This is a genomic window from Bradyrhizobium sp. RD5-C2, from assembly GCF_019972155.1.
Taxonomy (GTDB): domain Bacteria; phylum Pseudomonadota; class Alphaproteobacteria; order Rhizobiales; family Xanthobacteraceae; genus Bradyrhizobium.
Genome location: NZ_BOVL01000007.1, coordinates 315914 through 370711, shown reverse-complemented (window position 1 = coordinate 370711; position 54798 = coordinate 315914). Strand labels below are relative to the sequence as shown.

Below are 54798 nucleotides of genomic sequence, written 5' to 3'. Positions count from 1 at the left end.
CCATGTTCGAGCGTCTCTCGATCGGTCAAAAGCTCGAGACGACGTTCGGGCAAAGCGGCTTCTTCGGCTACGGCCTGTGCAGTCCCGATCCGGACACGGGTGGGATGTGGTGGAGCACGCAGCCATCGCACGGCATGACCGCCGCGGCCTACCGGCTGCAGAGCCAGGACGCGATCAGGCAGCATCTGCGCGATTTCCACGCCGGCTGGCACGCGCCGATCCCCGAGATCATCGAGGCCGCCGAGAACATCGTGGTGACCGATACGCTCGACGTCGCGACGCTGCCGACCTGGTCGCGCAAGCGCACGCTCCTGATCGGCGACGCCGCGCACGCCACCAGCCCGCACGCCGGCCAGGGCGCATCGCTCGCGCTGGAGGACGCGCTGCGGCTCGGCATGCTGATGCGCGACGGCCAGGAGCTCGGCCTGACGTTCCAGGCCTTCGAGCACGAACGGCGCCCGCGCGCCGAGAAGATCGTGGCGATCGCCCGCCGCAACGGCAACAGCAAGCGCGAGTTCGGCCCGACCGGCGCCTGGCTTCGCGATCACATGCTGAAGCTGCTGCTGCCGGTGTCGTCCAAGGGCATGGACTTCATGTACGCGTACAACCCGCGCGCGGCGGCGTAGCTACCAGCTGTCATGCCCCGCGAAAGTGGGGCATCCAGTATTCCAGAGACAGCAGTGCTTGAGCCGAGAGGCCGCGGCGTACTGGATCGCCCGGTCGAGCCGGGCGATGACACGGGACAAGGGGACGGGAAGTTACTTCTCGACCTCGAACGTCAGCCCGGCGTGATCGACCAGGCGCTTGATCAGCTTGTGCTGCATCGCCGCTCCCGGCGTCCAGAAGCCGGCGGCGACGTCGAGCGTGTCGCGCAACAGGCAGATCGCGCATTCCGAGATCATCTTCGAGGTCGAGCCGTAGCCGGGATCGCGATCACCCTTGATGCCGGCGCGGACCATGCGGCCGTCAGGCGCGACCGCGAGATAAAGCAGATCGTAGCGGCCGTTCTCGCGCTCTTCCTTCGAGGGCCCCTCGCCCGGCTTCGGCGCGCTCGGCCCGGTCTTCTCGGAATTCAGCGCCATCACGCGCTTGGCAATCGCTTCGCCCTTCTCGCCGGGACCGGTCAGAACCATCTCGTCGTAGACGAACTCCTTGCCGTACGGAAAGCCCATCAGCATGTTGGAGCGGTGGACGTTGCGCGTGTTGATCAGTGCCATCATGAACGGCGCGGTCCATGAGTGCAGGTCGTCCTCATAGGCCGGCTTGCTGCCGCGCGGCTGCTTTGGGCCCTCGAAGCCCGGCGTCAATGCAAACGGGTTGTTGAGGATCGCGACCAGGCTCAAATCCTTGGCGACCGCATCGAACGTAGCCTTGGCGCTCGCGGCCGTGCCGCCCGACAGCGTGCCGCGCATGTCGCGGACCCGGCCTTTAACGCGCGGCGCCGGCGCACCGAATACGCGTTTGGCTTCCTCCTGGACGAAGAAGGCGCCGAGTTCGAACGGCACGGAATCGAAGCCGCAGGAGAACACGATCCGCGCGCCGCTGGCCTTTGCCGCGGCCTCGTGCTTGTCGATCATCTGCCGCATCCAGACCGGCTCGCCGCAGAGATCGAAATAGTCGGTGCCGCTGTCCGCGCAGGCCGCGATCAGCTCATTGCCATAGAGCTGATACGGACCGACCGTAGAAATGACCGACTTGGTCTGCGCCAGCATCGCCTTCAGCGATGCGGCGTCGCTGGCATCGGCAACCATCAGCGGCGTGTCGGCGGGCGCGCCGATCGCATCACGAACCGAGGCGAGCTTGTCCTTGCTGCGGCCGGCCATCGCCCATTTCAAGCTGCCGTCGCGATGATGCGCGGCGAGATATTCGGCGACGAGTTGGCCGGTGAAGCCGGTTGCGCCATAGACGACGATGTCGAGTTTCGACGAGGACATGGATCGGGCTCCCTGCTCAGCAAAATGGGCGCCCCTTTTGTCATCGCGGGCGCAGCGACGCAATCAGCTATTTCTTGCCGCTATTTCCTGCAGTTATTTCTTGGCATAGGACACCCCCATGCCGGCGCGGACGTCGGCCTGGATGCCATAGGGTGCGATCGGGTAGCGCAGGCCGTTCTTGGCGAGCTGCTTCATCCCCGCGATCGCCTTCACCAGATAGGCCGGCGGCAGCGCCATCAGCATCTCCTCGTCAGGCACGCCGCCATAGCGGCGCTCGGCGAAGCACGGCAGTGACAGGCTCGGCTCACCGGTCTTCAGCGCCCGCCCCCACGAGTCCGCGCACGCGGTTTCACCGACCACGCCCCACTCGAACTTCTTGTAGCCGGTATACTGCAGCCCGTTGATCAGGATGATCATCTGTCCCGGCGTCGCGTAGACGAGGCAGATGTCGGGCGGATTGAGACGTCCGCTGGTCAGCGGGCTCACCGCCATCGCCTGATACCGACCGTACGGCACCACGTCGAGCGCCTCCTGGCGCTTGCGCGCGTCTTCGGCCGTGCCGTGCCAGACGCCGACATAGTTCTCGCCGGCAAGCCACTTCTCGTCCTGCGGCGCGAGCCCGATCACCGCACGGCATTGCGCGCCGACCAGATCATCGCCGGTGATGCCGACGGTCCAGCCGAGCCGCGAGGCCATGCTGACGATCTGGTCCGTAGTGTGGACCGCCGACGGGCGGCGGATCTTCGGGATCGCCTCCATCTCCTCGACGCGCGCGAACATCTTGATGCCGATGACCGTGGTCTTCAGCCGCAGCAGGTTGTTCAGGTCGGCCACGATTGCGGAGAGGTCGAACTGTTCCGGCGGTGTCTGCTGTTGCATGGCGAGAAACTCCCGTGATCGGCGGCTTGGCGCCGCCTGTTGCTTTGATGTTAGCCGGATTGGACGAGGGAAGCGACAAGCTCGTGGTGCGGCTCAACGTGCCGGTCCCGGCAGCAAATCATCGGTCTTGCCCGCCAGATGATAGGCCACCAGCCCGATCCACTCCCGCGCGCCGAGATCGGTGCGCGACAGGCCCTCGATCGCAAGCGTCGCGAAACCCATGACATTGCCGACCCGCCAGTCGACCGGATAGGCCTCGACGTTGAATCCCGCCTTGCGGAACAGCCCGACCGACCGCGGCATGTGATAGGCCGACGTCACGAGCAGCCAGCGCTCACCCGGCTTGGGATCGACCAGCGCCTTGGAGAACTCGGCATTCTCCACCGTGTTGCGTGAGCGGCGCTCGATGATCCATCGAGATTTGGCGATGCCGAGGCTCTCGAATATCTCGGCGGCGTAGTCGGCTTCGCGCGCGTCATTCGAGATCAGGTTCGCGCTGCCGCCGGTGAACACGAGGCGCGCGTTCGGATATCTGCGCGCCAGCGCCGCCGCTGCGATGACGCGATCCGCCGCGGTGCGCACCACCGGCGTGCCATGCGCAACCGACAGATCGGCATCGATCGAGCCGCCGAGCACGATGATGCCGTCGGGCGCGCCGCGCGAAGCGTCCCATGGCGGAAAGCGCTGCTCCAGGATGGAGATCAGGACATTGCCGAGCGGCGAGAAGCCGCAGATCGTAAGCAGCAGCGCTGACGCCACCATCAACCTGCGGCCGAGCGGGGCAAACCGCGTCAGCAGCAGAACGGCGCCGATCGCGCCGATACCGATCAGGAAATTGATCGGCAGCAGCAGGATGCCGAGCGTCTTGGAGAGCACAAAAAACAAGCGAAGCCTCTGCGAAGTTCTGCTACAGCGTCATACGCTGTCGGGAATGCAATAAAAAGCAGTCACATGACCCATCATCATCTGAAGTCCAGTCCCGAAACCTGCCATTGGGGCTTCTTCGAAGCAAAGCTGAAACCGGTCCTGACCATTGCGAGCGGCGACGAGGTCACGATCGAGACCGTCAGCGGCGGCCCCGACGTGGTGCCCGACCGTGGCAAGTTCGTCGTGCCTCCCGAGCTCGACGACATTCATGCGAAATGCGAGCGGATGGTGCCCGGGCACATCCTGACCGGCCCGATCGCCGTCAGCGGTGCCGAGCCCGGCGACGTGCTCGAGGTCGATATTCTCGACGTCCAGCTCCGGCAAGACTGGGGCTACAATCTGATCAAGCCGCTGTCCGGCACCCTGCCCGACGATTTCCACGAGACCCGCATCCTCAACATCCCGCTCGATCGCGCGCGCATGGTCGGCCGCATGCCATGGGGGCTCGACCTGCCGCTAAAGCCGTTCTTCGGCGTGATGGGCGTGTCGCCGCCGCCGGCCTGGGGCCGCATCTCCTCGCTGATCCCGCGCGCGATGGGCGGCAATCTCGACAACAAGGAGCTCGGGCCAGGCGCCAAGCTGTATCTGCCGGTGTTCGTGCCGGGCGCCCTGTTCTCCTGCGGCGACGGTCACGGGGTGCAGGGCGACGGTGAGGTCTGCGTCACCGCGATCGAGACGGCGCTCACGGGCCGATTCCGCCTGACCCTGCGCAAGGACCTCAAGCTCGCCTATCCGCGCGCCGAGACCGCCGACCATTACATGACCATGGCGATGGATCCCGATCTCGACCAGTGCGTGGTGCGCGCGCTGCGCGACATGATCGTGCTGCTCGGCGAGAAACGCAATCTATCGCGCGAGGACGCCTATACGCTGTGCAGCCTGGCCGCCGACTTGCGCGTCACGCAGACCGTCAACGGCTCCAAAGGCATTCACTGCATGATCGCCAAATCGGTCGTTCACGGCTGACGCCGGTCGATAAGCCGCACTTGTTTTCCGCAAGTTGGGCTCGATACAATCCCCGTCCCAACGAACAAAAATGGACGGGGACGGATATGCTCAAGGACAGGCTTTCGCTGGCCGACGAGGCTGCGCGCGACAAGGAGATGCAGGAGACGCTCGCCGCCTGCCCGCGCATCCTCGATCTCATTGCCCGCGGCCCCCAGGGCGCGCCGGACGCTGAAGCCGCGATCTATCTGCGTTCGCCGCTCGATCCCAATCCGATCGTGATCTCGAACGATCATTTGATGGGCTGCATCAAGGCGGCCGAAAACTATTTCCGCGGCCAGGGCATCGGCAAGAACGATGCGGTCGCGGTCCTGGTGCCGGCGTGCCCGGCGACTGTGGTTGCGATCTTCGGCGCAGCCGCCTGCGGCGTCGCCGAGCCGCTCAATCTGCTGTTCACGCGCGAGGCGATCGTCGCCCAGCTCAACGCCATCAAGGCAAAGCTGTTGCTGGCGCCGCCGCCGGGCATGCCGGGCGGGCTCTATGAGCGGGTCGAAGGCTTGCAGCGCGAGGTGCCATCGCTCAAGCGCATCGTGATCGTGCCGCTCGACGGCAGCATCTCGTTCGACGGTGAGGTGCTGCGGCCTGATCCCGCGTGGCGCGACGACTACGGCAAGTCCAAGGACATGAGCGAGGCCGACCGGGTCGCGGTGATGCTGCCGACCGGCGGCACGACAGGTCATCCCAAGGTAGCGCGGCTCACCAACCGCGCGATGGTCGCCTCTACCGTGTCCTCGCGCATGGCACTCGACTTTCACCGCGGTGAGCGCGCGATGATCACGATGCCGTTGTTCCATGTCGGAGGCCTGTTCTGCACGACGGCCAATTGCCTTTCCGCCGGTACGACGATTTTCATCCCCGGCCCGGCCGGCGCGCGCGATCCCGCGCTGATCACGCATTTCTGGAAGATCGTCGAGAAATACCGGGTCAACATCTCCGGCAACGTGCCGACCACGCTCGGGGCGCTGGCAGACATCCCGGTCGCGGACAGCGACATCTCGACCCTGCGCGTCACCGCCACCGGCGCCTCGATCTGCCCGCCGGAAATCGAACGGCGTTACCTTGCGACCTGGGGCGGCCCCTGCATCCAGCAGCTCTACGGCATGACCGAGCTCGCCGGCGCCATCACCCACGACGTGCACGGCGTGAAGCCGCGCGCCGAGAGCGTCGGCACCCGCAATCCGCTGGTCGAGCTCGCGATCCTTGACGGCGGTAAGCTCAACACCGGGCCGTGGCCCTCGCCGGTCGGCGAGCTCCTGACCCGAGGCCCGCAGGTGTTCGCCGGTTACGTCGACAAGAAGCAGACCGAAGAGGCGTTCCGCGACGGCTGGCTGCGCACCGGCGACATCTGCCGGATCGACGCCGACGGCTTCGTCTACATCCTGGGCCGCGCCAAGGACGTCATCATCCGTGGTGGCCACAACATCGACCCGCGGGCGATCGAGGATGCAGCATTGGCGTTTCCGGGCGTGGCGCTGGCCGCGGCCGTCGGGCGTCCTGACAGCTACGCTGGCGAAGTGCCGATGCTGTTCGTCTCGGCGCAGCCCGGCGCCCATATCGATCCGAACGCGCTCGCTGCCTTCGTGCAGGAGAACATCCTGGAGCCGCCGGCGCGGCCGCGCGTGGTGTCGGTAATCCCCGAGATGCCGGTCACGCCGGTCGGCAAGATCTTCAAGCCGAAGCTGCGCGAGATCGCCGCCGGCGAGGCCGCGCGCGAGCTCCTGGCTCGGGAAGGCCTGTCGGGCGAGGTCAGTGTCGAGGCCATCACCGACCCATCTCGCGGGCTGTACCTGAGCGTGAGCGCGCCGGCGGACAAGGCCGAAACGGCTGAACGGCTTCTCAAGACGTTCCCGGTCAAGGTCGAATTACGATCCTAACTCACTAATTTATCTAGTAAATTTGACAGCAGCGCCGCGCCGGAACCAGCTTCCGGCGCGCGCGAACCCGCGCGTCCAGTTTCGCAGTCCATGGCTTGACGGACCGCCACATTCCTAAATAGACTCTAAATAGATACTTTTCAGTACAGGCGTTCAGGGTTAAGCGTTTTCTCATGGCTACAGAAAAGGCCGAAACCGACCGCGTCCCGGTCACGTTGGCGCTCTCGACCATTGGTTACCTCGAGAAGCTGGTGAGACAGGGCACCCACGGCACGAGCGTCCCGGGCGTCGCACGGACATTGATCGAGGAAGGCATTCGGCTCGCCATCAAGGACGGGTTGCTTGCAATCCGCGACAACGGCCGCACGCCTTGACGGCGCGCGCGTCGGCGCGGCGGTTCAACAGAACGTGGAACCGTCAGATGATTACCATCGAACCGACCTGGACGCCGGAGCGCGTCGACCAACTCAAGATCTACTTTGAAGCCGGCCTCTCCTGCCGCGACATCGCCGTCAATATCGGCGTCAGCCGCAATGCGGTGATCGGCAAGCTGTCGCGGCTGAACCTGACGCGCACGACGCCGGACGAACGCCGGGCCAGGCGGAAGAAATCCACCGCCCACGCCGCGCAACGGGCAACCGCGAAGCAGCAGCTCCGGTTACTTCAGGCGGTCTACGAACAAGTGCCCGACGATGCGCCGATCGTCAGCGCCAACAACTGCTCGCTGTTCGAGCTGAGCGAGCAGCGCTGCCGTTGGCCGATCAGCACACCCGGCGCCGATGATTTCTGCTTTTGCGGCAACACGCCGCTCGGCGGCATGCCCTATTGCTCCGGGCATTATCGCCTCGCCTATCAGGCGGGATCACGCCAGCGCGCGATCCGCGGGTAGCGTTTCGCGCGACGCGCACCGCGTTGAAGCGGGGAGCAGGTCCGGTTCTGATCGATCAGAACCGGACCGCTGATCACCCGACCTTCCAGCCGGTCGCCGCCACGATGCCCTGGTAGAACTCCGGCGTGTAGGCCTGCTCCGGGGTGTTGCGCACGCGCTCGTCGAGCAGATGCGCATCGTCACCGACCAGGATGCGCCAGCGATCGGCCTTCACGCCGTCGAGGATGATCTTGGCGGCGGCGGCGGCCGTCGTCGGTGCCTCGTCATGGAAGATACGCGCACGGTCGAGCGCGAGCTGCTGGATGTCGGCATCCGACATCTTGGCGACGTCGATGCCCTGCCCTTGCAGACGCTGGCGGGCCTGCCTGAGCTCGTCGGGATTGAGCTGGTCGGCGCCATTCTGCACCTTGCGCGAGTTCGACACGATCGAGGTGCCGATGTGGCCGGGCATCACGACCGAGCATTTGACGTGCGGCGCGTTGAGGCGGAGATCGTTGATCATAGCCTCCGTGAATCCCTTCACCGCGAACTTCGCCGCGCTGTAGGCGGTGTGCGATACGCCCATGCCGACCGAGGCCCAGAAGCCGTTGACGCTCGAGGTGTTGACGATGTGCGCCTCGTCGGCCTTCACCAGCAGCGGCAGGAAGGTGCGGACGCCGAGATAGACGCCACCCCAGCAGATGTTGAAGGTGCGCTCCCACTGCTCACGCGTGTTGGTGAACAGGCTGCCGCCACCGCCGATGCCGGCGTTGTTGAACAGCAAATGAATCTTGTCGGTCGCCTGCTGCTCGACCAGCTCATCGCGAAAGCGCTTGTAGTGGTCCTCGATCGAGACGTCGGCGACATGGGTGGTGATGCGCAGCCCCTGCGGCAGCTTCTCGACCTCGCACAGCCGCTTGGTCTCGGCCATCGCTTCCATCGAGACGTCGCACATCGCCACATTGCATCCTTCAGCAACGAGCTGCCGCGCCAGCTCGCGCCCCATGCCCGTGCCGCCACCGGTGATGACGGCAATCTTTCCGGCAAAATCCTTCATGTGAGATCCGTTCCTTCCTTGATTCTTCTTGCCCTGCTTGTTCTTGGTTTCGGCTGGAGCGCGGATCGCAGCCGCAGCCGCTTGGCTGCGGCACTCTACATCACCGAATTGTCGCGCAGCAACGGCGCCCACTCATCGCGCGCAAGTGTGCCGCCGGCAGCAGATCGAAATCATTCCGCGTAGCGAACAATCCGATATCGACAAGCGGAGACACTGCTCGTGCAGATCCGGAACAGAATGGTTGCAACAACGCTGATGGCGATCGCGGATCAGACAAGCGCAGAAGCGGCGTGGCACGATACATCGTCATCGCATGCGCGCTCTCAGATGCTGAGATGATGTCGCGCGATCTCGAACGCTTGTCCGCGAACCCCGTGAACGCCAGGTCGGAGCGCGGGACCGCTCGCGCGCTATTCGGCTGTCTCGATCTGCACAGGCGCGCGCCGCCGCAGAACGCCAGTGGCAACGCTCAAGACAAGCTTGAGCAGGCCGCGCCACGAGAAGTCGACGACAACTTCATGGTGCCGCAACCCCTTGCCGCCCTTCACCAGCCCGAGATCCCGGATCAAGCAGTAATGGCCGCTGCTCATCCGAGCCAGGCGGCTGTTCTTGAAGCGTCCCATGAGTAACGAGAATGCACTGCGGATCGATTCCGTCAAATCTTGACGGCGTCGAATCGGCGAGACGGTGTGAGCCCTGCTTGCGAGCAACTGTTTGCGACGGCCGCACGCGTCGCGATCGGCGGCCGGTGCCTTGAATCAAAAACCTCCGGCAGGGCATTGCCGGAGGTTTGGGAGGCTTAGCATGAGCTAAGAGCCATCATTCAATGTGTTGGCCGCCACGTATATAGTTTAGTAGATCAGGTAAGTAAATAAATTTGCCGCGAATGAATCGCATGGCACGTCTTCGTTGTTCGCCTGGACCGAAATGACGCAGCCAATCTTCCGCTACCTATTCCAGTCGAAGAAAAAACCCCGGCAGTTGCCTGCCGGGGTTCTGTCAGATCGTGATCAGATCAACTGGTATTACCAGTTGCGCTGAGCGCGGAAGAGCATCTGGACAGTGTCCTGATCCTTCAGCTCGTAGGTCGCGGTCGGCTTGCCGACAGCAGCAGCCGCCGTGGTGATCGTGCCGGCATACTTCTGGTCGAGGTGGACGTACGTCACGTCGGCCGAGAAGGTCAGGTTCTTGACCGGGGTCCAACGGGTGATCAAGCCGACCTGCGCGATGTTGTAGTCGGGGTTGCAGTTGGTCACGCCAGCGCCGCCACCGAAGGTGGTGCGGAACGTGCCACCGACGCCGCCGACGCCGCAGATGAGCGACTTAGCCGTGTCGTTGTACATGATCGCAGCGTAAGCACCGTAGATGCTGGTGTTCCAGTAGGGATCCCAGTTGTGGGTGTACGCACCGCGCATACCCCAGGTCTTGACGCTCTGCTGCTGACCACCAGGGCCAAACACCGTGTCAGGCGCAGTGCCGAAGCCGACGCTGCCATACGCACCCGGGAGGTTCGAACCACTGTAGATGGCGACCGAGCTGAACTGGCTGGCCAGTTCCTGGATGTTGTAACGGGTCGCACCGTCCGTGTAGACGCCCTGGATGTTGATGGTGTCGCCAGGTCCGGTCGGGATGTTCTTGATCGACAGGGCCAGCGCACCAGCCCAGCCCCACTTGTCGTCGGGATGACCGGTCAACTCGGTGCCGCCGTAGTAGGCTGCGTGGTTGTCATGCGCGGCGATCGACGCCTGGAAGATGCCCCAAGCCTGGTCGACCTTGAGCGCAGCGACGAAGTCCGGCGCGATCGTGCCAGCGTAGTCGCTCGAGCCGTAAGCACCGGCAACCGAGAGGTTGTTCACGCCAGCCTGCATGTAGGCAGCCTGGTCCTGCGCCGACAGAGCCAGCGACACGCCGTTGCCGAACTGTGCGGTGTAGGTGAACTGGTTGATGCCGTTGGTGGTGCTCACGCCGCCGACGAGACCGTCGTAGTTGTTGCCCGGATAACCGTTCCAAGGAGCAGCGAACTGCGAGACCGCCTTACCCATGGTGAAGCCGGCGAACTGGATGAAGGCGTAGTAGACGCCGACCGAACCAGCGGCAACGTTGCCCGAGCCAGCGTTGTTCGGCGCAGAGGACGTGCCGATCGGCGAATAGATCGTCGAACCGGCGGCAGCGCCCGGACCGTAGCTGTCCGTGGTCCAGGTGAACACCGCGTCGAAGTAGGTGCGGACCACGCCGTACTCGGTCGCGGTGCGGGTGTCGATGTTGAAGTCTTCACGCGAACGCCAAGTGTAGCCGTTGGTGAAGCGGTTGTTGGCACCGCTGGCGCCGTTGACGTTCGGGCCGTAGACGCTGTTGCCGTTCACAACCACGTCGGCACGAACGAAACCGCCCAGCTTGATGCAGGTGTCGGTGCCGGGGATGTAGTAGAAGCCCGGACCATAGAGAGAGCAAACCTTCACGTATTCGACCGCTTTGGCCTTAACGGGAAGATCGGCTGCCTGTGCCCCGCCGACCGCGACCAGCGCAGCGGCCGAGCCCAGAATAAGGCTCTTCGCCAATTTCATATTAAACCTCCAAGTTGCTCATATGCGTAGAGTCCGGGCCGCGAGCGCCCCGTGATCCTCCCGCATTGTCCAAGACCGTTTTCCCCAAACCTCGCACCCTCAGATCAATCTGTGAGTGCGACGGACTTGAACGATCACCGCAACGGGACGATCGAGATTCCCCTACCGCCGGGTTCAATATGCATGGGCGAGTTGCCCAATCAAAATAGTTTATAAAGTCAGGAATGCGAATGCGGCCACACTGTGTCCCGCCAGCAACGCTCGACGTAAGCCCCTTACCTGCATGGCCAATTTGTCGCACCCCAAAAAGTCCAATCGTCACACACGCATCATAATTGCATTACGTTCACTTGCCTTCCTGAGCGACTTACTAGAAAAAACGTCCCGTCGACGCCGGAATCAAGAAATAAATCAGCACAAAGCTGAGTCGGCACCTAGGGAAGGGGAAGCTGTGTCAGTGACCAGGAAGGATCAGGCGCGCCTGCGCGCCATCGAGAATCTCGACATCATCAAGCGCTTTACGCTCGAGATCTCGTCCATCAACTCGCATCTCGAACGGGTCCGCCAGCTCTGGGGCAAGGCGCTTGGCGTCAGCGGTCCGCAATGGATGATCCTGATTGCGATCTCGGACCTCGACAAGGATGACGGCGTGCCGATCAACGTGGTGTCGAAGCTGCTGCACGTCGATCCGTCGTTCGTGACCACGCAGTCCAAGCTGCTCGAGCAGAAGGAGCTGCTGCGCCGCGCGTCCTCGCCGGCCGATGCGCGCGTGGTCCGCCTGTCGCTGACCGACAAGACCCGAAAGCATCTGGCGGGCCTCGCCGACCAGCACAAGGCGTTCAAGAAGACCGTGTTCGAGGAATTCAGCGAGCCCGAACTGGCCGAGTTCACGGCCAAGCTTGCGATGCTCAACAACCGCATGGAAAAGGCATGCCTGATCGCCGCGATGGATCTCGAGACCTGACGATCGCCGCATCGGGTCGCAAACAACGCCCGAATGCTTTCAAAATCGCATGCTTTGAAAAATGGTCGGAGCGAGAGGATTTGAACCTCCGACCCCTAGTCTCCCAGACTAGTGCGCTAACCGGGCTGCGCCACGCTCCGATGCCGTTCCATTAGCTGCGATCCTGCGTTCGCGCAAGGCGGCGCAGGCGCTTAAAGGCTGCAATCCGGGGCCCGGTTCCCCATGGCAGCTTCCTTGGCTCAGCCGTCCTTCATCGCCGCATCGATCAGCTGCCGGCAGGCGACCAGCTCCTGCAGCGCGCGTTCGAGCTTTTCCCGGTCCACTGGAGGGACGGAGGGACGCACCGGCGGTGCGGCTGACGCCTTGCCCGGATGGGCGTGCGCCTTCTTGTAGGTCGACAGGATCGGGTCCTCGTCGGGATCGACGAATCGGTAGTCGATGCCCCCCTCGTCGCCGTCGCCCTCCTCGCCGTCGAAATCGAGGCCATCATTGCTCTCGAGATCGTCGGGCTCGGCCATGCTGTTGCCGACCGCCTCCTCGACCGCGCCGAACGAGACGGCGGCGGTCTGGTCCGCGATGCCCTGCACCGACTTGATGCCATGCTCCTTCAGTATCCGCTGCACGCCGCGGATGGTGTAGCCCTCGCCGTAGAGCAGCCGGCGGATGCCCTTGAGCAGGTCGACATCGTCGGGGCGATAATAGCGGCGTCCGCCGCTGCGCTTCATCGGCTTGATCTGCGCGAAGCGCGTTTCCCAGAATCTCAGCACATGCTGGGGAATATCGAGCTCATCTGCGACTTCGCTGATGGTACGGAACGCATCCGGCGCCTTGTCCAAATGCCCGCTCCTCTGGCTTCAATGCCCAGAGCCCCTTCCGTTCCGGTTGAATCGGAACGGGGCCCTCGATTCTAGTTTTGGCGCGTCTTCTTCACGCGAACCGGGTATCCACTTCGCTTGAAAACGCCCTAGTCGGCCTTGCTGCCGTCGCCATTGGTGACGACATGGCCGTTGATCCGCTGCTTCAGGATCGCCGACGGCTTGAACACCATCACACGCCGCGGCGAGATCGGCACCTCGGTGCCGGTCTTTGGATTGCGCCCGATACGCTGGCCCTTCTTGCGCACCATGAAGGAGCCGAATGAGGACAGCTTCACCGTCTCGCCCTTTTCCAGGCAATCGGTGATCTCCTTCAGCACCAACTCGACAAACGCCGACGATTCCGTGCGCGACAGACCTACCTTTTGGTAGACCGCCTCGCACAAATCGACGCGCGTCACTGTTTTTCCAGTTCCATTGGTCATCGCCTGCCCCGCACTCTCGGCGAACAATTTCTTGACTGAAATTAAAAGCTTAGCGCGCAATGGTCAACAGCGACCAGCATCCGCGCGCTGGAAAGATGCCGGCAACCTGCCGATACTCTTTGACGATGCGCTACCAGCGGACGAGCGCCGAGCCCCAGGTGAAGCCGCCGCCCATCGCCTCGAACAGCACCAGATCGCCCTTCTTGACCCGTCCGTCCTTCACAGCGACCGACAGCGCCAGCGGGATCGAGGCCGCGGAGGTGTTGCCGTGCTTGTCGACTGTCAAGACCACCTTCTGCGGCGCAATATGCAGCTTGTGGGCCGATGCATCGATGATTCGCTTGTTGGCCTGGTGCGGAATGAACCAGTTGATGTCGTCGGCGGTAAAGCCGGTGGCCTTGAATGCATCGACGATCACATCGGTGATCATGCCGACGGCGTGCTTGAATACCTCGCGGCCTTCCATCCGGAGATAACCGACCGTCTTGGTCGAGCCGGGACCGCCATCGACGAACAGCTTCGACTTGTGGCGTCCGTCCGAGCGCAAATGCGTCGTCAGCACGCCGGGATCGTCCGTCGTGCCGGAATGCTGCTGCGCTTCCAGCACCACCGCGCCGGCGCCGTCGCCGAACAGCACGCAGGTGCCGCGGTCGTTCCAGTCGAGGATGCGCGAGAAGGTTTCGGCGCCGATCACCAGCGCCCGCTTGTGGGCGCCGGCGCGCAGGAAATTGTCCGCGGTGGTCAGCGCAAACACGAAGCCGGAGCACACCGCCTGCAGATCGAACGCGACGCCGTGGTTGATGCCGAGCGCGTGCTGGACCGCGACCGCGGTCGCCGGAAAGGTGTTGTCGGGCGTCGAGGTCGCCAGCACGATCAGGTCGATCGACTGGGCGTCGATCTTGGCATCGGCGAGCGCGGCGCGCGCGGCATTGATCGCGAGATGCGAGGTGAACTCGTCATCGGCCGCGATGTGCCGCTCGCTGATACCGGTGCGCTGCACGATCCAGTCATCCGACGTATCGATGCGCTGAGCCAGTTCGGCATTGGTCAAAACCCGCTCCGGCAAATATGAGCCGCAGCCGAGCACTACCGAACGTATCGTAGTCACGAGACAGCCTCCTGCGCGGTCTGCGCCTTTGCCAGGGCGCCGCCGTCACGGTTGAGCATCTGATTGATCTTGGTGAGGAGATCGTAGTGGGCCATCTCATAGCCAACATCCACCGCATAGGCAAAGCCTTCCGCGTTGGTGCCGCCATGGCTCTTGACCACCACGCCGTTCAGGCCGAGCAGCAGGCCGCCATTCGACTTGTTGGGATCGAGCTTGTCGCGCAGCTTCTGGAACGCGCCGCGGGCAAACAGGTAACCGATCCGCGCCAGCAAGCTCGACGACATCGCCTCGCGCAACAGCGTGAACATCTGGCGCGCGGTTCCCTCGGCGGCCTTGAGCGCGATATTGCCGCTGAAGCCTTCCGACACGATGACGTCAGCGAGCCCCTTGCCGATCGCATCGCCCTCGACAAAGCCGATATAGTTGAACTGCGGCGCGTTCATCGCGCGCAGCATCTCGGCGGCCTCGCGGATTTCCCCGTGGCCCTTGATCTCCTCGGACCCGATATTGAGCAGGCCGACGGTCGGCCGCTCGAGATTGAACAGCACGCTCGCCATCGCGCTGCCCATCACCGCGAGCGTTGCCAGATGGCGGGCGTCGCCGCCGATCGAGGCTCCGAGATCGAGCACCACCGAATCGCCTCGCAGCGTCGGCCACGCCGCAGCGAGCGCCGGGCGGTCGACGCCCGGCAACGTCCGCAGATTGATACTGCCCATCGCCATCAGCGCGCCTGAATTACCCGCAGAGACCGCAACGTCGGCCTCGCCGTGCTTCACCGCATCGATCGCCAGCCACATCGACGACGCCCTGCGGGTCCGCCGCAGCGCCTGGCTCGGCTTCTCGTCATTCTTCACCGCGACGTCGGTATGGATCACCTTCGATACCGCCTTCAGCGCAGGATGTTTCGCAAGCTCCGGCTCGATCTGGGCGCGGTCTCCGACCAGCAGGAATTCGCTGTCGGGATGACGGCTCAACGAGATCGCGGCGCCGGGAATGACCACCGATGCGCCGACATCGCCCCCCATGGCGTCAAGCGCGATTCGAACCTTATGAGGCATGAACGTCCCGGAAGCCTGCTCTCCCACAGCCCTTCAGATGAAGACCGCGAGCTTGAAGTCACCGCCGTCAACGGCGCGCGGCGAAACACGAACTCGCGTCCCCGCCGGGCCGCGACAATAGCGTGTCCGCGGTCCGACACAACCTCTTGACCACAAACAACCGAGGCGCCGAACCGTCACGCAACACATCAAGGCATACCAGAAATACGTTACATTTCAAACTATTATGACGCATACTTGAAGTAACCGGGAATACCCCTCGCGCAGGCCCGCAGGCAAGCCATCCCCTCAAATGTTGGCGCTGGCTTCCCTCGGCTTCCCTCAACTCCCCTTCGGCTTCTTGCCGTCGGCCTTGTCCTTCAGTGCCTTCAGCGCGGCAAAGGGATGATTTTCCGGATCAGGCGCCTCAACCTCTTGTTCAAAGACCGCATCCGCCTTCCGCGGATGGGGGTCGATGCCGAGAAACAGCGCATCAGTGGCGAGCCGGCCGATGTCGATGAAGCCGCCGACGATCGGCTCCGGCGGGTCCGGGGTCTCCTCGTCGCTTTCCTCGGCGTCATCGACGAGGTCGGCCATCTCCGGGATCTGCTCCGGCGGCGCGAACACCACATCGATCGGCTCAATGACCTCGCTCTCGATCGGATCGAGCGTCACCACGCAGGTCTGCCCAACCCTCGCCTGAACCCTGCCGGTGACATGGTAGCTGCCGTCGCGCTTGGGCTGCAGATCGAACTCGGCATGTGCCGAGACGACCTCGCGCAACTCGGCGACCTCGGCCATCGCCTTGCGCGTCGCCTCGTCGGCCACGATCTCGCGATGCAGCCCGGTATCCGGAATCTGCGCGACATTGACGAGAACGCGCCAGGGGTCCCGAGCGGCATCTGATCGCCCTGTGCTGCCGCCGCTCATGCCGTGGTCCTCGCAGCTTGCGGCGCTTGGAAACGCCATGCACCCTTGGTCAGCGCCGCGAGGTCGGCGCGCGCCAACTCGGCCATCGCCTGGCGCGCATAGACGGCCAGCTCGCGGGCCTTGTCGATGTTCTGACCATTGAGGATGTTCTTGCAGAACGACTGCGCCAAGGCTTCGTCGCCGTCGGTCAGCGCCAGGTCGTAGGCCGCGGTACGGCCATAGAAGGCCTCGCCGAACGCCTGCATCCGCTTCGGCACCGTCAGGTCGCCGACGCCCATTTCCCTGAGATTGTCGTCCATGTCGATACAGAAATGATCGAACAGGGCCTGGGACAGCTCCACGCCGCCTTCCGCGGATTTCAATCGCCGCAGCACCACCCACAGATGCATCAGAAGCAGGTCAAAACGGCCATTAACCGTGTCCGGAACGCCCAAGTCACGGTAAAACAACGGTTCTCGCGCCTGCGTCACGATCATGCCATAGATGGTCTCAATGGTGCTGCGCGCGGGCACCCGGGGTCTTCTGAAGTGATTGAACGGCCAAAGCATAGCGGGTTCCGGCTGCCGGTCCCCAAAGGGACGCCTGTTGAGGGGGCGCCCGTCGGACGCCGGCATGATTGCAATCCATTGAGCTGCCCGGTACGTCAATGCCCCGGCCGATGCAAGAGGACGGATCAGATCCGCCGATGAACCACACCCTTTCACGACAGTCTCGCACGGCTTCCGCGCGCGGGTTCCTTTCGCGCTTCCGCGCCATCGCGGTCGTTGGTCTGTTCTGCGCGGCTGCGCTCGGCGGCTGCGCCGGCGAGCAATTCCAGAAGGGCTACATCCTGCCCGACGGCGCGCTCGAGCAGATTCCGATCGGCGCGAGCCAGGATCAGGTGCTGATCGTGCTCGGCACGCCCTCGACGGTCGCAACGCTCGACGGCGAGGTGTTCTATTACATCTCGCAGCGGACCTCGCGTCCGGTCGCCTTCATGAACCAGCGCGTGGTCGACCAGCGCGTCATCGCGGTCTATTTCGACAAGAACCGCCAGGTGCGCCGGCTCGCCAATTACGGCCTGAAGGACGGCAAGATCTTCGACTTCGTCAGCCGCAGCACGCCGACGTCGGGCCAGGAAATGTCCTACCTGACACCGCTCTTCAAGCTGCTGAGCTTCAACTAGAGCTTAAGGACTGCGCCAGTTTGTCGCTTGCCCCACGGGCAAGCGGTCCCCTAGGCTTGCTCGCAAACAAGAAGCCTGAGCAGGGGGTAAGCGCGTGAGAGCGAAGAGATTTTCCCGTCGTACGGTATTGTCGGGCACGGCCGCGTTGGCGGCCGCGTCGATCCTGCCACGCGCCAGTCTCGGAGCCGGCGACTGGCGGCCGACGGAAACGGTTCGGATCATCGTGCCGGCCGCGGCCGGCGGCTCGACCGACGTGATGGGGCGGCTCTTGGCGGCGCATTTGCAGCCGCTCTGGGGCCAGTCGGTCGTGGTGGAAAATCGCTCCGGCGCCGGCGGCACCATCGGCACCGCGGAGGTTGCCCGCAGCAAAGGCGACGGCCACACCATCCTGATCGGCAATCCCGGCCCGAACGCGATTGCCTTCAGCATCTTCAGGAACCTGACCTACAAGGCCGACCAGTTGCAGGCGGTCTCCAACATGATCCGGATCCCGAACATCGTCTCGGCGCATCCATCGACCGGCATCAAGTCAATTCCCGAACTGATCGCCTATCTGAAGAAGAACCCGGACAAGCTGACCTACGGCTCGTCCGGCACCGGGCAGAGCCCTCACCTCACCGGCGCCTGGTTCCTGCAGCTCACCGGGCTGAAGATGACGCATGTGCCGTTCCGCGGCGCAGGCCCCGCATTGCAGGCCGGGCTCGCCGGCGACATCCAGATCCTGTTCGATAATCTCTATCCGTCGCTGCCGCAGGTGCAGGATGGCAAGCTCAACGGGCTCTGCGTCACGACGACCGAGCGCAGCGAGTCCGCACCCAATCTGCCTGTGATGCGCGAGGGCGCGCCGGAGCTCGCCAAATTCGACGTCGCGTCCTGGTTCGGCGTGTTCCTGCCGAAGACTGCGCCGGCGCCCGTGGTCGACGAGCTGAACCGTCAGATCAAGGCGATGCTGGAGCGCGACGACGTCAGGAAGAACATCAGTGGCATGGGCGCCCGCGCCGACTTCGGCACGCCGCAGCAATTCGCCGATTTCGTCGATGCCGAGACGAAGAAGTTCGCCGCCATCATCGAGAAGGAAGGCTTGCAGATGGAGGTGAAGTGACGGCACAGCCGTCATTCCGGGCGATGCGAAGCATCGAACCCGGAATCTCGAGATTCCGGGTTCGGGCCTGCGGACCGCCCCGGAATGACAGGAAGAGCACGGTGCGGCTCATGCTACGATGACTTGTTGATCTTCTTGATCTTGGCGTCGGTTGCTTCCATCGACATCGCCAGCTCCATGATCGCCTGCGACAGCAGCTCGATGGCCTCCTTCTGATCCTGCGACTTGGAGGCGCGGAGCGCATAGTTCCGTGCGGATGAGAGCGACATCGATTGATCTCCGTTCTGTTCGCGTCTGGTTGTCGGCAGATATCGTTGGCGGAAAGCCGATCAATCCGGCAGTACACCGAACCAAGTCCATGCAAAACAAAAACCCCGCGGCTCGCACCGCGGGGTTTTGCATTCCTTCGTTTCGCGCCGCTCAGTGCGCCAAGGACTTAGTGCGCCAAAATCGCCAGCAGCAGCAACGCCACGATGTTGGTGATCTTGATCATCGGGTTGACCGCCGGGCCCGCCGTATCCTTGTAGGGATCGCCGACGGTGTCGCCGGTCACCGCGGACTTGTGGGCGTCAGAGCCCTTGCCGCCGTAGTGGCCGTCCTCGATGTACTTCTTGGCGTTGTCCCATGCGCCGCCGCCCGAGGTCATCGAGATCGCGACGAACAGGCCGGTGACGATGACGCCGAGCAGCATGGCGCCGACCGCGGAGAACGCCGCCGACTTGCCCGCCGCGCCGCCGCCCGCGATCGCATAGATCAGGAAGTAGACGACGATCGGCGACAGCACCGGCAGCAGCGACGGGATGATCATCTCCTTGATCGCCGCCTTGGTCAGCAGGTCGACCGCCTTGCCGTAGTCCGGCTTGTCGGTGCCCTGCATGATGCCGGGCTTCTCGCGGAACTGACGGCGCACCTCTTCAACGATTGCGCTGGCGGCACGTCCCACCGCCGTCATGCCCATCGCGCCGAACAGATACGGCAGCAGGCCGCCGAACAGCAGGCCGACCACGACGTAGGGGTTGTTGAGCGAGAAGTCGGGATTGACCCCCTTGAAGTAGAGGTGGTTGGCGGAGTCTGCGATGAAGAATTTGAGGTCCTCATTATAGGCCGCAAACAGCACCAGCGCACCGAGACCGGCGGAGCCGATCGCGTAGCCCTTGGTCACCGCCTTGGTGGTGTTGCCGACCGCATCGAGCGCGTCGGTCGACTTGCGCACCTCCTTGGGCAGACCCGCCATCTCGGCGATGCCGCCGGCGTTGTCGGTGACCGGGCCGAAGGCGTCGAGCGCGACGATCATGCCGGCCAGGGCCAGCATGGTGGCGGTGGCGATCGCGATACCGAACAGGCCGGCCAGGCTGTAGGTGACCAGGATGCCGGCGATGATGACGATCGCAGGCAGTGCGGTCGCCTCCATCGAGATCGCGAGGCCCTGGATCACGTTGGTGCCGTGACCGGTGACGGACGCCGCCGCAATCGACTTCACCGGGCGATAATCGGTGCCGGTGTAGTACTCGGTGATCCAGATGATCAGGCCGGTGACGACGAGACCGACCACGCCGCACTCGAACAGCGCCATGCCGGTGAAGCTGACGCCATCGAGCTTGCCGAATCCGATCAGCCAGTTGATCACGGCCGCGACGCCGACCAGCGACAGGATGCCGGTGGCGATCAGGCCCTTGTACAGTGCACCCATGATCGACTGGCTGGCGCCGAGCTTGACGAAGAAGGTGCCGATGATCGAGGTGATGATGCAGATGCCGCCGATCGCGAGCGGCAACGTCATCATGTTCACCAGGATCGGCGTCTTGGCGAAGAAGATCGCCGCGAGCACCATGGTGGCGACCGCGGTCACCGCGTAGGTCTCGAACAGGTCGGCCGCCATGCCGGCGCAGTCGCCGACATTGTCGCCGACGTTGTCGGCGATGGTGGCCGGGTTGCGCGGATCGTCCTCGGGGATGCCGGCCTCGACCTTGCCGACGAGGTCGCCGCCGACGTCAGCACCCTTGGTGAAGATGCCGCCGCCGAGACGGGCAAAGATCGAGATCAGCGAAGCGCCGAAGCCGAGTGCCACCATGGCATCGACCACGGTGCGGCTGCCGGCTTCCAGCCCCATGAACTTGACCAGCACCATGAAGTAGATGGTGACGCCAAGCAATGCGAGACCGGCAACCAGCATGCCGGTGATCGCACCCGCCTTGAAGGCGAGCTCGAGGCCGCCGGCGAGCGAAGTGGTCGCCGCCTGCGCGGTGCGGACGTTGGCGCGCACCGAGACGTTCATGCCGATGAAGCCGGCCGCACCCGACAGGATGGCGCCGATCGCAAAGCCGATCGCCACCAGAAGGCCAAGGAAGTAGGCCAGCACCACGAAGATCACGATACCGACCATGCCGATCGTCGTGTATTGCCGCCGCAGATAGGCTTGTGCGCCCTCGCGCACCGCGCCCGCGATTTCCTGCATGCGGGCACTGCCCGCATCCGCGTTCAAGACCGACTGCGTCGCCCAGATCGCGTAGACGATGGAAAGCGCCCCGCAGAGCACAATCAACCATAAAGCTGTCATTGAATGTTGCCTCAGATCCTTGATGTAACCCCCGCGCCTTCTTTGTGCCGCTAGGGGGCGGCAGGCGCTTATTTTGCGAGGACAATCCTCCCCAAAAACGGATTGCCTCAAATCGGGCGCGACCTTGCCAAAATCGTTACCGCTGTGCAACGCCACCTACGGCCGAAAACGCCGATATTGGCAGCTATTTAGAAGGAAAGTCGGCGCGTTTCGGCCGGACGTTCTAGAAATGGCTGTAGGACAGCCGCTCCAGCGCCAGTTCCCGGCCCTGTCCGTCGAGGAAGCTCGGCGGTGACAAGCCTGCAATGAGACCGCCGATGGCGGTGACAGCGACCTTGGCTTGCCGTGCCTCCCGCACAAAGGCGTCTGCGCGATCGCCCGGGACCGCGCACAAGAGTTCGTAGTCATCGCCGCCGGCGACCAGCGTCTCGATCCCGATCGCCTTGCGCGCGAGCAGCCCCGCGGCCGCCGGCGACAATGGGATGCTCGGCACGTTGATCACGGCCGTCACGCCGCTGGCTGCGCAAAGCTTGGCCAGATCGCCGGCGAGACCGTCGGACACGTCCATTGCCGCGCTGGCGTAACTGCGGACGGCCTTGGCAAGGGCGTTGCGCGGCTGCGGAACACGGTAGCGGGCTGCAAGAAAATCCCGGCCGGCGGCATCATCCGCCAGCGCCGCCGCGACCGGGCCACCCCGGAGCACATCGAGGCCGAGCGCGGCATCCCCGATCGTGCCGGTCACGAACACGCGGTCGCCGGCCCTTGCCCCCGCGCGGTGCACCATCTTGCCCTGCGGCAGCCGCCCGAACGCGGTGATCGAGATCATCAGCGGCCCCGGCGTCGAGACCGTGTCGCCGCCGAGCAGCGGGCAGCCATAATGGCTGGCGTCCTCGCCGAGCGCGCGGGCAAACGGCTTGAGCCAGGCCTCCTCGGCGTGGCGCAGCGCCAGCGTCAGCACGAAGCCGGCCGGCGCTGCCCCCTTGGCCGCGACGTCGGACAGGTTCACCCGCAGCGCCTTGCGCGCCAGCGTGTCGGGCGGATCATCGGCAAGGAAATGCACACCCTCAACGATCGCGTCCGTGGTGACCACGATGTCCTCGCCGGCCGCCCGCAGCGCGGCAGCATCGTCGTTGAGCCCTAACGCGCCGGGGTCCGTCGCCAGCGGCTTGAAATACCGCGCGATGAGGGAGTCTTCGCCGGAGGGAATGTCGTGACGCTCTGGCATATCGCGCGCGTTCCCCTCAGCTGTCATCGCCCGGCTTGACCGGGCGATCCAGTACGCCGCGGAAGCTGTTGTTGCCAATAACCGCCGCGGCGTACTGGATCACCCGCATGCGCGGGTGATGACGGCGGAATACGTGGTTTAGCTCCGCACAAACTCGTCGCCGCGGAACTGGCGTGCGATCTGGTCGAGCACGGCGTTGACCATGCCGGTCTCGTCCTTCTCGACAAAGGCGTGCGCGACGTCGACATATTCGGAAACCACCACGCGACCCGGCACGTCGCGGCGGTGCTCGAGCTCGTAGGACCCGGCGCGAAGCACCGCGCGCAAAATCGCGTCGATCCGCTTCAGCGGCCAGCCCTTGGACAGCGCCTCGTCGATCAGCGGATCGAGCTTGGCCTGGTCGCGCACCACGCCAGAGACGACGTCGCGGAAGAACGCCGCTTCCGCCGGCAGGTACTTCTCGCCCTCGACCTCGTTGCCGAGCCAGTGGCTCTCGAACTCGGCGAAGATGTCGTTGATGCCCGCGCCGCCAATGTCCATCTGGTACAGCGCCTGCACGGCCGCGAGCCGTGCCGCGCCGCGTCGGTTGGCTTTCCTGTCGGGGGCTTTCGCGGGCTTCTTGTTGTCAGCCATGGTCAGGCCTTTGCCAGACGGCGTTTGATCCGCAGCATCGCGATCGCCGCGCGCGCGGCGTCGCCGCCCTTGTTCAACTCGCTGGCACGCGCCCGCGCCCAGGCCTGCGCCTCGGTGTTGACGGTGAGGATGCCGTTGCCGAGCGGGAATTTCCGGTTCACGGCCAGATCCATCAATCCGCGCGAGGATTCCTGCGAGACGATCTCGAAATGGATGGTGTCGCCGCGCACCACGCAGCCGAGCGCGATCGCCGCGTCATAGGGCTTGCCGTTCGCCGCTGCGGCATCGATCGCAATCGCGATCGCGGCCGGAATCTCAAGCGCGCCCGGCACCGTGATCACGTCGTGGCTGGCGCCGGCCGTCTTCAGCTCGGCGAGCGCGCCTTCCAGCAGCGCATCCTGGATGTCGTCATAAAACCGGGCCTCCACGATCAGCACGCGTGCGCCTGTGATGTCGGTCTGGTCCTTCAGGGGTGCGCGCCGCGCGTCAGCCATTTAGGTATCCATTTCATTTTGTTGACATTCACCGATAATGTTGCATGTCAACGTTTTGCGAGTTTGTAGTCGCCCCAACGACTGAAGCCAAGCAGGAATGCTTCAAACACGGTCATTCCGGGATGGTCCGTAGGACCAGACCCGGAATCTCGAGATTCCGGGCTCGATGCTGACGCATCGCCCCGGAATGACGGCTACGCCGTCATTTCATCTCCGACAGCCGCGCCGCGTAGCGGGCCATCAGATCGACCTCGATATTGACCTCACTGCCGGCCTTCCAGCCGCTCAGGGTCGTGACGGACAGCGTGTGCGGGATGATCAGCACCGAAAAGGTGACGTCATCGACCGTATTCACGGTCAGCGACACGCCGTCCAGCGTGATCGATCCCTTCGCCGCGATGAAACGCGCCAGTTCGCGGGTGGTTCGCAGCTCGAAGCGCGCCATGTCAGGCAGATCGTCGCGCTTGACGATGGTCGCGATCCCGTCGGCATGCCCGGCCACGATGTGACCACCGAGCTCGTCGCCGATCTTGAGCGCGCGCTCGAGGTTGAGCCGGCCACCCTGCGCCCAGTGCCTGGCGGTGGTCATGCCGAGCGTCTCGGCCGCGGCATCGACATCGAACCAGGTCTTGCCGTCAGCCGTGCCGGAGGCGACCACGGTGAGGCAGACGCCGTTGCAGGCGATCGAGGCGCCATCGGCGATCGTGGTCTGGTCGTAGTCGCAGGCAATCCGCAACCGGTGCAGCTGCCCCTGCGCCACAGGCTTCAGGCTGGTGATCTCGCCGATATCGGTGACAATTCCGGTAAACATTACGCACGCTCGTAGATCGTGAGACTGTCGTTATCGAGGGTTTCGCTAGCACGAACCTTGAAGCCCGGCGACTGCGTGATTGCGTCGAGCGGCATTGCGTCCAGCGCGGGAACACCATCGGCGCCGATCGGTTCGGGTCCGCGCAATAGCCAGATTTCATCGACCAGGCCCGCTGCCACGAAAGAATTTGCCACCCGCGCGCCGCCTTCGACCATCAGCCGCGTGATGCCCTTCTCCGCCAGCGCATGCAACACCGCCGGCAGGTCGAGCCCCGGTTGCGCGCTGGACGCAACGCGGATCACCTCCGCCCCGGCAGCACCGAGCATCATCGCGGCCGGCGCCTCGGCAAGATCCGACGTCATCACCCAGAGCGGCGTCTCGCGCGCCGAATGCACCAGGCGGCTGTCGCCCGAGATCCGCAGCGCGCGATCCAGCACCACCCGCACCGGCGAGCGCGCCGCCATGCCGGGGAGACGGCAGGTCAGCATTGGATCGTCGGCCCTGACCGTGCCGATGCCGATCAGGATCGCATCGCTCTGCGCGCGCAGCAGATGCACACGCCTCTGCGCAGCTTCGCCGGTAATCGCAACTGGCTTGTGTCCGCCGGCTGCGATCTTGTCGTCGGTGGACACCGCAAGCTTGAGGATCACATGCGGGCGCTGGTCCGTGATCCGGCGGAAATGCCCGGCATGGTCGCGCGCGGCGTCGGCGGCGCACAGCCCGACATCGACCGCGATCCCAGCGGCTCGCAGTTTCGCATGCCCCTTCCCACCGACGTCCGGATTGGGGTCCTCGATCGCCGAAACCACGCGGGCAAGCCCGGCTGCGACGACGGCATCCGCGCAAGGCGGCGAGCGGCCGAAATGCGAGCAGGGTTCGAGCGTGACATAGAGCGTGGCGCCGCGCGCGGCGCTACCTGCCCGTCTCAGCGCCTCGACCTCGGCATGCGGGCGGCCGCCGGGCTGGGTCCAGCCGCGGCCGACAATCACGCCGTCCTTGACGATGACGGCGCCGACCGCCGGATTGGGCCAGGTGCGCCCCAGCCCGCGACGGCCGAGCGCGAGCGCGAGCTGCATGAAGCGCAGATCGGCGGCCTTTGCCGTTTCCTTGGCCGCTTCCTTCGCCTCTTTGGCCTTCTGCCCGAGCTGCTCTTCCAGAATGCGGAAGATCATTTTCGCAACGTCGCGATCCGCGGGTCGTCTTCGCCGGTCAGCTCGTCGAGCACGGCCTCGAAGTCCTTGGCCTCGCGGAAATTACGATAGACCGAGGCGAAGCGCACATAGGCGACGTCGTCGAGCTGGCGCAGATGCTCCATCACGATCTCGCCGATCGCCTCCGAGGAGACCTCCGCCTCGCCGCCGCTTTCGAGCTCGCGGACGATGGTCGACACCATCTTCTCCACCCGTTCCGACTCCACCGGGCGCTTGCGCAATGAGATTTGCAGCGAGCGCACCAGCTTGTCGCGATCGAACGGCACGCGGCGGCCGTTGCGCTTGATGACGGTGAGCTCGCGCAGCTGCACCCGCTCGAAGGTCGTGAAGCGGAAGTTGCAGGCCATGCAGACGCGCCGCCGGCGGATGACGGCGGAGTCCTCGGTCGGACGCGAGTCCTTGACCTGCGTATCGAGAGAATTGCAGCTCGGGCAGCGCATCCGACGGGACCTTTACGAGCGAACGGCTACTGGTAGATCGGGAAGCGGTCGGTCAGCGCCTTGACGCGCTCCTTGATCGCAGCCTCGACCAGCGGCGCCTTGCCGTCCGGCGATTGCGCCAGCGCGTTCAGCACTTCCGCGATCATGCCGCCGACCTGCTTGAACTCGGCGACGCCGAACCCGCGCGTGGTCGCCGCCGGCGTACCGAGACGCAGGCCCGAAGTGACGAACGGCTTCTCGGGATCGAACGGGATGCCGTTCTTGTTGCAGGTGATCGCAGCGCGCACCAGCGCCTTCTCGGAGATGTTGCCCTTCAGGCCCTTCGGCCTGAGGTCGACCAGCATCAGATGGTTGTCGGTGCCGCCGGACACGATGTCGAGGCCATGGCTGCGCAGCGTCTCCGCCAACGCCTTGGCGTTCTCGACCACGTTCTTGGCGTAGACCTTGAAGTCCGGCCGCAGCGCTTCGGCGAACGCGACCGCCTTGGCGGCGATGACGTGCATCAGCGGGCCGCCCTGCAGGCCGGGGAAGATCGCCGAGTTCAGCTTCTTCGCGAGCGTCTCGTCATTGCTGAGGATCAGGCCGCCGCGCGGACCGCGCAGCGACTTGTGGGTCGTGGTTGTCGTGACGTGGGCGTGCGGCACCGGCGAGGCATGCACGCCGCCGGCGACGAGGCCCGCGAAATGCGCCATGTCGACCAGCAAATACGCGCCGACCGAGTCGGCGATCTCGCGGAAGCGCTTGAAGTCCCAGGCGCGCGAATAGGCCGAGCCGCCGGCGATGATCAGCTTCGGCTTCGCCTGCTCGGCCTGCTTCTGGACTTCGTCCATGTCGATGATCTGGTCCTCGCGGCGCACGGTGTAGTGCGCGGCCTTGAACCATTTGCCGGACATGTTGACCGGCGAGCCGTGGGTGAGATGGCCGCCGGCGGCGAGGTCGAGACCCATGAAGGTGTCGCCGGGCTGCAGCAGCGCTAGAAACACCGCCTGGTTCATCTGGCTGCCGGAGTTCGGCTGGACGTTGGCGAAGCCGGCGCCGAACAGCTTCTTGGCGCGCTCGATCGCGAGGTTCTCGGCGACGTCGACCCATTCGCAACCGCCGTAGTAGCGCGCGCCCGGATAACCTTCCGCATATTTGTTGGTCATCACCGAGCCCTGCGCCTCCAGCACCGCGCGGCTGACGATGTTCTCGGAGGCGATCAGCTCGATCTCATGGCGCTGCCGACCGAGCTCGCCCTTGATCGCGGCAGCGATCTCGGGGTCGGCCTCGGCAAGGGTTGCCGTGAAGAAGGAATCGGGCGCGGAAGCGGTCTTGGACGATGAGGTCATCGGCGAAATATCTCCACCGCCGCAAGCCTTTACACGGGATGCGGACGGTCACGAGTGGCGGTCGAAGCTGGTTTCAGAGGGTTATCACATCACCCCAAAATGGCCAAGCGGTTGCGGTCCCCGGCGGTCAATTATGCCAGATATGGTGGGGATGCCGGGGATTGCCAGCTGGCTGGGCCGGCCCGCCCGTAACCCGGTTCCGATCCTCCCAGACGGCATGGCCGCGGCGGCCTGCGGGGCGGACCGACGCCCCCTTCCCGAGCGCCCGCCCTATCGGGGCTGACGCCTCAAGGCGCGAGCAACACCCTCGAACTTCGCCATTGCCGGTCCCCCAATCACGCTTCACTCAATCACGCGACGGCCGACTCTCTGGATCATCACACGCGCGATCATGATGCATCGAGTCACGAATGATCTTGAATCGTTCGATTTTTGAATCGTTCTTTGAATCGTTCAACACTGGATCCATTCAAGCGTCTCACGCGATGCGTGCAAATGTACGTCGTACGCCGTTGTCACTCAGTCACACACATCAGCTTTGCGCACAGCTTCGATAGCTTCTAACCGCGCGCGCGCTGTTTGCGAAAATCACCGTGATAACGACGCCGAAGACAATTCTCTTTGGGGGCGTTGAATGACGGACGGATGGATTCGGCCGCAGCGGTTTGCTGCTTCGGCTCTGGTGGTGCTTTCGGTTGCTGGGGCGGACGAGGTCTTCGCGCAGACGCAATTGCCGTCCGTGACGGTCGATGCGCCGCAGCACCGGCAAGCGGCGCGATCGCAGCAGCCATCGCAACGGACCACACGCGCGCGCAGCGCGTCGCGTCGCACGACGGTCGCGCCAGTGGGCGCGCAGCCACAGGCGGCACAGCAGGCCGCAGGCGCCGGCGGCGGACACGAGCGCGCCAACGGCCCGGTCAACGGCTACCTGGCGCGGCAGAGCGCCAGCGGCACCAAGACCAGCACGCCGATCATCCAGACGCCGCAATCGGTGACTGTCATCAGCGCCGAGCAGATCCGCGACCAGAAGATCGTCAGCAAGTTCGACGAGGTGCTGCGCTACACGCCGGGCGTCATCGGCGGCACCTATGGCGCCGACTTCCGCAACGACTGGTTCATGATCCGCGGCTTCCCCGCGCAGAACGAGTCGCTGTTCCTCGACGGCCTGCAGATGTTCTACACCTCCTATGCGAGCTGGAAGCTGCAGCCCTTCAATCTCGAGCGGGTCGAGGTGCTGCGCGGTCCCTCCGGCATCCTGTATGGCGGGTCGGCGCCGGGCGGCCTCGTCAACGCCGTGAGCAAGCTGCCGCAGGCCGAGCCCATTCGCTACATCGAGACCGGCGTCAACAATTTCGGCAACGCCTATACCCAGTTCGACATCGGCGGCGCGACGGCGCAGCCCGGCGGCGGCCAGGTGCAGTATCGCCTGGTCGGCCAGGCCCAGGGCGGCGGCACCCAGACCGACTATGTCTACGACAACAACTTCTTCTTCGCCCCGTCGGTGACCTGGCGGCCCGATGCCGACACCAGCCTCACGGTGTTCGGCATGGCCTCCCACAGCAACACCCGCGCGCTGAACTTCCTCCCCTATGTCGGCACCGTCGCCAACGCGCCGTTCGGCCGCATTCCGACCAGCCTGTTCGTCGGCGATCCCAGCGTCGACCAGTTCCGCCGCGACCAGGAGATGGTCGGCTACCAGTTCCAGAGGAGCGTGACCGACAACGTCGACTTCCGCCAGAACGCGCGCATGGCGCATGTCGACGTCTATTACGCCGGTCTCTACGGGCTCGGCTACGCGACGACACCGGCGGCCGCCGACATCACCCGCGGCAATTTCTACACCCGCGGCATCGCCACCCAGCTCAACCTCGACAATCAGCTTGAATATCGCTTCTCGACCGGCGCGCTGCAGCACACCGCGCTGGTCGGCGTCGATCTGAAATATTACGGCATCGACGACCGGCAGGGTTTTGGCATGGGCACGAATCTGAACGTGCTCAATCCGGTCTACGGCAACAATCTGCCGTATAGCGGCCCGCTCTATCAGAACGCCTATCTGACCCAGGGCATGGCCGGGCTCTATCTGCAGGATCAGGTCAAGCTCGACCGCCTGACGGTCGTGCTGTCGGGGCGCCAGGACTGGGTTGACCTCACCAACAACAACCGGATCGGCGCTTCCCAGGGCCGCGACGACAGCAAGTTCTCCGGCCGGGTCGGCGCGATCTACAATTTCGGCAGCGGCGTTGCGCCGTACGTGTCCTACATGACGGGCTACAATCCGGTCATCGGCACCAATGCCGCCGGCCAATTGCTGCTGCCGGAGACCTCCGAGCAGACCGAGGTCGGCGTCAAGTACGAGCCGGTCGGGCTCAATGCGCGGTTCGGCGTCGCGCTGTTCGATCTGAAGCGCAAGAACGCGCTGACGACAGATCCGAACAACACGCTGTTCCAGACCCAGAACGGCGAGGTCACCTCGCGCGGCGTCGAGCTTGAGGCGGTGGCGAACATCACGCGGGATTTCAAACTGGTGGCGAGCTACACCAATTACGAGCTGTTCGTCAGCAAGGACCTCAATGCCGCGCTGGTCGGCACCGTGCCGACAAACACGCCGCGGCAGCTCGCCTCGGTCTGGACCGACTACACCTTCCGCGACGGCCCGCTGAACGGCTTCGGCTTCGGCGGCGGCGTACGCTATGTCGGCTCGTCGTTTGCCGATACCGCGAACACCGCGCGCGTCCCGGGGGTCGTGCTCGGCGACCTCGCCTTGCACTATGAGTGGGACAAGAACTGGCGCGCGGCGCTCAATGTGGTGAACGTCACAGACAAGATCTACGTCGCGAGCTGCGCGACGATCAGCTCCTGCTATTACGGCGATCGCCGGCGCATCACGGCAAGCCTTGCCTACAAATGGTGAGCACGCCGCGCAACATTCCGTTCACAAATCCATCATCGAGACAGAGAGGCGGCGCGCAGCCGCCTTTCCTTTTTTGACCGCCGTCAGGGTGGTGTCAGCATGTCGCGCTAGGTTCGCGGCGCGGCTAGACTTGCCGCGCCCAGACTGGCCCGCTCCGAATTGCGAGCCCCGGAGCGGGCCTTTTACATGCCAAGGGCTTCCCACGGCAGCCCGAGGGCATCCGAGCCAGTCGCACCGGCCGCGCGCGGGACCAACGTCAGAATGCATTCCTGAACTGCGTGACATAGTCTGGGCTGCCATAGACCCACATCGGCTCGTTGCATTGCCGTGGGCCTACGTCGTTCATGCAGGCAGCACTCCACGGCGGAGCCGCGATCTGACGACCGACGATCCTGTAGCCTAGCAGTCCGCCCCCAATCGTCGGTCCTGTGCCGACATGCACGCGATCGCTGCCTCTGCCGGTTCGCGTATGAGCAATGGCATGGGTCGCGAGAGATGGCGCCAGCATGAGCGCCGCCAGAAGGTAGATCGTCTTCATCGTTCAGCCGCCTTGATTGTGCCTCGCGCAAGCGAGGCGTGTGCGTTGCTGAAAGGGAGACCGAGATCGGAGTTTGGATATTTCCCGATCACGCAAATGTTGGCGGCGTTGCCGTTCGGCAGATCGATCGATTCACGTCCTAGTCTTCATTCGCCTTGAACCGCCCGAGTCCCCTCAGCACGAACGGCGCCAGCAGCGCGATCAGCGCGACGCCGAGCAGCGTTGCCGACATCGGGCTTTGCAGCAGCACCATGGGATCACCGAGGCTGATCGCCAGCGCGCGGCGAAGCTGGCTTTCGGCGATCGGCCCGAGGATCAATCCGATCACGACAGGCGCGATCGGGAAATCGAACCGTCGCATCAAAAAGCCCATCACGCCGAACGTCGCCAGCATCGACAGCTCGACCACCGACGGCTTTGCGGCGATCGTGCCCATGGTCGCGAACACCAGGATGCCGGCATAGAGCCATGGCTGCGGGATCGCGAGCAGCCGCACCCACAACCCGACCAGCGGCAGATTGAGCACCAGCAGCATGCCGTTGGCGATGAACAAGCTCGCGATCAGGCCCCACACCAGGTCGGGCCGTTCCGCGAACAACAGCGGCCCGGGGTTGAGGCCGTATTGCTGGAAGCCCGCCAGCATCATCGCCGCGGTGGCCGAGGTCGGCAGCCCAAGCGTCAACAGCGGCACCAGCGTGCCGGCGGCGGAGGCGTTGTTGGCGGCTTCCGGTCCGGCGACGCCCTCGATCGCGCCCTTGCCGAACTCCTCCGGATGTTTGGTCAGCCGCCGCTCGGTTGAGTAGGACAGGAATGTCGGGATCTCGGCGCCGCCGGCCGGCAGCGCGCCGATTGGAAAGCCGAACAGCGTGCCGCGCAGCCACGGCTTCCACGAGCGCCGCCAGTCCTCCCGCGTCATCCACAGCGAGCCGCGCACCGGCTCGAGCTTCTCCTCGGCATGATGGCGGCGCGACGCGACATAGAGCGCCTCGCCCACCGCAAACAGGCCGACCGCGAGCGTCGTCACCTCGACGCCGTCGAGCAATTCGGGGATGCCGAAGGCGAGCCGCGCCTGCCCCGTCAGCTTGTCGATGCCGACCAGCCCGAGCGTCAGGCCGATGAACAGGCTGGTGAGCCCGCGGACCGGCGAGTCACCGAAAGTCGCCGACACCGTGACGAAGGCGACGCACATCAGCGCGAAGTAATCCTCCGGCCCGAACCGGACCGCGAAGTCGACCAACCATGGCGCGAGGAATGCGAGGCCGATGGTGGCGATGGTGCCCGCCACGAACGAGCCGATCGCCGAGGTCGCCAGCGCCGGGCCGCCGCGGCCGGCCTTGGCCATCTTGTTGCCCTCGAGCGCGGTCGCCATCGACGCGCTTTCGCCCGGCGTGTTGATCAGGATCGCGGTGGTCGAGCCGCCATACATGCCGCCGTAATAGATGCCGGCGAACATGATCAGCGAGCCGCCGGGATCGAGCTTGTAGGTCACCGGCAACAGCAACGCGACCGTCAGCGCCGGGCCGATGCCCGGCAGCACCCCGACCGCGGTGCCGAGGAACACGCCGATCAGGGCATACAGCAGGTTCATCGGCTGCATGGCGACCGCCATGCCGTGCGCCAACGCGGCGAAAGTGTCCATCACAGCAGTCGCTCCAGCGGGCCGGCGGGAAGGCTCAGCGTCAATAGCTTGTCGAACGCGAGATAAATGAGGGTCGTGATCACGAGCGCGATGGCGGTGTCAGCCAGGACAGCGCGCCGGCCGAAGGCAGCCGAGGTGGTGACGAACAGCGCCGAGGTGGCAAGGATGAAGCCGCCGCCGAGGCCGATGATGGCGATCAGGAGCGCGAGGCCGCCGATGATCAGCCACACCGGCTTCGGATCCATGCTCTCGCGCGGCGGCAGGTTGCCGCGCAGCGCGTCGATCAGATTGCCGACAGTGAGGATGACGAGGCCGATCGCGATCACGATCGGCATCGCCTCCGGGCCCATTCCGTACATCGTCGTGGCCGGCAGCTTGCTGGCGTCCCACACCAGCACCGCGGCGAGTACAGCGAGCGCGACCGCGATGGCGACGCCCGCGCGATCGACCCGCCGCACCGGCTCGCGCGGGAGATTGTCGGAGGCCGTGTCCGGCGTCATGACTTCACGAGGCCGACGGACTTCAGCACCTCGGTGACGCGCGTAATCTCCTTCTTCAGGAAATCGGCGAACGCATCGCCGCCGAGATAGGCGTCATCCCAGCCCTTCTGCTTCAGGATGTCCTTCCAGGCATCGGATTTCACCATCTTCTCGACGGCTTCGCTCAGCACCTTGCGCTGCTCCGGCGTGATGCCGGGCGGCGCCACCACGGAGCGCCAATTGGCCAGCACCAGCTCGATGCCCTGCTCCTTGAAGGTCGGGATATCGACGCCGGGCAGACGCTGCGCCGAGGTCACGCCGAGGGCGCGCAGCTTGCCCGCCTTGATCTGGCCGTCGTATTCGCTGAGGCCGGAAATGCCGGCCGTAACCTTGCCGCCGAGAATGGCGGCGAGCGACTCGCCGCCGCCCGAGAACGGAATGTAGTTGATCTTCTTCGCGTCAGCGCCGACCGTGCCCGCGAACAGCGCGGCCATCACGTGGTCGACGCCGCCGGCCGAGCCGCCGGCAAAGGTCACCTTGGCGATATCGGCCTTCAGCGCTGTGGCGAGGTCCTGCGCCGTCTTGATCGGCGAACTCGCCGGCACCACGATGACCTGGGTCTCCTCCGTCAGGCGCGCGATCGGCGTCACCTGGTCCAGCGTCACCGGCGACTTGTTCATGGCGAGCGCACCCACCATGACGAAGCCGTTGACCATCATCTGGTTGCCGTCGCCCTTGGCGCCGTTGACGAACTGCGCGATGCCGACGCTGCCGCCGGCGCCGGGCACGTTGGTGACCTGGACGCTGCGCGCGACACCGGCGGCGACCAGCGCCTGCTGCATCGAACGCGCGGTCTGATCCCAGCCACCGCCGGGCGCCGCCGGCGCCATCAGCTTGAGCTCGAGTTGCTGCGCGGGCGCCGGACCGTTCGCCCCAAGCAACAGCGCGACGACCGCGCCGAACAGGCGCATGTGGGACGAGATCATGGGGCTTCCTCCTGGATTTTCAGACGCGGCCCGCCGATCGCCGGCTGCGTCCAGTCGCGTGGTCGCATCGCCAATCGAAACGCGCGAGTCCCATCGTGTTATGGAATCGCGCGCCGAGCTCGCGTCTGCGCGTTCTTAGCGACCATTCGCCACAGCCTTCGGCAAGCTCGCGGCGCAGCTACACCGTGCTGCAAATCGCCGCACCTTGCTGATTGCTTTTCGCTTGCGATGACTTGAGCCGGGGGCCGGCCGGCTCGCTCGAAGCCGGCTTAGCTAATGTCGCAGATCAGAATCCCGTCGCGACGGCACACCGCGCAGCACGGTGCCGCCGGCCAGTCCAACTCTAGGAACCATCGCGACTTCTTCCCGTTCCACCTCCGCCGATAGATACGGCATTGGAGGAGAGAATATGAACGTTAAAACGATTGTCGCGGCAGCGTTGCTTGCCGCTTTTGTCACGCCGGCATTTGCAGCGGACGAGTTCTACGTCGTGCAGGACGTCAAGACGAAGAAGTGCACGATCGTCGACCAGAAGCCGGTCGATACGACCACCACCGTCGTCGGCCCGTCGGGCACGATCTACAAGACGCGCTCCGAAGCCGAGACCGGCATGAAGACTGTCAAGGTCTGCACGTCCGACTGATCGGCGCCGAGCACGCCAATCATCATTATTTGGGCCGTGCGGCAGTCGTTATCCTGGGTGACGGCATCTGCCGGATCGGTCATCTCCACTGAACGCGAGGAGTTTCTCTTATGAAGAAGTTTGCTATCGGCTGCATCTTGGCTGCGGCGTTCGCGACCGCCGCGCACGCGGCGACCACGATGCCCGCCGCCCCGACGGACAGCTGGACCATCACCAACTACTACAAGCAGAATGTCTATGATCCGAAGGAATCCAAGATCGGGACGATCGACGACGTGCTTGTCGACAAGGCGGGCAAGGTGACCGGCCTCGTCGTCGGCGTCGGCGGCTTTCTCGGCGCCGGCGAGAAGGACGTGATCGTGCCGTACACGGCCGTCAAATCGCAAAAGAAAGACGACAAGTGGTGGCTCACGCTCGACGAGACCAAGGACAGCCTGAAGGCTGCACCGGGCTTCAAGTACGATCGGGCCAGCACGACCTGGATTCCTGAGAACAAGTAACACCGAAAGTTCGCCTGCTTGGCGGTGCATTGCCGATCACGCAGCTTGACGAGCAAGCGGCGCACTAGCCCCGGCGCATTTCCGCGCTGGGGCGTTTGCTTGCACCTCGAACTTCGCCGCAGCCGGGCGAACAAGAGGCAGTGAAGCCGGATTCCCGCGTTGATGATCCGATGCCGCCAGCGGAAGGCACCGAACGCGCGACAACCGACCAACCCACCGACCAACCTTGGGCGTGTTCCTGTTTCAAGATTGCTTGCTTGATCCGCAAACCAACGATCCCCGGGCGCCGGAGGTTTCACAGCGCCGGGGATCGCTACTCCCGGAGGGCTTGGGGGCAAAGGCCGGGAGCTGCGAGTCTACGCTGCCGATTTTCGTTGGTTCCTCGACAGAACCGCATGTGAGCGATCTCACCAAAGGTCAGACTGGTCAGGCGCGAGTCTCCGGTAGCTTCCCATCTTTCTCTTCAGACCACGGCGCAGATCGCTCAGGGGCAAAGCCGTCGTCCGACGGGCGGCCGCGCTTAAGGGGGCGCGCAGGAACCATGCTCCTTCGGGTCGGTTGTCGGAAAGCATCCACCCATCCACACAAAGTATTGTCATGGCGTCACGACTGCTTTCGCTCATGGGTTTTGCGCTTCTGCTTGTTCTGAGCGGTTGTGGCGATCAGCTCGCGTGCGATTCGATCGACACCCGAAAGGCCGTGCTCCAGGCCATTGCCGACGACCATCGAAATCCGCTGGTCAACTACGCCGCCAAGGAGTCGACGGCCAAGCCTGATCCGGAAGATTCGAAGCCACAATACCTGCTCGGTGAAAGAATCGTCACGACTTCGACGAGCAAGGACAAGCGAACCCTGCAGTGCAGCGGCGGGATTTCGGTATCCGTCGGCGACGTCAAGGCGTCGAAGGAAGTGGAATTTACCGCGCAAAAATCAGCCGACGGAAAACTGTCCGTTTCGGTTGCTCCATTTCAGTTTTGACATCGCAGCGGCGGCCTGTAGCCCGCCAATCAGAAGGCGGATCGTATCGACCGTCGCTTTGCCGGGAACCAGAACGACAAGCACAGAGTTATCGTCCCAGTCCGGGAGTGCGGAGAAAATTCCGTCCCGGCAATTTTCAATTCGGAAAGCTAGGCCGTTTCATTCATTCGCGCTCGCATCGCGAACGGACGGTGGTGCATGCCGACGAAGCGGCATCATGGGATAACCGAGATGAGCGTTTCGAGATCGAGAGAATCAACCATCAGGCGGCACACAGCCTCGATGGCACGTGCATTGACATGGCTGAAGAATACTTTCCCCGCCTGCGACGTGCCGGGACCGGAGTTCACCGCCACATCGCCGGTGCGCATCTCCACCGATAGGCGCCGCAGTCCACCCGGCGTGAGGTCAACCGCCGCTTCTCGAAACGGGATCAGGTGAACCGGATTGCCGGTGGGCGCTGAAGCTGAAGCGCGGCACATTTTCCGCAACGCTCTCCCGCGCACCGGAGCAATGGAATTGGCAGGCGTGCTGCCGAAAGAGCTTTAAGCTTGGAACCTTACGGTGTCCCGATAATTGGGCTCCTGTTCCGGGCAGGAACCGATGAAGGGAAATGCATGGGACAGATCCGCCGCCGCGTGAAGCAAGCTGATACGCTCGAAATCCGGCTCACCGAGGGAGCGAAAGAACTTCGCGACCGTGCCGGGCAACTTCCGGCCGGCCAGGACCGTGACGCGCTGCTCCAGCGCGCGCAGCATAATGAAGCCGCCGCGCACATGACGGAATGGCTGACGTCCCCGGGTCAACGAACGCCCATCTAGGAGGGCGACGATGCAGGCGAACCATCACCAGAACCATCACCATTTCGACGGAGTGGAGCTTGCCTTTGTCTGCGCTGCGGTCGTGTCGCTGATGGCGCTGCTTGCCAGCGTGGCGTGGCTTCTGCTGCGGTGATTGTTCGAATCGAAAAGGACCGTCACATGGACGGTCCTTTTCTGCCGGTTGGAATGGATCTGTAAAAACTCAAAAGTTAAAAAATGCTCTGCAAACAAAAGTAGTGCCGGCAGAGTTGTATTACGACCATCCTGGCTTTTGATGAAATCCGGATCAGTACGGGGTTCCGGCGACGGAACCAGGCCGGCGGCGTTTCCGGGACGCTCCGAGAGCCACGCAAACCAAGCCGCGTGCTTGCACGGCACCCCTTCCCGCGAACCGACCCCTGTGCCCTCTGCAAGAGAAAGGGCGAAAACGAAATGCAAAGCTCGGGCAATCATGTCGCGAGAATGCGGGGCTGCATCCTCGTCCTCAGATGTCGTCGCCCGGCTCGACGGGGCGATCCAGTACGCCGCGGCCTCTCGGCTCAAGCGCAGGCGTCTCTGGAATACTGGATCACCGCATGCGCGGGTGATGACACCGAGTGGCTGTTTGACAGTTGAATCTGATCCATCACCGTGATGTCCGCGCAGAGGCTTCGCCTTTGTCGCTGGTGCGAGCGCAGCGAGCCTCGAAGGGTGCACGTCCGGGCTTGTGGCCGAGCATCCTTCGAGACGCGCGGAGCCTGTCATCGGGCCGCGCTTCGCGCGGACCCGTTGGCGATCCTCAGGATGACGGTGATGGAAAGAAACCAGGCTGCTACAGCCCGGTAAACCCGGCCTTCACATGGTCGGTGCTGCCGTCGAGCTGGCGCAGATAGGTCAGCCCGCACACCGTCAACCGGTGCGTATCGCGCTCGCCAGCCTCGAACAGCGTCTGCACGTACTCTGTCACCTTCGCCCGCGCTTCGTCGCTTGCCGCGGACGTGCGGTTGAGCAGCAGGTCATACGTCTGCATGATCCGATCGATCGCGGCTTCCATTGAAGTCTCCGGGTTGACGCTCAGGCGACCACCAGCGTCTCGGCCTCGAACTTCGCGATCGCCTTGTTGGCGAGGCGGAGTCGGTTCAGCTCACCGCGCTGGAACAGCTTCACGATGATGCCGAGCAGGCGCTCATTGGTGGCGAAAGTGTCGGGAATGATGCCGGATTTGCGCAGATAATTCGAGGCGATCGCGTAGGCGTCACCGACGACCTCGACGTTCAGCACCTCAATCCCGCGCTCGACCAGCATATCCCTGCCTCTCTGTTGGGAGACGGGATAAAGCGCAAGAAGCGGCTTGGTTCCTCGCCGGGACCTATTTATTTTCGCAGGTGCAGCATGAAAAACGCATCGGCCGGGCATGACCGATGCGTCGACTGGAGGCAGGCTGCCGGTCTTTTCGAGTGGCCGGCTTGGCCATCAGGCAAGGAGAGGAAGGCTCAGAGGCGATACAGGATCTGGTCAGTCCAGAAGCGCTCGAGGCGGTGCAGCGACTTGTTGAGGCTCGCGAACTCCTCGTTCGAGATGCCGCCGACCTGCTCGACCGTCTTGACGTGCTTCTGATAGAGCGCATCGACAATCTTGCGGACTTCCTGGCCCTGCGGGGTCAGGCGGATGCGGACCGAGCGACGATCGACGCGCGAGCGCTGATGATCGAGGAAGCCGAGCTCGACGAGCTTCTTCAGATTGTAGGAAACGTTGGAGCCGAGATAGTAGCCGCGGGTGCGCAGCTCGCCGGCGGTCAGCTCCTTGTCACCGATATTGTACAGGAGCAGCGCCTGCACCGAGTTGATGTCGGCACGGCCACGGCGATCGAATTCGTCCTTGATGACGTCGAGGAGCCGGCGATGCAGCCGCTCCACCAAAGTCAGGGCTTCGAGATAGAGCGGCTGCACCGGAGCTTGACCGGTAGCGCGATCAGCGGCATCCGCCGCCGTTGTCGCAACGGCTTTCATCATGACACTTCCCCTGTTTGTCGTTTTTATCGACTTTATTTCGACGAAACTTGTGTCCCGCCTGATAGGTCCAACGTAAGGGGGCCGTTTGAATATCCGCTTAAATAAGAGAATAAAGAGATCATGAATTTAAGACAGTGAATCGTGGATTAAGCCCATGGATCAAGGACTTTTCGCAACTTTTCATTGACGGTGGCAGGCCCCTGTTCACGCTTCGTGTGCCTTACCTGTCACATTCGGAAACAGCAGCGTCCGAATTCGAAACGGTGCCGTAACGGGTATGAGGGAACCCTTTACGGTGACCGATCGGTTACCGGAAAATTCTTCGAAAATTTTATGAGAGCGCGTTGGGGCGGGACGCGCGTGATGTGCGCAAGCGACCTCATTGGTCGCCGCGGCCAGATCGGTTCCGCCGTCGGCCCGCGAAAAGCCGGCCGGCACACGCGCCGAGATCCGGTGAAATGGGTCCCGACGGCAGGTCCCGCAAAGGCGCTGTCGCTACGGGACGCCTTAAAGGGGATGCGATCTGTGGCATCCACCTAGCAGAACCAGCGACGCTGTCTTCTCGCTCCGCGCACGACTGGCAAATATTGGCTGTCACCGTCAGCTCTTCGCCGCGCTGTCGCAGCCAGGCAACAGTGCTCAAGCGATCGCGGCGAGCGGGGCCTATGGGGGGCGTTCGCGCGCCGACATCCAGGCCAGCGCCAGATAGGCCGCGAGCATCACGGCCTCGAGCCCGACCACGGTAAGGCTGCCGCCATAGATGCCCGGAAACATCAGCTCGATGACGGCCATCGACACCACGGTGGTCAGCCAGACCACGGCGCCCCACGGCGTCGCGAGCCAGAGCCCGACGGCGGCGACGAGCTCGATGACGGCGAAATAGATCGTGGCGGTCTGCCAGGCCATCGACTGGTTCTCGAAGGCCTCCTCCTCGCCGCCGACGAAGCCCGTCACCTGGGCCCAGTGATAGAGGCCCTTGGCGACCGAGACGACCGCCATGATGCGCAGGAAGATGACGAGGCGCCGCGTCCACGCATTGTCGTCCGGCTCGATCCGGTCGGACGAGATCGCGCTCACCGAGATGGCGTTGTCCCGCGCCTGATCGCGTGCAGAGGTGTCAGACATCCGAATCGCCGCACAACGGCTGCAAAATGGGGTTCATGGCGCAGTCTTGGCCCGCCGGGGCGGCAAAATCAATTGCCGTTACGGCAAATCGAGGGCGCCCAAGGCGCAACGGTTGGCGCAATGACGGGGCCCCTGACAGGTGCTAGAACCGGTCTTATATCAGGTCCAGACCAGCCGTCCGTCGAGGAGAACAAGACATGGCGATCAAATTCGGGCGCCCGATCGAACTGCGCGATACGCCGCGGCGCCAGACCGACGCCCTCGCCTCCCCCTCGCTCGACCTCACGATCCGGATGCGCCGCAATCGGAAGTCCGAATGGGCCCGCCGCCTGGTGCGCGAAAACGTGCTGACCACCGACGACCTGATCTGGCCGATGTTCGTGGTCGATGGCCACAACACCCGCACACCGGTGGCCTCGATGCCCGGCGTGGAGCGGCTGACCGTCGACCAGATCGTCCGCGACGCCGAGCGCGCCGCGAAACTCAACATCCCCTGCATCGCGCTGTTTCCCTTCACCGAGCCGGCGCTGCGCGACGAGCAAGGCTCGGAGGCGCTCAACCCCGACAATCTGGTCTGCCAGGCGGTGCGCGCGATCAAGCAGGAATTTCCCGACATCGGCGTGCTCTGCGACGTCGCGCTCGATCCCTTCACCAGCCACGGCCATGACGGGCTGATCGAGGGCGGCAAGATCCTCAACGACGAGACGGTCGCGGTGCTGGTCAAGCAGGCGCTGACGCAGGCCGAGGCCGGCTGCGACGTGATCGCGCCGTCGGACATGATGGACGGCCGGATCGGCGCGATCCGCGAGGCGCTCGACGACAACGGTTTTGGCGACGTCCAGATCATGTCCTATGCAGCGAAATATGCCTCGGCGTTCTACGGCCCGTTCCGCGACGCGATCGGCTCGGCCAAGACGCTGACCGGCGACAAGCGCACTTACCAGATGGACAGCGCCAATTCCGACGAGGCGCTGCGCGAGGTCGAACTCGACATCGCCGAGGGCGCCGACATGGTGATGGTGAAGCCGGGCATGCCCTATCTCGACATCGTCCGCCGCGTGAAGGACCATTTCGCAATGCCGACCTTCGTCTACCAGGTGTCGGGCGAGTACGCGATGATCGCGGGCGCCGCCGCCAATGGCTGGATCGACGGCGAGCGCGCGATGATGGAGAGCCTGGTCGGCTTCAAGCGCGCCGGCGCCGACGGCATCCTCACCTATTTCGCGCCGCAGGCCGCCGAGAAGATCAAGGCGGAGGCGTAACGGCGCTACACAGGTCCGGCCGACGCGGTTGGACGTGGACCGCAGAGCGGGCGCAACGCCTCGCGCTGCGACAGCACCCTCAGCGGGTAGACCGGCTCATTCGTTTCGCGCTTGAAGAACGGGTGCGGCCAAGCCTTGCCACGCAGGCGCCAGCCCAACACCTTGCCGATCGCGCGCAGGATCAGCGGCAGGTTGAAGCCGGTCGATCCCTTCGGGGCTTCGCCGATCGCATATTTGCCGAGGATTGCGCCGGTTGGCTTGCCGAACACCGCGTCCACGCGCGCCGTGCCGCCCTCGAAGGCCTGGACTGCGATTCCGACGAACGGGACAGCAGGCGTCAGCGAGTTGCCCACCGGCGAATTGCAGCAGGTGGTGTGCCATCGGTACAGTCCCTTGGGCGTCAGCCGTAGGCCGGCGATCTTTTCGTGCCCCTGCACGAAACTGAGCGACGCCGGGGCAACCTGGACGATGTCGGTACCGCCGTGGACATCGAGCAGATCGGCCCGGCCGATCCGATGCATGAACGCCTGGCAGTCGTCGCAGTAGCAGACGACGCGATTGACGGCCGTCGGCGCGGCGTTCGTGACCACGCCTCGAACCTCTCCACAGCGGCAGCGCAACCCGATCTGTGTGCCCATATGTCCCCCGCCGTCACGCAACCTCCAGCTTACACCGAGGCGGGCACTTTCCGCCGCCGAATCGCCGGAATATTTCGGCTAGTTAATGTCCGCGCAGCCTTGGCAGGCGCGCCCCGTGCTCCCATGTCCTGCGCGGGAGTTTCATCGGAGGTTGGTCATGTCCTACGGCAGTGACGGTAGCGCCTGGCGCAACGACGGCGGCGTTCCCCCGCATGCGTTCGATCCGCTGATGCAGCCGGAACTGTTCCGTGGCGTGCTGACGCGGCGTGTCTTTGCGTTCCTGATCGACCTCTTCGTGCTGTCGGTGCCGGTGATCCTGGCGGTGATCTTCATCGCGATCTTCGGCATCGTCACGCTCGGCCTCGGCTGGGCGCTGTTCTGGCTGGTCTCGCCGGCTTCGATCGTCTGGGCCATCGTCTACTATGGCGCCTCGATCGGCGGGCAGCACTCGGCCACGCTTGGCATGCGCATGATGGACCTGGAACTGCGCACCTGGTACGGCGCGCGCGGCTATTTCGTGCTCGGCGCCATCCACGCGGTGCTGTTCTGGGTGACGATCTCGTTCCTGTCGCCGCTGGTGCTCTTGGTCGGACTGTTCAACGGCCGCCGCCGGCTGCTGCACGACATCATCCTCGGAACCGTCATCATCAACAGCTCGGTCCGGACCCAGGTCACCCCGGCCGCACGGGCCTCTTATTAGGCCCGCCTAAACCAATTGACCGTTAGCCTCCGGGGGGCGATGCTAACTCGGCTGCCTGTATTGTATGTGGAGCCCGACGATCAGACGTGACCCAGCACTCGCGTGATACCCCCCAGTTCTATCTGACGGCGCCCTCACCCTGCCCCTATTTGCCGGGCCGGCATGAGCGGAAGGTTTTCACGCACCTGGTCGGCGACAAAGCGGGCGATCTCAACGACTTGCTGACCCATGGCGGCTTCCGCCGCAGCCAGTCGATCGCCTACCGCCCGGCCTGTGACCAGTGCCGGGCCTGCGTCTCGGTCCGGGTGGTCGCCAACGAATTCCGCCCCTCCCGCAATTTTCGCAAGGTGCTGGCCCGCAACGCCGACATCATCGGCGAGCAGCGCACGGCGGTCCCGACCTCCGAGCAATATTCGGTCTTCCGCGCCTATCTCGACCGCCGCCACCGCAACGGCGGCATGGCCGACATGACCGTGCTGGACTACGCGATGATGGTCGAGGACAGCCATGTCGAGACCCGGATCATCGAGTATCGCAAGCGCAATGCCGACAGCGCCATCACCGGCCGCGGCGACGAACTGATGGCGGTGGCGCTGACCGACGTGCTCAGCGACGGGCTGTCGATGGTCTATTCGTTCTTCGAGCCGGGACTTGAAGCCCGCTCGCTCGGCACCTTCATGATCCTCGATCATATCGCCCGCGCCCGCCGGCAGGGCCTGCCCTATGTCTATCTCGGCTACTGGATCGAGGGCTCCAAGAAGATGGACTACAAGGGCCGCTTCCTGCCGCAGCAGCGGCTCGCGCCGTCGGGCTGGCTGCGCGTCGACGCCTCAGGCGAGGCGCTGGCCGAGCCGCAGGACTAGCACTTTCGATCAGACGCTCTAGGTGCCGAAGATCGTGTCGTAGAGCAGCTTCACATTCAGGACCACGATCAGACCGGCGACGATCCACGCCGCGACCGCAACCGGACGCGAGATCGCGAATGTGCCCATCTTGCGCTTGTCGGACACGAAGCGCACCAGCGGGATCACCGCGAACGGCAGCTGCATCGACAGCACGACCTGGCTGAACACCAGAAGCTGCGCGGTGCCGCTCTCGCCATAGAGCGCGGTCACCACGATAACCGGGACGATCGCGATCCCGCGGGTCACCAGTCGCTGCAGCCAGTCGGGCAGCTTGAGGTCGAGAAAGCCCTGCATCACGATCTGGCCGGCCAGCGTCGCCGTCACCGTCGAGTTCAGGCCAGAGGCGAGCAGCGCCACGGCAAACAGCGTCGAGGCGATGCCGAGGCCGAGCAGCGGCGACAGCAGCTCGAAGGCCTGATCGATCTCGGCGACGTCAGAGTGGCCGCTCTTGTGGAAGGTCGCAGCCGCCAGCACCAGGATCGCGGCGTTGACGAACAGCGCCAGCATCAGCGCGATGGTGGAGTCGGTGGTTGCCCATTTGATCGCGTCGCGCCGGCCCTCCTCGGTGCGCGGATAGGCGCGGGTCTGCACGATCGATGAGTGCAGATAGAGGTTATGCGGCATCACGGTGGCGCCGATGATGCCGATCGCGATGTAGAGCATCTCCGGATTGGTGACGATCTCGCGCGACGGCATGAAGCCGCCGATCACACCGGCAATCGGCGGCGCGGCGGCGGCGATCTGGACCGCGAAGCAGACCGCGATGACGATCAGGAGCGCGATCACGAAGGCCTCGAGGAAGCGGAAGCCGCGGTTCATCAGGAGCAGCAGCAGGAACGCATCGAGCGCCGCCAGCAGCGCGCCACTGATCAAGGGAATGCCGAACAGCAGCTTCAGCGCGATCGCGGTGCCGATCACCTCGGCGAGGTCGCAGGCGATGATCGCGGCCTCGCAGGCGAGCCACAGCAGCAAATTCGCCGGCTGCGAATAGGTCGCGCGGCAGGCCTGCGCCAGGTCGCGGTCGGTGGCGATGCCGAGCCGGGCCGAAAGCGCCTGCAGCAGAATCGCCATCAGGTTGGAGAGCAGGATGACCGACAGCAGCGTGTAGCCAAACTTCGATCCGCCCGCGAGGTCGGTGGCCCAATTGCCGGGGTCCATGTAGCCGACCGAGACTAGGTAGCCCGGCCCGGCGAAGGCCAGCAGCCGCCGCCACCACACGCCTGAAGTCGGCACCGCGACGGTCGCGTTCACCTCGGGCAGGCTGCGCGCATGCCCGGCATCGCCGCGCCAGCCGTCTGGCACGGCGTCAGGGACAGAAACGGAAGACATTTCAGGAGTCCGAGCGTCCATCACGAAAGGATGGCCGATCTCTCCCGTTATTGCAACTCATTTGCAACTGCATCTAGGCTCACGAAGATGACACCGGTCGCCTCCCATCCTAGCCCTCCCCCGCAAGCGAGAGACGGGAATGCAGCTCCGATGCGGCTGCCAAACTCGTCCTCACTTCCACGAAAGCGTGATGGCAGTAGGTTCGATAGCCTGATCGTGCAGCAGACCGTGCTGTCCACGTCTGTTCCGGCGTATCGTCGAAATAGGTGCACGCCGTTGCCTTGAGCGTCGGCTCCCATGCTTGGACCTGTTTGATCTCGCGCGCGATGCTGCCGGTAGAACTGCCCCCGTGACGCCTGCAAGGGCGATGCTCAGGAGCCGGCGACGCTCCGGATCAGGCCGGCCTTCAAAACTCTCGTAGGGGGCTTGGCCCATGATGTCTCGTCTCCTGTTGATGGAGTTCGCCTAGCGACTGGACTGCTTGCGCCAATTCGACGCCGCGCGATTCCAAGTCGCAATTCCCCCATAGGGTGAATCGAGTTGAGAACGAGAAGGAAATGAAGCCGCGCCGTCACGCGGGCCTTTGTTTTTGGCGTTGTCGGGAAACGGGTGGGATCGGGCGTCTTCCAATCACACACTATGGCCAGATCGAATGTCCCCAAGGATTCTGCCATGTCCGCCGATACACCTCGCCTGCCGGCTACCTTCAATCGCCTGGCCTGGTCCAACCTCGCCGCGCAATCGGCCGAGCAGATCGCGCTTGCGGCCGCGCCCATCGTTGCCGTGCTGGTGCTCGGCGTCGGCGAAGGCCAGACCGGCCTACTGCAGACCGCGCTGACGCTGCCATTCATTCTGTTTGCTATACCCGCCGGCCTGCTCGCCGACCGCGTGTCGCGGCGCTGGGTGATGGCGGGCTCCGAGGCGCTGCGCGCGGCTGCATTGGCCGCGATCCTGGTGTTGCTGTGGTTCGGCGCGATGACCTTGCCGATGCTCGCTCTGCTCGGCTTCATCGCGGTCTGTGGCACAGTTGCCTATAGCGTCGCGGCTCCGGCGCTGGTCCCGTCCCTGGTGACGTCGCAGCAATTGCCGGCCGCGAATGCCCGTATCGAACTTGCCCGCACCGTCGCTTTCGCCAGCGGCCCGGCGCTCGGCGGCGTGCTGGTCGGCTGGGTCGGCGCTGCGCCCGCATTCGGGTTTGCCGCGGCGCTGTCGGCGATCGCGGTCGCGCTGCTCGCCGGCATCTACGAGCCGGCACGCCAGCCTGCCCCGCGACGCCATCCGTTGCAGGACATCAAGGAAGGCGCGGCCTTCGTGATGCATCACGCCTTGCTGCGGCCGGTCTTCATCACCCAGTTCATCTTCAACACCGCCTCCTTCCTGCTGCTCGCCGTGTTCGTGCCCTATGCGGTGCGCCACCTCGGGCTCAGCGCCACCGGTGTCGGTACAACGCTTGCGATGTACGGCGTCGGCATGGTGGTCGGCGCGCTGTTCGCAACCCGCGTGATGAAGCGGCTGGCATTCGGCACCGTGATCGGGCTCGGCCCCGTCACCGGTCTCGTCGCTTCGCTCGTGATGGCGCTGACGACCTGGATCGCGACGCCGCTGCTCGCGGGCCTCGGCTTCTTCCTGCTCGGCGTCGGCCCGATCCTGTGGGTGATCTCGACCACCACGCTGCGGCAATCGGTGACGCCGCCCTCGCTGCTCGGCCGCGTCTCCGCGATCAACATCATGAGCTACGGCGCCCGGCCGCTCGGCTCCGCACTCGGCGCCGTCGTCGGTGGCCTCTACGGCGCCGAAGCCTGCCTCTACCTCGCGGCCGCGATCTTCGCTGCCCAGGCGCTGGTGATCCTGATGTCGCCTGCGGTGTCGCTCAGGCGGCAGCCCGACATGGTCGGCGAACCCGCGCGCTGTTGAACAGCCCCTGCGCGCGCCGTCATTGCGAGGAGCAAAGCGACGAAGCAATCCAGACCCCAACCGTGCCGGGATGGATTGCTTCGCTTCGCTCGCAATGACGACGGAACGAAATCGGTTAGCTCGCTAGATACCGCTCATATTTGCCGCCGACGACCTCGTCGGCGGTGACGGCCGGATCCAGCGTAAAGAGATCCTGCGCATGGCCGATGCCGCGCAGGACGAAGCGGCCAGTGGAGACCAGATAGTTGCGGCCGGCGGCGTCGAGGCCAGTGCGGAAATCGGTCGAGGTCAGCAGCTCCCGATCAACCGAGGCGCACATCGAGGCAATCCGGCTGACCTCGTTGACGGCGGGTCCGACCACGGTGAAATCCAGCCGGTCTTCGCTGCCGATATTGCCGTAGAAGACCTCACCGACATGGAGGCCGACATAGGCCGTGGTGGTCGGCCGCCCCTCGTTCTCGCGGCGATCGTTCAGCACGCGCATGTTATGGCGGAATCTGTGCTCGGCGCGCAGTGCCGCGCGCCTGGCGCTCGCCATGTTCTCACCGGTGAACATCGCCAGCACGCCATCGCCGATCAGTTTCAGCACCTCGCCGCCGGCATCATGGATCGCGTCGATCGAGGCCTGCGCGTAGTCATTGAGGAACGGGATGATCTCGTCCGGGCCGATGCGTTCGCTGATCGCGGTCGAGCCGCGCACGTCGGAGTACCACAGCACAGCCTTGATCTTCTCGGTGATGCCGCGCTGCATGCGCCCACGCAGCACCTGCTCCGCGGTCTCGCGGCCGAGATAGACCCGTCCGAGCGTGCGGGCGATCTCGACCTGGGCGGCCGATTTGATCGCGAGCCCGAGCACCGGCACGAGGTCGCGCAGCGCCGACATATGGTTCTCGTCGAAGCCATCCGAACGGCGGGTGGTGTAGTAGGAGTAGAAGCAGTCCATCTCGCCGATCGTGCCGGCCTCGCCGAAGCGATGCACGAAGGCGGCGAAGTGTTTGTGGCCCTTCTCGGCGAGGTCGCCGATCATCGAAAAATCGTGCGAACCGGTGAGGTCGATCACCATCTCGTCATGGCCGTTTTCGAGCATGTGATGGAATGCCGACCGCCGCCAGTTCTGGCTGGCCTCGCCGCTGCTGGTCGAGCCGTATTCGAAGATGTCGGCCTCGTTGCTCTCGCCGTCGTTCCAGCGGAAGCCGCGGCCCTCGAAGATCGGGTGCAGGGTGTCGATGAACACGATCGCCCGCGACAACGGCATGCCGGCGGCCCGGCAGCGCTCGCAGAAGCCGCGCAGCAGGTCGTTTTCCGGCAGGCCGGTCAGACCCTGGCGGACCAGCCAATTCATGAGGCGCAAACGGGGCGTGAGTTCCATACGCAGGATTATGCCGGGCAATTGGTGCGGGAGGAAGGGCTGGTCGTTCGCGTGACAGATGCGGACGCTCGTGCGGCATTGCAAGCCGTCCCTCTTCATCATTTTCGGGCGGAACGACGCCGTCGAATGCCGGCGATTCCGCTTCCCTTTGCCCCGGCCTTCGCGCACAAGAGCCGCATGGAAAACGACGCCGGCCAGCCGAATCCGATCCGACGCCTCATGCGATGGGCGATCACCCCGCCGCAATCCTATGGGGTCTATCTGGCCGGCATCATCCTGGTCTACGCCCTGTCGTTCTACGCCGGCACGATGAAGCCGAAGCACACGCCGGCTCCGCCGGTGACCGCGCCGTCCGCCCCGCACAGTTGATCAGGCCGGTTTGGTCTCCGACGTCGCGATCCAGATCCCGGCGAAGACCGCGATCAGACCAACGACCAGATTGGCGGTGATCGGCTCGCCGATCAGCTGCTTCGCCAGCAGCCCGGCGGCGATCGGATTGACCGTCATGGTGTTGGCGACACGGGTCGGCGAGGCCCGCTCGAGCGCCAGCACCCACAGGATGAAGGCCAACGCGCCGCCGGCTATTCCGAGATAGAGCCCCGCGATCCACTGCGATGGGCCGAATTCGCGCAGCGTCGCCAGGCTGCCGGTGAACGCCCCCACCGCCACCAGCGCCGCCGCTCCCGCGCCCATGCCCACCGTGAGGAAAACGAGCGCACTGGAGCGACGGATCAACGGTCGCGACAGCACGTTGTAGAACGCCATGCAGAGCACCGCGGCAGCCATGATCAGCTCGCCGCGCCATGCCCCCGCCGGCGCCGCCGACAGCCCGGATGCGAGCGCAGCGGCCACGCCGAGCACCGCAATCGAAACCCCGGCCGATTTGCGCATCGTCAGCGGCTCGATGCCGAGCAAGGCACCGACCACCATGGTGGAGAGCGGCAACGTCGCCAGCGCAAGGCTGGCGCGCGCCGCCGTCGTGTAGGACATCGCGATGTTGTAGAGTACGAAGAACACGCCGAAGAAGGCGATCCCGAGCGCAGCGACCGCAAGTAAATCCTCGGGCGGCGGCCACTTCGCCCTGAGCAGGACCGCGACGGGAAGCACGCAGAGGAAGCCGATCACCCAGCGCAGGATCGCAAGCGTGACCGGGTCGGCATTGCCTGCCAGATAGCGCGTGATCGCCGCCGCCGTGCCGCCGAGGCAGCTCGAGACCAGTGCAATCGCAACGCCGATCCACTCGCCCATCCCGGTCCCCATGCGTTTCGTGCTCGCTTGTGGCATCTTGCCGAGAGAAGTCATTCCAGCAACTACCTGGTAGGTATTCATGTCGCAGCAGCGCGATTTTGCAGCCAGCCTGCGCTGGTGGCGGCAGCGCAAGGGCCATTCGCAACTCGAGCTCGCCGGGCGCGCGGATATCTCGCAACGCCATCTGAGCTTCCTCGAGCTCGGCCGCGCCGCACCGAGCCGCGACATGGTGATCCGCCTCGCCGCGGCGCTCGACGTGCCGTTGCGCCAGCAGAACGCACTGCTGGTCGCGGCCGGCTTCGCACCGGTATGGCGGCAAACCGATCTTGCCGCGCCTGAGCTCGCGCAGATCCGTTACGCGCTCGATTTCATCCTGGCGCAGCAGGAGCCCTTCCCTGCGGTTGTGGTCGACCGGCACTGGAATCTGCTGCTCGCCAATACAGGCGCCGGGAAGCTGGTGGAATTCCTGGTCGGGCCGCTGGTATCAGGCACAGCGGTCAATCTCGCCGATGCACTGGTCGCGCCCGGCGTGCTGCGGCCCTATCTCACCAACTGGACCGAGGTCGCCGGCTACTTCATCCGCAGCGTCGAGGCGGATGCCGCCGCCGACGGCACCAGCGCAACGGCTGACTTGCTCACGCGCCTGCTAGCCTATGACGGCGTCGAGGCTGCGTTGGCCGCGCCGCCTGCGGGGCCCGCGTCCGGGCCAGTGCTGCCGATGCTGTTCCGCAAGGGCGACATCCACCTGCAGCTGTTCACAACCATCGCAACGTTGGGAACGCCCCAGGACGTCACCTTGCAGGAGCTGCGCATCGAGAGCTTCTTTCCGATGGACAATGCGACGGCGCAAATTTTTCGAGACTGGTCGAAAGCGCGCGGTCGCGAAGCCGCTCAGTCATAGAAATCCGGCGACAGCTTCAGCCCGTCGCGCTGCGCCTTGTCGTGGTTGATCCAGAGCTGCGCCTTCTCCTTGGTCAGGGTGTCGGCGATCTTCTGCATCGAGGCAAGCGTCTGCTCCTTGCTGGCATTTGCGCTCGGCACGCGACGATTGTCCCAATTGTCTCTGAAGTGGACGGCATCGCCGGTCAGCACAACAACGCCGGTCTTCGGCAGCTTCACCAGCAGCGACTGGTGGCCGGGCGTGTGGCCCGGCGTCGACAGGATGGTGACGCTGCCGTCGCCGAACACGTCGCGATCGCCCTCGAGCTTCGTGACGGGATGCTCGGGCTTGAAGCGCGGCGCATTGTTGGCGCCGGGCCATTCATATTCCGCCTTCTGCACATACAGCATCGCGGTCGGGAACATCTCGACATTGCCGATATGATCGGGATGGGTATGCGACACGGCGATAGCCTTGATGTCCGACGGCTTCACGCCGAGCTGGTCGAGCTGCGCGGCCAGCGTCTTCGGCCGCCGCCAGGTCACGGCCTTGGGATCGGCAGGCGCAAGGCCGTTCGGCATCGCCGCCACTGCGTCGGGAATGCCGGTGTCCCAGAGGAACCAACCCTGCGCGTGCTTGATCAGATAGCAATTGTCGACGAAGTCCATCGACTTGCCTTCATTGACACCAGGCGACCAGCGTGAAATGTCGCCTGCAACGCCTTCACCGCAGTTGAGGATGTAGAGCCGCTCGACGCCTGTTTTCGCCGGCTGGGCATCTGCGGGCAGCACCGCGCCCACGACCCAGAGCAACATCGCAAGACCGATTGCATTCTTCATGTTGCCCTCCGTTGATCGAGCCCGCTCTCTTCGCGCGCGGCCGCAATGTGCCGTCTCAGCAGCGGGCGTGGAAGACACGGACGTGGGTCGATCGATCAATTGAACGCGAGTAAGTCTCGCCGCCGGCTAGACCATCTCCGCCGGCGCCAGCCGGCAGGTCTCGCTGCTGATCTCGACCTGCAGGGTCGCGTGGTGGATGCTGAACCGCTCCGAAAGCTCGGCGCAGACGCGATGCAGAAAGATATCGTCATGTCCGCCGGGCCGCACCAGGTGCGCGGTCAACGCGGTCTCGCTCGTGCTCATCGCCCAGATGTGCAAATCGTGCACTTCGGTGACGCCCTCGAGCGCGCCGAGATAGTCCCTCACCTGCTTGAGATCGATGCCCCTCGGCACCGCGTCGAGCGCGAGGTTGACGCTGTCGCGGGCAAGCTCCCAGCCGCTCAGCAGCACCACCACGGCGATGACAAGACTGATCGCCGGATCGAGCCACTGCCAGCCCGTCGCCATGATCAGCAGAGCGGCGATCACGACGCCGAACGAGACGCCGGCATCCGCCGCCATGTGCAGATAGGCACCGCGCACGTTGAGGTCGCTGTCGCGGCCGCGCATGAACAGCAGCGCCGTGCCGCCATTGATGAGGATGCCGAGCGCCGCGACCCAGACCACGGTCCAGCTTGTTACCTCGGCCGGCTCACGGAAGCGGTTGATCGCCTCGACCGCGATGCCGCCGACCGCGATCAACAGCAGCCCGGCATTGAACAATGCCGCGAGGATCGAGGCACGGCGGTAGCCATAGGTGTGAGTGTCGGTCGAGCGCCGGCCGGCGAGCCACGCCCCGCCCCAGGCCAGCAACAGCGCGATGACGTCGGAGAGATTGTGAACGGCGTCGGAGACGAGTGCCAGCGAGTTGGCGGAATAGCCGAAGATCAGCTCGGCGATGACGAAGGCAGTGTTGAGTGATGCGCCGACCGCAAAGGCCGTTCCGAAACTGTCGGGCGCGTGGCTGTGCCCGGCATGGGAATGTCCAGCGTGGGAATGTCCATGAGAATGACCACTATGGTCATGGTCATGGTCGTGGTCGTGATTGTGCGCCATGGCAACCGTCGCCCGATATCGTCGGCGACGGTTATAGCGCGGTGAAATGTGGATACTATCACACCGCGGCCATCGAACGGGGGGTTACGGCTTGCGCCTAACCCGCCCTACGCAACTACTCCACGCCGCGATTGAACTTGTTCGACTTCGGCAGGCCATGGGCGAGCCGGCCGGCGTCAGCGCGGTTGCCGCGCCAGTCGGCCAGTTCCTTCAAGGTCATACTGTGCTCACGGCCGGCGGAATCCTTCCAGGTCAGGCCGGTCTTGGAATCGAACACCGCGACATCGGATAGCGATGCGCTCGAGTACTTCTGCAGGCGCATGCCGCGGCCGCGGGCCATCTCCGACACCTGGTCGAGACCGAACACCACCATCTTGTGGTTGGTGCCGATCACCGCGACGGTGTCGCCGGTCACGGTCGTGATTGCACAAGCCTCGTTCGGCGTATCGACGATGAGCACCTGCTTGCCCTTGCGGGTGTTGCCGACGCAGTCCTCTTCCTTGACGATGAAGCCCTGTCCCTCGCTGCTCGCGATCAGAAACTTGCGCTCGCCCTTGTTGACGAACAGCGAGATGATCGCGGCGTCCTGCTCGAGGTCGATGAACATGCGGATCGGCTCGCCATGGCCGCGGCCGCCCGGGAGCTTGGCGACATCGAGCGAGTAGAACTTGCCGTTGGTGGCGAACAGCAGCAGCTTCGAGGTGGTCTCGGCAAAGAACGAGTGCTCCAGCTTGTCGTCGGTCTTGAAGGCGAGTCCCGAGAGATCCTCGACGTGGCCCTTCAGCGTCCGCACCCAGCCCTTCTCGGAGATCACGACGGTGCACGGCTCGCGCTCGACCAGGGCTTCCTCGATCGCGGCGAGGTCATGCTCGGGCGCGTCGGCGAAGGTGGTCCGGCGCTTGCCGAGCGGCGTCTTCGGCCCGAAGATATCGCGGACCTTACGCACCTGATCGCTGACCTTGGCCCATTGCTCGGTCTCGGAGCCGAGCAGGCCCTCGATGCCCTTCAGCTCCTTGCGAAGATCCTTGTCCTCGGTGCGGATCTCCATCTCCTCCAGGCGGCGCAAATTGCGCAGGCGCATGTTGAGGATGGCATCGGCCTGGACCTCGGTGAGGTTGAAGGTCTTCATCAAGACCGGCTTCGGTTCGTCCTCGGTGCGGATGATCTTGATCACCTTGTCGAGGTTCAGATAGGCGACGAGGTGGCCGCCCAGCACTTCCAGGCGGTGCTCGATCTGCGTCTTGCGGAAGTTGGAACGGCGGACCAGCACGTCGCGCAGATGGTCGAGCCATTCGCGCAGGCACTCGGCAAGGCCGACCACCTTCGGGATGCGGCCCTTGATCAACACGTTCAGGTTCAGCGAGATCTTGCTTTCCAGCTCGGTCAGCCGGAACAGCGACTCCATCATCAGCGCCGGATCAACGGTGCGCGATTTCGGCTCGATCACAAGGCGGATGTCTTCGGCGGACTCGTCGCGGACATCGCCGACCAGCGGCAGCTTTTTCTCGTTGATGAGTTCGGCGATCTTCTCGACGATCCGGGACTTCTGCACCAGCCACGGAATCTCGGTGACGACGATCACCCAGGTGCCGCGCGCACCCTCCTCCTGGGTCCAGCGCGAACGGGTGCGGAACGAGCCGCGCCCCGTGGTGTAGGCCTCGATGATCGATTCCTTGGAATCGACGACGATGCCGCCGGTCGGGAAGTCCGGGCCCTTGACCCATTTCAGCAGCGCCTTCGACTTGGCGTCGGGCTTCTCGATCAGATGCAGCGCGGCGTCGCAGAGTTCGGCCGCGTTGTGCGGCGGAATCGAGGTCGCCATGCCGACCGCGATGCCCTGCGCGCCGTTGGCGAGCAGGTTCGGGAAGCCGCCCGGCAGCACCACCGGCTCTTTCGTCTGGCCATCGTAATTGAGACGGAATTCAACACCGTCCTCGTCGATACCTTCGAGCAGGAGCCGCGCGACCTCGGTCATGCGGGCTTCGGTGTAGCGGTAGGCGGCCGCGTTATCGCCGTCGATATTGCCGAAATTGCCCTGGCCGTCGACCAGCGGGTAGCGCGAGGAAAAATCCTGCGCGAGGCGCACCATGGCGTCATAAATCGCCTGGTCGCCATGCGGATGGAACGAGCCCATCACGTCGCCGACGATCTTGGCCGACTTCTTGAACGCCGCGCGCGGGTCGAGCCCAAGCAGGTCCATGCCGTAGAGGATGCGCCGGTGCACCGGCTTCAGCCCGTCGCGGGCGTCCGGCAGCGCACGATGCATGATGGTCGAGAGCGCATAGGCGAGATAGCGCTCCTCGAGCGCGTCACGCAGCGGCACCTCGTGAATTTCGGCCGGCTTTTCCGGCGGTACCTGTCGTTTTCCCATGGGGAGGCGTTAAACCTTGGCGGTGAATCGGGCAAGCCGCGAATCACCGGGAATTTTGGACCCGAATCGGCCTTACGGAACCGCCGTTCGGGTCCGCGGCCTCGTCACGGCGTTGATAAACCCCTCGCGAGCGTCGGAATGGCCCTGGCCGCGGGGCTCCAGCACGTGGCGGAGCAGGAACAGGCCGGTGATCTGGAAACCGTCGCGCAGGTCCTGCTCCG

General features: G+C 64.5%; 57 protein-coding genes, 1 tRNA gene and 1 pseudogene (1 of these 59 running past the window's edge). 21 read left to right on the top strand and 38 right to left on the bottom strand.

The genetic code is table 11. The features are described 5' to 3' along the window. A protein-coding gene (locus BraRD5C2_RS07375; RefSeq protein ID WP_223967616.1) for an FAD-dependent monooxygenase crosses the window boundary here: on the top strand, nucleotides 1-626 show its 3' portion. Its footprint begins 574 nt before the window's first position; the window shows 626 of its 1200 coding nt (coding positions 575-1200); the start codon falls outside the window, past its left edge; it ends in the stop codon at nucleotides 624-626. Between the two features lie 132 nt (nucleotides 627-758). On the opposite strand, the gene BraRD5C2_RS07370 is transcribed toward BraRD5C2_RS07375, so the two are convergent. The 3 genes from BraRD5C2_RS07370 to BraRD5C2_RS07360 form a co-directional block, all read right to left on the bottom strand. Then, nucleotides 759-1934 carry a saccharopine dehydrogenase family protein gene (locus tag BraRD5C2_RS07370; RefSeq protein ID WP_223967615.1) on the bottom strand — a complete coding sequence of 392 codons (1176 nt, stop codon included), beginning with the start codon at nucleotides 1932-1934 and terminating at the stop codon, nucleotides 759-761. A gap of 93 nt (nucleotides 1935-2027) precedes the next feature. Next, a complete protein-coding gene (locus BraRD5C2_RS07365) occupies nucleotides 2028-2813 on the bottom strand; it encodes a DUF169 domain-containing protein (RefSeq protein ID WP_173642565.1) in 786 nt (261 codons plus the stop codon). Between the two features lie 93 nt (nucleotides 2814-2906). Then, a complete protein-coding gene (locus tag BraRD5C2_RS07360) occupies nucleotides 2907-3698 on the bottom strand; it encodes a YdcF family protein (RefSeq protein WP_223967614.1) in 792 nt (263 codons plus the stop codon). 66 nt (nucleotides 3699-3764) lie between these two features. Between BraRD5C2_RS07360 and BraRD5C2_RS07355 the strand changes: the two genes are divergently transcribed. The 4 genes from BraRD5C2_RS07355 to BraRD5C2_RS07340 all read left to right on the top strand — a co-directional run bounded on the left by BraRD5C2_RS07355 (nucleotide 3765) and on the right by BraRD5C2_RS07340 (nucleotide 7508). Beyond that, nucleotides 3765-4706, top strand: a complete 942-nt coding sequence (locus BraRD5C2_RS07355; RefSeq protein WP_223967613.1) for an acetamidase/formamidase family protein — start codon at nucleotides 3765-3767, stop codon at nucleotides 4704-4706. Between the two features lie 86 nt (nucleotides 4707-4792). After that, on the top strand, nucleotides 4793-6619 hold the full coding sequence (locus BraRD5C2_RS07350; RefSeq protein ID WP_223967612.1) for an AMP-binding protein: 1827 nt from the start codon (nucleotides 4793-4795) through the stop codon (nucleotides 6617-6619). A gap of 173 nt (nucleotides 6620-6792) precedes the next feature. Next, nucleotides 6793-6993 carry a hypothetical protein gene (locus BraRD5C2_RS07345; RefSeq protein WP_016844973.1) on the top strand — a complete coding sequence of 67 codons (201 nt, stop codon included), beginning with the start codon at nucleotides 6793-6795 and terminating at the stop codon, nucleotides 6991-6993. 47 nt (nucleotides 6994-7040) lie between these two features. Then, nucleotides 7041-7508 (top strand): GcrA family cell cycle regulator, encoded by a 468-nt coding sequence (locus BraRD5C2_RS07340; RefSeq protein ID WP_223967611.1) that lies wholly within the window; start codon nucleotides 7041-7043, stop codon nucleotides 7506-7508. 73 nt (nucleotides 7509-7581) lie between these two features. Here the strand turns inward: BraRD5C2_RS07340 and BraRD5C2_RS07335 are convergent, their stop codons facing one another. Then, complete coding sequence (locus BraRD5C2_RS07335) at nucleotides 7582-8544, bottom strand: SDR family oxidoreductase (RefSeq protein ID WP_223967610.1); 963 nt, start codon at nucleotides 8542-8544, stop codon at nucleotides 7582-7584. Between the two features lie 290 nt (nucleotides 8545-8834). On the opposite strand from BraRD5C2_RS07335, the gene BraRD5C2_RS39635 reads away from it, so the two are divergent. Further along, a complete protein-coding gene (locus BraRD5C2_RS39635) occupies nucleotides 8835-9173 on the top strand; it encodes a hypothetical protein (RefSeq protein ID WP_374707965.1) in 339 nt (112 codons plus the stop codon). A gap of 396 nt (nucleotides 9174-9569) precedes the next feature. Here BraRD5C2_RS39635 and BraRD5C2_RS07325 read toward each other — a convergent pair whose 3' ends face one another. Next, nucleotides 9570-11108, bottom strand: coding sequence for a porin (locus BraRD5C2_RS07325; protein ID WP_223967609.1), 1539 nt, complete (start codon nucleotides 11106-11108; stop codon nucleotides 9570-9572). Nucleotides 11109-11559: 451 nt separating this feature from the next. Here BraRD5C2_RS07325 and BraRD5C2_RS07320 point away from each other — a divergent pair, with 451 nt between their 5' ends. Then, nucleotides 11560-12072 carry a MarR family winged helix-turn-helix transcriptional regulator gene (locus tag BraRD5C2_RS07320; protein WP_223967608.1) on the top strand — a complete coding sequence of 171 codons (513 nt, stop codon included), beginning with the start codon at nucleotides 11560-11562 and terminating at the stop codon, nucleotides 12070-12072. A gap of 62 nt (nucleotides 12073-12134) precedes the next feature. Here BraRD5C2_RS07320 and BraRD5C2_RS07315 read toward each other — a convergent pair. From BraRD5C2_RS07315 to BraRD5C2_RS07285, 7 genes are all read right to left on the bottom strand, one after another. Then, nucleotides 12135-12212, bottom strand: a tRNA-Pro gene (locus BraRD5C2_RS07315). A 99-nt stretch (nucleotides 12213-12311) separates the two neighbouring features. Next, nucleotides 12312-12908, bottom strand: a complete 597-nt coding sequence (locus BraRD5C2_RS07310) for a MerR family transcriptional regulator (RefSeq protein ID WP_223967607.1) — start codon at nucleotides 12906-12908, stop codon at nucleotides 12312-12314. 128 nt (nucleotides 12909-13036) lie between these two features. After that, nucleotides 13037-13372 (bottom strand): integration host factor subunit alpha, encoded by a 336-nt coding sequence (locus BraRD5C2_RS07305; RefSeq protein ID WP_223967606.1) that lies wholly within the window; start codon nucleotides 13370-13372, stop codon nucleotides 13037-13039. Nucleotides 13373-13502: 130 nt separating this feature from the next. Further along, nucleotides 13503-14480, bottom strand: a complete 978-nt coding sequence (locus tag BraRD5C2_RS07300; RefSeq protein WP_223967605.1) for a beta-ketoacyl-ACP synthase III — start codon at nucleotides 14478-14480, stop codon at nucleotides 13503-13505. Continuing rightward, nucleotides 14477-15538: a phosphate acyltransferase PlsX gene (gene plsX / locus BraRD5C2_RS07295; protein WP_223967604.1), complete on the bottom strand. Its 1062-nt coding sequence runs from the start codon at nucleotides 15536-15538 to the stop codon at nucleotides 14477-14479. The genes BraRD5C2_RS07300 and plsX overlap by 4 nt, the downstream gene beginning before the upstream one ends. Before the next feature lie 321 nt (nucleotides 15539-15859). Next, complete coding sequence (locus BraRD5C2_RS07290) at nucleotides 15860-16447, bottom strand: YceD family protein (protein ID WP_223967603.1); 588 nt, start codon at nucleotides 16445-16447, stop codon at nucleotides 15860-15862. Beyond that, nucleotides 16444-16995, bottom strand: coding sequence for a ubiquinol-cytochrome C chaperone family protein (locus BraRD5C2_RS07285; protein WP_223967602.1), 552 nt, complete (start codon nucleotides 16993-16995; stop codon nucleotides 16444-16446). The genes BraRD5C2_RS07290 and BraRD5C2_RS07285 overlap by 4 nt, the downstream gene beginning before the upstream one ends. A 137-nt stretch (nucleotides 16996-17132) precedes the next feature. On the opposite strand from BraRD5C2_RS07285, the gene BraRD5C2_RS07280 reads away from it, so the two are divergent. Together BraRD5C2_RS07280 and BraRD5C2_RS07275 are read left to right on the top strand one after the other, a co-directional pair. Then, a complete protein-coding gene (locus BraRD5C2_RS07280) occupies nucleotides 17133-17612 on the top strand; it encodes an outer membrane protein assembly factor BamE (protein WP_223967601.1) in 480 nt (159 codons plus the stop codon). 94 nt (nucleotides 17613-17706) lie between these two features. Then, nucleotides 17707-18714 carry a Bug family tripartite tricarboxylate transporter substrate binding protein gene (locus BraRD5C2_RS07275; RefSeq protein ID WP_223967600.1) on the top strand — a complete coding sequence of 336 codons (1008 nt, stop codon included), beginning with the start codon at nucleotides 17707-17709 and terminating at the stop codon, nucleotides 18712-18714. Between the two features lie 113 nt (nucleotides 18715-18827). Here the strand turns inward: BraRD5C2_RS07275 and BraRD5C2_RS07270 are convergent, their stop codons facing one another. From BraRD5C2_RS07270 to glyA, 9 genes are all read right to left on the bottom strand, one after another. Continuing rightward, the gene (locus BraRD5C2_RS07270; RefSeq protein ID WP_223967599.1) at nucleotides 18828-18983 is read right to left on the bottom strand and encodes a hypothetical protein; all 156 of its coding nucleotides are present in this window, start codon (nucleotides 18981-18983) and stop codon (nucleotides 18828-18830) included. A gap of 167 nt (nucleotides 18984-19150) precedes the next feature. Then, nucleotides 19151-21271 (bottom strand): sodium-translocating pyrophosphatase, encoded by a 2121-nt coding sequence (locus BraRD5C2_RS07265; protein ID WP_223967598.1) that lies wholly within the window; start codon nucleotides 21269-21271, stop codon nucleotides 19151-19153. Between the two features lie 223 nt (nucleotides 21272-21494). Next, on the bottom strand, nucleotides 21495-22496 hold the full coding sequence (gene thiL, locus BraRD5C2_RS07260) for a thiamine-phosphate kinase (protein ID WP_223967597.1): 1002 nt from the start codon (nucleotides 22494-22496) through the stop codon (nucleotides 21495-21497). Between the two features lie 138 nt (nucleotides 22497-22634). Further along, nucleotides 22635-23129 (bottom strand): transcription antitermination factor NusB, encoded by a 495-nt coding sequence (nusB, locus tag BraRD5C2_RS07255; RefSeq protein ID WP_097673462.1) that lies wholly within the window; start codon nucleotides 23127-23129, stop codon nucleotides 22635-22637. Between the two features lie 2 nt (nucleotides 23130-23131). Beyond that, nucleotides 23132-23623 carry a 6,7-dimethyl-8-ribityllumazine synthase gene (gene ribH, locus BraRD5C2_RS07250; protein ID WP_223967596.1) on the bottom strand — a complete coding sequence of 164 codons (492 nt, stop codon included), beginning with the start codon at nucleotides 23621-23623 and terminating at the stop codon, nucleotides 23132-23134. Nucleotides 23624-23825: 202 nt separating this feature from the next. Beyond that, nucleotides 23826-24434, bottom strand: coding sequence for a riboflavin synthase (locus BraRD5C2_RS07245; protein ID WP_223967595.1), 609 nt, complete (start codon nucleotides 24432-24434; stop codon nucleotides 23826-23828). Next, the gene (gene ribD / locus BraRD5C2_RS07240; RefSeq protein WP_223967594.1) at nucleotides 24434-25606 is read right to left on the bottom strand and encodes a bifunctional diaminohydroxyphosphoribosylaminopyrimidine deaminase/5-amino-6-(5-phosphoribosylamino)uracil reductase RibD; all 1173 of its coding nucleotides are present in this window, start codon (nucleotides 25604-25606) and stop codon (nucleotides 24434-24436) included. Before ribD ends, BraRD5C2_RS07245 begins: the two co-directional genes overlap by 1 nt. Then, complete coding sequence (gene nrdR / locus BraRD5C2_RS07235) at nucleotides 25603-26085, bottom strand: transcriptional regulator NrdR (RefSeq protein ID WP_176530931.1); 483 nt, start codon at nucleotides 26083-26085, stop codon at nucleotides 25603-25605. Before nrdR ends, ribD begins: the two co-directional genes overlap by 4 nt. Before the next feature lie 26 nt (nucleotides 26086-26111). Beyond that, nucleotides 26112-27413 carry a serine hydroxymethyltransferase gene (gene glyA, locus BraRD5C2_RS07230; RefSeq protein ID WP_223967593.1) on the bottom strand — a complete coding sequence of 434 codons (1302 nt, stop codon included), beginning with the start codon at nucleotides 27411-27413 and terminating at the stop codon, nucleotides 26112-26114. A 634-nt stretch (nucleotides 27414-28047) separates the two neighbouring features. On the opposite strand from glyA, the gene BraRD5C2_RS07225 reads away from it, so the two are divergent. Then, entirely contained in the window at nucleotides 28048-30327 is a 2280-nt protein-coding gene (locus tag BraRD5C2_RS07225; protein ID WP_223967592.1) for a TonB-dependent siderophore receptor, read from the top strand. A gap of 256 nt (nucleotides 30328-30583) precedes the next feature. Here BraRD5C2_RS07225 and BraRD5C2_RS07220 read toward each other — a convergent pair whose 3' ends face one another. The 4 genes from BraRD5C2_RS07220 to BraRD5C2_RS07205 all read right to left on the bottom strand — a co-directional run bounded on the left by BraRD5C2_RS07220 (nucleotide 30584) and on the right by BraRD5C2_RS07205 (nucleotide 33969). Continuing rightward, complete coding sequence (locus BraRD5C2_RS07220) at nucleotides 30584-30865, bottom strand: hypothetical protein (protein WP_223967591.1); 282 nt, start codon at nucleotides 30863-30865, stop codon at nucleotides 30584-30586. Nucleotides 30866-31004: 139 nt separating this feature from the next. Further along, nucleotides 31005-32504 (bottom strand): tripartite tricarboxylate transporter permease, encoded by a 1500-nt coding sequence (locus tag BraRD5C2_RS07215; RefSeq protein WP_223967590.1) that lies wholly within the window; start codon nucleotides 32502-32504, stop codon nucleotides 31005-31007. Then, nucleotides 32504-33004, bottom strand: a complete 501-nt coding sequence (locus tag BraRD5C2_RS07210; RefSeq protein WP_223967589.1) for a tripartite tricarboxylate transporter TctB family protein — start codon at nucleotides 33002-33004, stop codon at nucleotides 32504-32506. Before BraRD5C2_RS07210 ends, BraRD5C2_RS07215 begins: the two co-directional genes overlap by 1 nt. After that, a complete protein-coding gene (locus BraRD5C2_RS07205; protein ID WP_223967588.1) occupies nucleotides 33001-33969 on the bottom strand; it encodes a Bug family tripartite tricarboxylate transporter substrate binding protein in 969 nt (322 codons plus the stop codon). The genes BraRD5C2_RS07210 and BraRD5C2_RS07205 overlap by 4 nt, the downstream gene beginning before the upstream one ends. 409 nt (nucleotides 33970-34378) lie before the next feature. Between BraRD5C2_RS07205 and BraRD5C2_RS07200 the strand changes: the two genes are divergently transcribed. The 5 genes from BraRD5C2_RS07200 to BraRD5C2_RS07180 all read left to right on the top strand — a co-directional run bounded on the left by BraRD5C2_RS07200 (nucleotide 34379) and on the right by BraRD5C2_RS07180 (nucleotide 36911). Beyond that, nucleotides 34379-34612, top strand: coding sequence for a hypothetical protein (locus BraRD5C2_RS07200; RefSeq protein ID WP_223967587.1), 234 nt, complete (start codon nucleotides 34379-34381; stop codon nucleotides 34610-34612). 110 nt (nucleotides 34613-34722) lie between these two features. Continuing rightward, nucleotides 34723-35112 (top strand): PRC-barrel domain-containing protein, encoded by a 390-nt coding sequence (locus tag BraRD5C2_RS07195; protein ID WP_207829893.1) that lies wholly within the window; start codon nucleotides 34723-34725, stop codon nucleotides 35110-35112. Between the two features lie 597 nt (nucleotides 35113-35709). Beyond that, nucleotides 35710-36090 carry a hypothetical protein gene (locus BraRD5C2_RS07190; RefSeq protein ID WP_223967586.1) on the top strand — a complete coding sequence of 127 codons (381 nt, stop codon included), beginning with the start codon at nucleotides 35710-35712 and terminating at the stop codon, nucleotides 36088-36090. Between the two features lie 107 nt (nucleotides 36091-36197). Continuing rightward, nucleotides 36198-36473 (top strand): transposase, encoded by a 276-nt coding sequence (locus tag BraRD5C2_RS39630; protein WP_223967585.1) that lies wholly within the window; start codon nucleotides 36198-36200, stop codon nucleotides 36471-36473. 234 nt (nucleotides 36474-36707) lie between these two features. Continuing rightward, nucleotides 36708-36911: a hypothetical protein gene (locus BraRD5C2_RS07180; RefSeq protein ID WP_223967584.1), complete on the top strand. Its 204-nt coding sequence runs from the start codon at nucleotides 36708-36710 to the stop codon at nucleotides 36909-36911. Between the two features lie 36 nt (nucleotides 36912-36947). Here BraRD5C2_RS07180 and BraRD5C2_RS07175 read toward each other — a convergent pair whose 3' ends face one another. The 5 genes from BraRD5C2_RS07175 to BraRD5C2_RS07155 form a co-directional block, all read right to left on the bottom strand. Next, the gene (locus BraRD5C2_RS07175; RefSeq protein WP_223967583.1) at nucleotides 36948-37454 is read right to left on the bottom strand and encodes a hypothetical protein; all 507 of its coding nucleotides are present in this window, start codon (nucleotides 37452-37454) and stop codon (nucleotides 36948-36950) included. Between the two features lie 268 nt (nucleotides 37455-37722). Next, a complete protein-coding gene (locus BraRD5C2_RS07170) occupies nucleotides 37723-37944 on the bottom strand; it encodes a hypothetical protein (RefSeq protein WP_092114742.1) in 222 nt (73 codons plus the stop codon). Between the two features lie 20 nt (nucleotides 37945-37964). Beyond that, a complete protein-coding gene (locus BraRD5C2_RS07165) occupies nucleotides 37965-38195 on the bottom strand; it encodes a hypothetical protein (RefSeq protein ID WP_223967582.1) in 231 nt (76 codons plus the stop codon). Nucleotides 38196-38383: 188 nt separating this feature from the next. Next, nucleotides 38384-38902, bottom strand: a complete 519-nt coding sequence (gene ldtR, locus BraRD5C2_RS07160) for a transcriptional regulator LdtR (RefSeq protein ID WP_018271925.1) — start codon at nucleotides 38900-38902, stop codon at nucleotides 38384-38386. Between the two features lie 663 nt (nucleotides 38903-39565). Beyond that, complete coding sequence (locus tag BraRD5C2_RS07155; protein WP_050422596.1) at nucleotides 39566-40027, bottom strand: DUF6163 family protein; 462 nt, start codon at nucleotides 40025-40027, stop codon at nucleotides 39566-39568. A 197-nt stretch (nucleotides 40028-40224) separates the two neighbouring features. On the opposite strand from BraRD5C2_RS07155, the gene hemB reads away from it, so the two are divergent. Continuing rightward, on the top strand, nucleotides 40225-41289 hold the full coding sequence (gene hemB, locus BraRD5C2_RS07150; protein WP_223967581.1) for a porphobilinogen synthase: 1065 nt from the start codon (nucleotides 40225-40227) through the stop codon (nucleotides 41287-41289). Between the two features lie 5 nt (nucleotides 41290-41294). On the opposite strand, the gene BraRD5C2_RS07145 is transcribed toward hemB, so the two are convergent. Further along, complete coding sequence (locus tag BraRD5C2_RS07145; RefSeq protein WP_223967580.1) at nucleotides 41295-41927, bottom strand: DUF6151 family protein; 633 nt, start codon at nucleotides 41925-41927, stop codon at nucleotides 41295-41297. 157 nt (nucleotides 41928-42084) lie between these two features. Here BraRD5C2_RS07145 and BraRD5C2_RS07140 point away from each other — a divergent pair, with 157 nt between their 5' ends. Both BraRD5C2_RS07140 and BraRD5C2_RS07135 read left to right on the top strand, forming a co-directional pair. Then, nucleotides 42085-42627, top strand: a complete 543-nt coding sequence (locus BraRD5C2_RS07140) for an RDD family protein (protein ID WP_223967579.1) — start codon at nucleotides 42085-42087, stop codon at nucleotides 42625-42627. Nucleotides 42628-42713: 86 nt separating this feature from the next. Next, on the top strand, nucleotides 42714-43490 hold the full coding sequence (locus BraRD5C2_RS07135; RefSeq protein ID WP_212013383.1) for an arginyltransferase: 777 nt from the start codon (nucleotides 42714-42716) through the stop codon (nucleotides 43488-43490). A gap of 18 nt (nucleotides 43491-43508) precedes the next feature. On the opposite strand, the gene BraRD5C2_RS07130 is transcribed toward BraRD5C2_RS07135, so the two are convergent. Next, complete coding sequence (locus BraRD5C2_RS07130) at nucleotides 43509-44882, bottom strand: Nramp family divalent metal transporter (protein ID WP_223967578.1); 1374 nt, start codon at nucleotides 44880-44882, stop codon at nucleotides 43509-43511. Between the two features lie 651 nt (nucleotides 44883-45533). Between BraRD5C2_RS07130 and BraRD5C2_RS07125 the strand changes: the two genes are divergently transcribed. Next, nucleotides 45534-46775: an MFS transporter gene (locus BraRD5C2_RS07125; protein WP_223967577.1), complete on the top strand. Its 1242-nt coding sequence runs from the start codon at nucleotides 45534-45536 to the stop codon at nucleotides 46773-46775. 115 nt (nucleotides 46776-46890) lie between these two features. On the opposite strand, the gene BraRD5C2_RS07120 is transcribed toward BraRD5C2_RS07125, so the two are convergent. Further along, a complete protein-coding gene (locus BraRD5C2_RS07120) occupies nucleotides 46891-48144 on the bottom strand; it encodes an adenylate/guanylate cyclase domain-containing protein (RefSeq protein WP_223967576.1) in 1254 nt (417 codons plus the stop codon). A 126-nt stretch (nucleotides 48145-48270) separates the two neighbouring features. Between BraRD5C2_RS07120 and BraRD5C2_RS07115 the strand changes: the two genes are divergently transcribed. Continuing rightward, nucleotides 48271-48513, top strand: coding sequence for a hypothetical protein (locus BraRD5C2_RS07115; RefSeq protein WP_308444388.1), 243 nt, complete (start codon nucleotides 48271-48273; stop codon nucleotides 48511-48513). On the opposite strand, the gene BraRD5C2_RS07110 is transcribed toward BraRD5C2_RS07115, so the two are convergent. Further along, nucleotides 48514-49392 (bottom strand): DMT family transporter, encoded by an 879-nt coding sequence (locus tag BraRD5C2_RS07110; protein WP_223967575.1) that lies wholly within the window; start codon nucleotides 49390-49392, stop codon nucleotides 48514-48516. It abuts the gene before it with no gap. A 79-nt stretch (nucleotides 49393-49471) separates the two neighbouring features. Here BraRD5C2_RS07110 and BraRD5C2_RS07105 point away from each other — a divergent pair, with 79 nt between their 5' ends. Further along, nucleotides 49472-50293, top strand: coding sequence for a helix-turn-helix domain-containing protein (locus tag BraRD5C2_RS07105; protein WP_223967574.1), 822 nt, complete (start codon nucleotides 49472-49474; stop codon nucleotides 50291-50293). Here the strand turns inward: BraRD5C2_RS07105 and BraRD5C2_RS07100 are convergent. The 4 genes and pseudogenes from BraRD5C2_RS07100 to BraRD5C2_RS07085 all read right to left on the bottom strand — a co-directional run. After that, nucleotides 50284-51087, bottom strand: a complete 804-nt coding sequence (locus BraRD5C2_RS07100) for an N-acyl homoserine lactonase family protein (protein ID WP_223967669.1) — start codon at nucleotides 51085-51087, stop codon at nucleotides 50284-50286. The two genes, BraRD5C2_RS07105 and BraRD5C2_RS07100, sit on opposite strands and share 10 nt — an antisense overlap. A 150-nt stretch (nucleotides 51088-51237) precedes the next feature. After that, the gene (locus BraRD5C2_RS07095; RefSeq protein ID WP_223967573.1) at nucleotides 51238-52206 is read right to left on the bottom strand and encodes a cation diffusion facilitator family transporter; all 969 of its coding nucleotides are present in this window, start codon (nucleotides 52204-52206) and stop codon (nucleotides 51238-51240) included. A 115-nt stretch (nucleotides 52207-52321) separates the two neighbouring features. Continuing rightward, on the bottom strand, nucleotides 52322-54577 hold the full coding sequence (gene parC / locus BraRD5C2_RS07090; protein WP_223967572.1) for a DNA topoisomerase IV subunit A: 2256 nt from the start codon (nucleotides 54575-54577) through the stop codon (nucleotides 52322-52324). Between the two features lie 72 nt (nucleotides 54578-54649). Next, nucleotides 54650-54798: pseudogene (locus tag BraRD5C2_RS07085) on the bottom strand (DNA repair protein RecO); the annotation flags it as partial.

Bases quoted from the DNA above. Each gene is read 5' to 3' on its own strand.
- BraRD5C2_RS07125 (WP_223967577.1), top strand. From the start codon at position 45,534: ATGTCCGCCGATACACCTCGCCTGCCGGCTACCTTCAATCGCCTGGCC.
- BraRD5C2_RS07265 (WP_223967598.1), bottom strand. From the start codon at position 21,271: ATGACAGCTTTATGGTTGATTGTGCTCTGCGGGGCGCTTTCCATCGTC.
- BraRD5C2_RS07165 (WP_223967582.1), bottom strand. From the start codon at position 38,195: ATGCTGGTCGAGCGCGGGATTGAGGTGCTGAACGTCGAGGTCGTCGGT.
- ldtR (WP_018271925.1), bottom strand. From the start codon at position 38,902: ATGATGAAAGCCGTTGCGACAACGGCGGCGGATGCCGCTGATCGCGCT.
- BraRD5C2_RS07325 (WP_223967609.1), bottom strand. From the start codon at position 11,108: ATGAAATTGGCGAAGAGCCTTATTCTGGGCTCGGCCGCTGCGCTGGTC.
- plsX (WP_223967604.1), bottom strand. From the start codon at position 15,538: ATGCCTCATAAGGTTCGAATCGCGCTTGACGCCATGGGGGGCGATGTC.
- parC (WP_223967572.1), bottom strand. From the start codon at position 54,577: ATGGGAAAACGACAGGTACCGCCGGAAAAGCCGGCCGAAATTCACGAG.
- BraRD5C2_RS07095 (WP_223967573.1), bottom strand. From the start codon at position 52,206: ATGGCGCACAATCACGACCACGACCATGACCATGACCATAGTGGTCAT.
- glyA (WP_223967593.1), bottom strand. From the start codon at position 27,413: ATGACCTCATCGTCCAAGACCGCTTCCGCGCCCGATTCCTTCTTCACG.
- BraRD5C2_RS07145 (WP_223967580.1), bottom strand. From the start codon at position 41,927: ATGGGCACACAGATCGGGTTGCGCTGCCGCTGTGGAGAGGTTCGAGGC.
- BraRD5C2_RS07120 (WP_223967576.1), bottom strand. From the start codon at position 48,144: ATGGAACTCACGCCCCGTTTGCGCCTCATGAATTGGCTGGTCCGCCAG.
- BraRD5C2_RS07305 (WP_223967606.1), bottom strand. From the start codon at position 13,372: ATGACCAATGGAACTGGAAAAACAGTGACGCGCGTCGATTTGTGCGAG.
- BraRD5C2_RS07340 (WP_223967611.1), top strand. From the start codon at position 7,041: ATGATTACCATCGAACCGACCTGGACGCCGGAGCGCGTCGACCAACTC.
- nrdR (WP_176530931.1), bottom strand. From the start codon at position 26,085: ATGCGCTGCCCGAGCTGCAATTCTCTCGATACGCAGGTCAAGGACTCG.
- BraRD5C2_RS07200 (WP_223967587.1), top strand. From the start codon at position 34,379: ATGAACGTTAAAACGATTGTCGCGGCAGCGTTGCTTGCCGCTTTTGTC.
- BraRD5C2_RS07190 (WP_223967586.1), top strand. From the start codon at position 35,710: ATGGCGTCACGACTGCTTTCGCTCATGGGTTTTGCGCTTCTGCTTGTT.
- thiL (WP_223967597.1), bottom strand. From the start codon at position 22,496: ATGCCAGAGCGTCACGACATTCCCTCCGGCGAAGACTCCCTCATCGCG.
- BraRD5C2_RS07290 (WP_223967603.1), bottom strand. From the start codon at position 16,447: ATGAGCGGCGGCAGCACAGGGCGATCAGATGCCGCTCGGGACCCCTGG.
- BraRD5C2_RS07140 (WP_223967579.1), top strand. From the start codon at position 42,085: ATGTCCTACGGCAGTGACGGTAGCGCCTGGCGCAACGACGGCGGCGTT.
- hemB (WP_223967581.1), top strand. From the start codon at position 40,225: ATGGCGATCAAATTCGGGCGCCCGATCGAACTGCGCGATACGCCGCGG.
- BraRD5C2_RS07100 (WP_223967669.1), bottom strand. From the start codon at position 51,087: ATGTTGCTCTGGGTCGTGGGCGCGGTGCTGCCCGCAGATGCCCAGCCG.
- BraRD5C2_RS07210 (WP_223967589.1), bottom strand. From the start codon at position 33,004: ATGACGCCGGACACGGCCTCCGACAATCTCCCGCGCGAGCCGGTGCGG.
- BraRD5C2_RS07195 (WP_207829893.1), top strand. From the start codon at position 34,723: ATGAAGAAGTTTGCTATCGGCTGCATCTTGGCTGCGGCGTTCGCGACC.
- BraRD5C2_RS07225 (WP_223967592.1), top strand. From the start codon at position 28,048: ATGACGGACGGATGGATTCGGCCGCAGCGGTTTGCTGCTTCGGCTCTG.
- BraRD5C2_RS07365 (WP_173642565.1), bottom strand. From the start codon at position 2,813: ATGCAACAGCAGACACCGCCGGAACAGTTCGACCTCTCCGCAATCGTG.
- BraRD5C2_RS07350 (WP_223967612.1), top strand. From the start codon at position 4,793: ATGCTCAAGGACAGGCTTTCGCTGGCCGACGAGGCTGCGCGCGACAAG.
- BraRD5C2_RS07105 (WP_223967574.1), top strand. From the start codon at position 49,472: ATGTCGCAGCAGCGCGATTTTGCAGCCAGCCTGCGCTGGTGGCGGCAG.
- BraRD5C2_RS07280 (WP_223967601.1), top strand. From the start codon at position 17,133: ATGAACCACACCCTTTCACGACAGTCTCGCACGGCTTCCGCGCGCGGG.
- BraRD5C2_RS07270 (WP_223967599.1), bottom strand. From the start codon at position 18,983: ATGTCGCTCTCATCCGCACGGAACTATGCGCTCCGCGCCTCCAAGTCG.
- BraRD5C2_RS07170 (WP_092114742.1), bottom strand. From the start codon at position 37,944: ATGGAAGCCGCGATCGATCGGATCATGCAGACGTATGACCTGCTGCTC.
- ribH (WP_223967596.1), bottom strand. From the start codon at position 23,623: ATGGCTGACGCGCGGCGCGCACCCCTGAAGGACCAGACCGACATCACA.
- BraRD5C2_RS07215 (WP_223967590.1), bottom strand. From the start codon at position 32,504: ATGGACACTTTCGCCGCGTTGGCGCACGGCATGGCGGTCGCCATGCAG.
- ribD (WP_223967594.1), bottom strand. From the start codon at position 25,606: ATGATCTTCCGCATTCTGGAAGAGCAGCTCGGGCAGAAGGCCAAAGAG.
- BraRD5C2_RS07370 (WP_223967615.1), bottom strand. From the start codon at position 1,934: ATGTCCTCGTCGAAACTCGACATCGTCGTCTATGGCGCAACCGGCTTC.
- BraRD5C2_RS07355 (WP_223967613.1), top strand. From the start codon at position 3,765: ATGACCCATCATCATCTGAAGTCCAGTCCCGAAACCTGCCATTGGGGC.
- BraRD5C2_RS07110 (WP_223967575.1), bottom strand. From the start codon at position 49,392: ATGGGCGAGTGGATCGGCGTTGCGATTGCACTGGTCTCGAGCTGCCTC.
- BraRD5C2_RS07130 (WP_223967578.1), bottom strand. From the start codon at position 44,882: ATGGACGCTCGGACTCCTGAAATGTCTTCCGTTTCTGTCCCTGACGCC.
- nusB (WP_097673462.1), bottom strand. From the start codon at position 23,129: ATGGCTGACAACAAGAAGCCCGCGAAAGCCCCCGACAGGAAAGCCAAC.
- BraRD5C2_RS07335 (WP_223967610.1), bottom strand. From the start codon at position 8,544: ATGAAGGATTTTGCCGGAAAGATTGCCGTCATCACCGGTGGCGGCACG.
- BraRD5C2_RS07155 (WP_050422596.1), bottom strand. From the start codon at position 40,027: ATGTCTGACACCTCTGCACGCGATCAGGCGCGGGACAACGCCATCTCG.
- BraRD5C2_RS07245 (WP_223967595.1), bottom strand. From the start codon at position 24,434: ATGTTTACCGGAATTGTCACCGATATCGGCGAGATCACCAGCCTGAAG.
- BraRD5C2_RS07220 (WP_223967591.1), bottom strand. From the start codon at position 30,865: ATGAAGACGATCTACCTTCTGGCGGCGCTCATGCTGGCGCCATCTCTC.
- BraRD5C2_RS07285 (WP_223967602.1), bottom strand. From the start codon at position 16,995: ATGCTTTGGCCGTTCAATCACTTCAGAAGACCCCGGGTGCCCGCGCGC.
- BraRD5C2_RS07345 (WP_016844973.1), top strand. From the start codon at position 6,793: ATGGCTACAGAAAAGGCCGAAACCGACCGCGTCCCGGTCACGTTGGCG.
- BraRD5C2_RS07180 (WP_223967584.1), top strand. From the start codon at position 36,708: ATGGGACAGATCCGCCGCCGCGTGAAGCAAGCTGATACGCTCGAAATC.
- BraRD5C2_RS07205 (WP_223967588.1), bottom strand. From the start codon at position 33,969: ATGATCTCGTCCCACATGCGCCTGTTCGGCGCGGTCGTCGCGCTGTTG.
- BraRD5C2_RS07115 (WP_308444388.1), top strand. From the start codon at position 48,271: ATGCCGGCGATTCCGCTTCCCTTTGCCCCGGCCTTCGCGCACAAGAGC.